Annotated in this window: 68 protein-coding genes (1 of these 68 cut by a window edge); 6 read left to right on the plus strand and 62 right to left on the minus strand. The window is 66.8% G+C overall.

Annotated elements, in window-relative coordinates:
* Positions 1-129 precede the first annotated feature (129 nt).
* The 35 genes from guaA to QLH51_RS12015 form a co-directional block, all read right to left on the minus strand.
* Entirely contained in the window at positions 130-1,686 is a 1,557-nt protein-coding gene (gene guaA, locus QLH51_RS11845; RefSeq protein ID WP_125659264.1) for a glutamine-hydrolyzing GMP synthase, read from the minus strand.
* Between the two features lie 55 nt (positions 1,687-1,741).
* The gene (locus QLH51_RS11850) at positions 1,742-3,829 is read right to left on the minus strand and encodes a prolyl oligopeptidase family serine peptidase (RefSeq protein WP_206429109.1); all 2,088 of its coding nucleotides are present in this window, start codon (positions 3,827-3,829) and stop codon (positions 1,742-1,744) included.
* Between the two features lie 199 nt (positions 3,830-4,028).
* Positions 4,029-4,451, minus strand: coding sequence for a 50S ribosomal protein L17 (gene rplQ, locus QLH51_RS11855; protein WP_125659270.1), 423 nt, complete (start codon positions 4,449-4,451; stop codon positions 4,029-4,031).
* Positions 4,452-4,724: 273 nt separating this feature from the next.
* Positions 4,725-5,789: a DNA-directed RNA polymerase subunit alpha gene (locus QLH51_RS11860; RefSeq protein ID WP_125659274.1), complete on the minus strand. Its 1,065-nt coding sequence runs from the start codon at positions 5,787-5,789 to the stop codon at positions 4,725-4,727.
* A gap of 93 nt (positions 5,790-5,882) precedes the next feature.
* A complete protein-coding gene (gene rpsK / locus QLH51_RS11865) occupies positions 5,883-6,272 on the minus strand; it encodes a 30S ribosomal protein S11 (protein WP_055756871.1) in 390 nt (129 codons plus the stop codon).
* A 111-nt stretch (positions 6,273-6,383) separates the two neighbouring features.
* Positions 6,384-6,752, minus strand: coding sequence for a 30S ribosomal protein S13 (rpsM, locus tag QLH51_RS11870; protein ID WP_125659277.1), 369 nt, complete (start codon positions 6,750-6,752; stop codon positions 6,384-6,386).
* 374 nt (positions 6,753-7,126) lie between these two features.
* Entirely contained in the window at positions 7,127-7,771 is a 645-nt protein-coding gene (locus QLH51_RS11875) for an adenylate kinase (protein WP_125659280.1), read from the minus strand.
* A 26-nt stretch (positions 7,772-7,797) separates the two neighbouring features.
* Positions 7,798-9,162 (minus strand): preprotein translocase subunit SecY, encoded by a 1,365-nt coding sequence (gene secY, locus QLH51_RS11880; protein ID WP_125659283.1) that lies wholly within the window; start codon positions 9,160-9,162, stop codon positions 7,798-7,800.
* 234 nt (positions 9,163-9,396) lie between these two features.
* Entirely contained in the window at positions 9,397-9,927 is a 531-nt protein-coding gene (rplO, locus tag QLH51_RS11885) for a 50S ribosomal protein L15 (protein ID WP_125659286.1), read from the minus strand.
* 98 nt (positions 9,928-10,025) lie between these two features.
* Positions 10,026-10,202 (minus strand): 50S ribosomal protein L30, encoded by a 177-nt coding sequence (gene rpmD / locus QLH51_RS11890; protein ID WP_055763335.1) that lies wholly within the window; start codon positions 10,200-10,202, stop codon positions 10,026-10,028.
* Positions 10,203-10,208: 6 nt separating this feature from the next.
* Positions 10,209-10,943 carry a 30S ribosomal protein S5 gene (gene rpsE, locus QLH51_RS11895; RefSeq protein WP_125659289.1) on the minus strand — a complete coding sequence of 245 codons (735 nt, stop codon included), beginning with the start codon at positions 10,941-10,943 and terminating at the stop codon, positions 10,209-10,211.
* Between the two features lie 3 nt (positions 10,944-10,946).
* Positions 10,947-11,303 carry a 50S ribosomal protein L18 gene (gene rplR / locus QLH51_RS11900; protein ID WP_125659292.1) on the minus strand — a complete coding sequence of 119 codons (357 nt, stop codon included), beginning with the start codon at positions 11,301-11,303 and terminating at the stop codon, positions 10,947-10,949.
* Positions 11,303-11,836 carry a 50S ribosomal protein L6 gene (rplF, locus tag QLH51_RS11905; RefSeq protein ID WP_055790375.1) on the minus strand — a complete coding sequence of 178 codons (534 nt, stop codon included), beginning with the start codon at positions 11,834-11,836 and terminating at the stop codon, positions 11,303-11,305. The genes rplR and rplF overlap by 1 nt, the downstream gene beginning before the upstream one ends.
* The gene (rpsH, locus tag QLH51_RS11910; protein ID WP_033921102.1) at positions 11,836-12,231 is read right to left on the minus strand and encodes a 30S ribosomal protein S8; all 396 of its coding nucleotides are present in this window, start codon (positions 12,229-12,231) and stop codon (positions 11,836-11,838) included. The genes rplF and rpsH overlap by 1 nt, the downstream gene beginning before the upstream one ends.
* Before the next feature lie 11 nt (positions 12,232-12,242).
* Entirely contained in the window at positions 12,243-12,548 is a 306-nt protein-coding gene (gene rpsN / locus QLH51_RS11915; RefSeq protein WP_055756896.1) for a 30S ribosomal protein S14, read from the minus strand.
* 60 nt (positions 12,549-12,608) lie between these two features.
* Positions 12,609-13,193, minus strand: coding sequence for a 50S ribosomal protein L5 (rplE, locus tag QLH51_RS11920; RefSeq protein ID WP_125659295.1), 585 nt, complete (start codon positions 13,191-13,193; stop codon positions 12,609-12,611).
* Positions 13,186-13,500 (minus strand): 50S ribosomal protein L24, encoded by a 315-nt coding sequence (gene rplX / locus QLH51_RS11925; RefSeq protein WP_125659297.1) that lies wholly within the window; start codon positions 13,498-13,500, stop codon positions 13,186-13,188. Before rplX ends, rplE begins: the two co-directional genes overlap by 8 nt.
* A complete protein-coding gene (gene rplN / locus QLH51_RS11930) occupies positions 13,500-13,868 on the minus strand; it encodes a 50S ribosomal protein L14 (protein ID WP_055790388.1) in 369 nt (122 codons plus the stop codon). The genes rplX and rplN overlap by 1 nt, the downstream gene beginning before the upstream one ends.
* A gap of 340 nt (positions 13,869-14,208) precedes the next feature.
* Positions 14,209-14,481, minus strand: a complete 273-nt coding sequence (gene rpsQ / locus QLH51_RS11935; protein WP_125659300.1) for a 30S ribosomal protein S17 — start codon at positions 14,479-14,481, stop codon at positions 14,209-14,211.
* 11 nt (positions 14,482-14,492) lie between these two features.
* Entirely contained in the window at positions 14,493-14,696 is a 204-nt protein-coding gene (gene rpmC, locus QLH51_RS11940; protein ID WP_125659303.1) for a 50S ribosomal protein L29, read from the minus strand.
* Positions 14,697-14,698: 2 nt separating this feature from the next.
* Positions 14,699-15,130 (minus strand): 50S ribosomal protein L16, encoded by a 432-nt coding sequence (rplP, locus tag QLH51_RS11945; protein ID WP_055790394.1) that lies wholly within the window; start codon positions 15,128-15,130, stop codon positions 14,699-14,701.
* 12 nt (positions 15,131-15,142) lie between these two features.
* Positions 15,143-15,853, minus strand: coding sequence for a 30S ribosomal protein S3 (rpsC, locus tag QLH51_RS11950; protein WP_125659306.1), 711 nt, complete (start codon positions 15,851-15,853; stop codon positions 15,143-15,145).
* Positions 15,853-16,230 (minus strand): 50S ribosomal protein L22, encoded by a 378-nt coding sequence (rplV, locus tag QLH51_RS11955; protein WP_055790398.1) that lies wholly within the window; start codon positions 16,228-16,230, stop codon positions 15,853-15,855. The genes rpsC and rplV overlap by 1 nt, the downstream gene beginning before the upstream one ends.
* Positions 16,230-16,508 carry a 30S ribosomal protein S19 gene (gene rpsS, locus QLH51_RS11960; protein ID WP_055763302.1) on the minus strand — a complete coding sequence of 93 codons (279 nt, stop codon included), beginning with the start codon at positions 16,506-16,508 and terminating at the stop codon, positions 16,230-16,232. Before rpsS ends, rplV begins: the two co-directional genes overlap by 1 nt.
* A 3-nt stretch (positions 16,509-16,511) precedes the next feature.
* Positions 16,512-17,363: a 50S ribosomal protein L2 gene (rplB, locus tag QLH51_RS11965; RefSeq protein ID WP_125659309.1), complete on the minus strand. Its 852-nt coding sequence runs from the start codon at positions 17,361-17,363 to the stop codon at positions 16,512-16,514.
* A 1-nt stretch (position 17,364) separates the two neighbouring features.
* The gene (locus tag QLH51_RS11970; RefSeq protein ID WP_055763296.1) at positions 17,365-17,682 is read right to left on the minus strand and encodes a 50S ribosomal protein L23; all 318 of its coding nucleotides are present in this window, start codon (positions 17,680-17,682) and stop codon (positions 17,365-17,367) included.
* The gene (gene rplD / locus QLH51_RS11975) at positions 17,675-18,301 is read right to left on the minus strand and encodes a 50S ribosomal protein L4 (protein ID WP_125659311.1); all 627 of its coding nucleotides are present in this window, start codon (positions 18,299-18,301) and stop codon (positions 17,675-17,677) included. The genes QLH51_RS11970 and rplD overlap by 8 nt, the downstream gene beginning before the upstream one ends.
* Positions 18,302-18,303: 2 nt before the next feature.
* Positions 18,304-19,029, minus strand: a complete 726-nt coding sequence (rplC, locus tag QLH51_RS11980) for a 50S ribosomal protein L3 (RefSeq protein ID WP_125659314.1) — start codon at positions 19,027-19,029, stop codon at positions 18,304-18,306.
* 322 nt (positions 19,030-19,351) lie between these two features.
* Positions 19,352-19,660: a 30S ribosomal protein S10 gene (gene rpsJ, locus QLH51_RS11985; protein ID WP_033921125.1), complete on the minus strand. Its 309-nt coding sequence runs from the start codon at positions 19,658-19,660 to the stop codon at positions 19,352-19,354.
* A gap of 152 nt (positions 19,661-19,812) precedes the next feature.
* Positions 19,813-21,006 (minus strand): elongation factor Tu, encoded by a 1,194-nt coding sequence (tuf, locus tag QLH51_RS11990; protein ID WP_055763289.1) that lies wholly within the window; start codon positions 21,004-21,006, stop codon positions 19,813-19,815.
* A 204-nt stretch (positions 21,007-21,210) separates the two neighbouring features.
* A complete protein-coding gene (gene fusA, locus QLH51_RS11995; protein ID WP_125659317.1) occupies positions 21,211-23,286 on the minus strand; it encodes an elongation factor G in 2,076 nt (691 codons plus the stop codon).
* A gap of 97 nt (positions 23,287-23,383) precedes the next feature.
* Positions 23,384-23,854, minus strand: coding sequence for a 30S ribosomal protein S7 (rpsG, locus tag QLH51_RS12000; protein WP_055763657.1), 471 nt, complete (start codon positions 23,852-23,854; stop codon positions 23,384-23,386).
* A 97-nt stretch (positions 23,855-23,951) separates the two neighbouring features.
* On the minus strand, positions 23,952-24,323 hold the full coding sequence (gene rpsL / locus QLH51_RS12005; protein ID WP_055757399.1) for a 30S ribosomal protein S12: 372 nt from the start codon (positions 24,321-24,323) through the stop codon (positions 23,952-23,954).
* Between the two features lie 288 nt (positions 24,324-24,611).
* Entirely contained in the window at positions 24,612-24,884 is a 273-nt protein-coding gene (locus tag QLH51_RS12010) for a hypothetical protein (RefSeq protein ID WP_125659320.1), read from the minus strand.
* A 59-nt stretch (positions 24,885-24,943) separates the two neighbouring features.
* On the minus strand, positions 24,944-25,375 hold the full coding sequence (locus QLH51_RS12015; protein WP_164516177.1) for an MAPEG family protein: 432 nt from the start codon (positions 25,373-25,375) through the stop codon (positions 24,944-24,946).
* Between the two features lie 85 nt (positions 25,376-25,460).
* Between QLH51_RS12015 and QLH51_RS12020 the strand changes: the two genes are divergently transcribed.
* Together QLH51_RS12020 and QLH51_RS12025 are read left to right on the plus strand one after the other, a co-directional pair.
* Entirely contained in the window at positions 25,461-25,916 is a 456-nt protein-coding gene (locus tag QLH51_RS12020; RefSeq protein WP_125659326.1) for a GFA family protein, read from the plus strand.
* 44 nt (positions 25,917-25,960) lie between these two features.
* The gene (locus QLH51_RS12025) at positions 25,961-26,608 is read left to right on the plus strand and encodes a peptidylprolyl isomerase (protein WP_125659329.1); all 648 of its coding nucleotides are present in this window, start codon (positions 25,961-25,963) and stop codon (positions 26,606-26,608) included.
* 573 nt (positions 26,609-27,181) lie between these two features.
* Here QLH51_RS12025 and QLH51_RS12030 read toward each other — a convergent pair.
* The 5 genes from QLH51_RS12030 to QLH51_RS12050 form a co-directional block, all read right to left on the minus strand.
* Positions 27,182-27,808, minus strand: coding sequence for a glutathione S-transferase family protein (locus QLH51_RS12030; RefSeq protein ID WP_125659331.1), 627 nt, complete (start codon positions 27,806-27,808; stop codon positions 27,182-27,184).
* Between the two features lie 46 nt (positions 27,809-27,854).
* Positions 27,855-28,724 (minus strand): dienelactone hydrolase family protein, encoded by an 870-nt coding sequence (locus QLH51_RS12035; RefSeq protein ID WP_125659334.1) that lies wholly within the window; start codon positions 28,722-28,724, stop codon positions 27,855-27,857.
* Between the two features lie 218 nt (positions 28,725-28,942).
* On the minus strand, positions 28,943-29,602 hold the full coding sequence (locus tag QLH51_RS12040; protein WP_283514551.1) for a DUF1013 domain-containing protein: 660 nt from the start codon (positions 29,600-29,602) through the stop codon (positions 28,943-28,945).
* 107 nt (positions 29,603-29,709) lie between these two features.
* A complete protein-coding gene (locus tag QLH51_RS12045; protein ID WP_125659339.1) occupies positions 29,710-29,976 on the minus strand; it encodes a hypothetical protein in 267 nt (88 codons plus the stop codon).
* Positions 29,977-30,053: 77 nt separating this feature from the next.
* On the minus strand, positions 30,054-31,034 hold the full coding sequence (locus QLH51_RS12050; protein WP_125659342.1) for an NAD(P)H-quinone oxidoreductase: 981 nt from the start codon (positions 31,032-31,034) through the stop codon (positions 30,054-30,056).
* A gap of 80 nt (positions 31,035-31,114) precedes the next feature.
* On the opposite strand from QLH51_RS12050, the gene QLH51_RS12055 reads away from it, so the two are divergent.
* Complete coding sequence (locus tag QLH51_RS12055; RefSeq protein ID WP_125659345.1) at positions 31,115-31,312, plus strand: DUF1192 domain-containing protein; 198 nt, start codon at positions 31,115-31,117, stop codon at positions 31,310-31,312.
* 110 nt (positions 31,313-31,422) lie between these two features.
* Positions 31,423-33,741, plus strand: coding sequence for an ATP-dependent Clp protease ATP-binding subunit ClpA (gene clpA, locus QLH51_RS12060; RefSeq protein WP_125659348.1), 2,319 nt, complete (start codon positions 31,423-31,425; stop codon positions 33,739-33,741).
* Between the two features lie 100 nt (positions 33,742-33,841).
* Here clpA and QLH51_RS12065 read toward each other — a convergent pair whose 3' ends face one another.
* The gene (locus tag QLH51_RS12065) at positions 33,842-35,188 is read right to left on the minus strand and encodes a S41 family peptidase (protein ID WP_125659351.1); all 1,347 of its coding nucleotides are present in this window, start codon (positions 35,186-35,188) and stop codon (positions 33,842-33,844) included.
* A gap of 113 nt (positions 35,189-35,301) precedes the next feature.
* Here QLH51_RS12065 and QLH51_RS12070 point away from each other — a divergent pair, with 113 nt between their 5' ends.
* The gene (locus QLH51_RS12070; protein ID WP_125659354.1) at positions 35,302-35,763 is read left to right on the plus strand and encodes an Lrp/AsnC family transcriptional regulator; all 462 of its coding nucleotides are present in this window, start codon (positions 35,302-35,304) and stop codon (positions 35,761-35,763) included.
* Between the two features lie 37 nt (positions 35,764-35,800).
* On the opposite strand, the gene pal is transcribed toward QLH51_RS12070, so the two are convergent.
* The 17 genes from pal to QLH51_RS12155 all read right to left on the minus strand — a co-directional run bounded on the left by pal (position 35,801) and on the right by QLH51_RS12155 (position 47,252).
* Positions 35,801-36,328: a peptidoglycan-associated lipoprotein Pal gene (gene pal, locus QLH51_RS12075; protein ID WP_125659357.1), complete on the minus strand. Its 528-nt coding sequence runs from the start codon at positions 36,326-36,328 to the stop codon at positions 35,801-35,803.
* 75 nt (positions 36,329-36,403) lie between these two features.
* A complete protein-coding gene (gene tolB / locus QLH51_RS12080) occupies positions 36,404-37,726 on the minus strand; it encodes a Tol-Pal system beta propeller repeat protein TolB (protein ID WP_125659360.1) in 1,323 nt (440 codons plus the stop codon).
* Between the two features lie 13 nt (positions 37,727-37,739).
* Positions 37,740-38,753 (minus strand): cell envelope biogenesis protein TolA, encoded by a 1,014-nt coding sequence (locus QLH51_RS12085; RefSeq protein ID WP_125659363.1) that lies wholly within the window; start codon positions 38,751-38,753, stop codon positions 37,740-37,742.
* 5 nt (positions 38,754-38,758) lie between these two features.
* A complete protein-coding gene (locus QLH51_RS12090; RefSeq protein ID WP_125659366.1) occupies positions 38,759-39,190 on the minus strand; it encodes an ExbD/TolR family protein in 432 nt (143 codons plus the stop codon).
* Between the two features lie 3 nt (positions 39,191-39,193).
* Positions 39,194-39,883 carry a protein TolQ gene (gene tolQ / locus QLH51_RS12095; protein ID WP_443018833.1) on the minus strand — a complete coding sequence of 230 codons (690 nt, stop codon included), beginning with the start codon at positions 39,881-39,883 and terminating at the stop codon, positions 39,194-39,196.
* Entirely contained in the window at positions 39,883-40,341 is a 459-nt protein-coding gene (locus tag QLH51_RS12100) for a YbgC/FadM family acyl-CoA thioesterase (protein ID WP_125659372.1), read from the minus strand. Before QLH51_RS12100 ends, tolQ begins: the two co-directional genes overlap by 1 nt.
* 58 nt (positions 40,342-40,399) lie before the next feature.
* On the minus strand, positions 40,400-40,852 hold the full coding sequence (locus tag QLH51_RS12105; RefSeq protein WP_283514549.1) for a hypothetical protein: 453 nt from the start codon (positions 40,850-40,852) through the stop codon (positions 40,400-40,402).
* A gap of 21 nt (positions 40,853-40,873) precedes the next feature.
* Positions 40,874-41,197, minus strand: coding sequence for a biopolymer transporter ExbD (locus QLH51_RS12110; RefSeq protein ID WP_125659378.1), 324 nt, complete (start codon positions 41,195-41,197; stop codon positions 40,874-40,876).
* Between the two features lie 11 nt (positions 41,198-41,208).
* Positions 41,209-42,228, minus strand: a complete 1,020-nt coding sequence (gene ruvB / locus QLH51_RS12115; protein WP_125659381.1) for a Holliday junction branch migration DNA helicase RuvB — start codon at positions 42,226-42,228, stop codon at positions 41,209-41,211.
* Positions 42,229-42,281: 53 nt separating this feature from the next.
* The gene (locus QLH51_RS12120; RefSeq protein WP_125659384.1) at positions 42,282-43,007 is read right to left on the minus strand and encodes a hypothetical protein; all 726 of its coding nucleotides are present in this window, start codon (positions 43,005-43,007) and stop codon (positions 42,282-42,284) included.
* The gene (locus QLH51_RS12125) at positions 43,004-43,783 is read right to left on the minus strand and encodes a peptidoglycan-binding protein (protein WP_125659387.1); all 780 of its coding nucleotides are present in this window, start codon (positions 43,781-43,783) and stop codon (positions 43,004-43,006) included. Before QLH51_RS12125 ends, QLH51_RS12120 begins: the two co-directional genes overlap by 4 nt.
* Before the next feature lie 94 nt (positions 43,784-43,877).
* Positions 43,878-44,477 carry a Holliday junction branch migration protein RuvA gene (gene ruvA / locus QLH51_RS12130; RefSeq protein WP_125659390.1) on the minus strand — a complete coding sequence of 200 codons (600 nt, stop codon included), beginning with the start codon at positions 44,475-44,477 and terminating at the stop codon, positions 43,878-43,880.
* Positions 44,478-44,595: 118 nt separating this feature from the next.
* Complete coding sequence (gene ruvC, locus QLH51_RS12135; protein WP_055819147.1) at positions 44,596-45,105, minus strand: crossover junction endodeoxyribonuclease RuvC; 510 nt, start codon at positions 45,103-45,105, stop codon at positions 44,596-44,598.
* 145 nt (positions 45,106-45,250) lie between these two features.
* On the minus strand, positions 45,251-45,994 hold the full coding sequence (locus QLH51_RS12140) for a YebC/PmpR family DNA-binding transcriptional regulator (protein WP_125659393.1): 744 nt from the start codon (positions 45,992-45,994) through the stop codon (positions 45,251-45,253).
* A 27-nt stretch (positions 45,995-46,021) separates the two neighbouring features.
* Positions 46,022-46,555, minus strand: a complete 534-nt coding sequence (locus QLH51_RS12145) for a DUF1003 domain-containing protein (protein ID WP_125659396.1) — start codon at positions 46,553-46,555, stop codon at positions 46,022-46,024.
* Positions 46,556-46,578: 23 nt separating this feature from the next.
* On the minus strand, positions 46,579-46,815 hold the full coding sequence (locus QLH51_RS12150; RefSeq protein ID WP_055997244.1) for a DUF2312 domain-containing protein: 237 nt from the start codon (positions 46,813-46,815) through the stop codon (positions 46,579-46,581).
* 71 nt (positions 46,816-46,886) lie between these two features.
* Positions 46,887-47,252, minus strand: a complete 366-nt coding sequence (locus QLH51_RS12155) for a DUF1244 domain-containing protein (RefSeq protein WP_125659399.1) — start codon at positions 47,250-47,252, stop codon at positions 46,887-46,889.
* A 72-nt stretch (positions 47,253-47,324) separates the two neighbouring features.
* Here QLH51_RS12155 and pyk point away from each other — a divergent pair, with 72 nt between their 5' ends.
* Complete coding sequence (gene pyk / locus QLH51_RS12160) at positions 47,325-48,791, plus strand: pyruvate kinase (protein ID WP_125659402.1); 1,467 nt, start codon at positions 47,325-47,327, stop codon at positions 48,789-48,791.
* A gap of 357 nt (positions 48,792-49,148) precedes the next feature.
* On the opposite strand, the gene QLH51_RS12165 is transcribed toward pyk, so the two are convergent.
* From QLH51_RS12165 to QLH51_RS12180, 4 genes are all read right to left on the minus strand, one after another.
* The gene (locus QLH51_RS12165; protein ID WP_125659405.1) at positions 49,149-49,949 is read right to left on the minus strand and encodes a transglutaminase family protein; all 801 of its coding nucleotides are present in this window, start codon (positions 49,947-49,949) and stop codon (positions 49,149-49,151) included.
* On the minus strand, positions 49,949-50,881 hold the full coding sequence (locus tag QLH51_RS12170; RefSeq protein WP_283514552.1) for an alpha-E domain-containing protein: 933 nt from the start codon (positions 50,879-50,881) through the stop codon (positions 49,949-49,951). Before QLH51_RS12170 ends, QLH51_RS12165 begins: the two co-directional genes overlap by 1 nt.
* A 7-nt stretch (positions 50,882-50,888) precedes the next feature.
* The gene (locus tag QLH51_RS12175; RefSeq protein WP_125659411.1) at positions 50,889-52,376 is read right to left on the minus strand and encodes a circularly permuted type 2 ATP-grasp protein; all 1,488 of its coding nucleotides are present in this window, start codon (positions 52,374-52,376) and stop codon (positions 50,889-50,891) included.
* Positions 52,377-52,455: 79 nt separating this feature from the next.
* On the minus strand, positions 52,456-53,548 hold the 3' portion of the coding sequence (locus tag QLH51_RS12180) for a protein-disulfide reductase DsbD domain-containing protein (protein ID WP_125659415.1). Its footprint extends 926 nt past the window's final position; only the last 1,093 of its 2,019 coding nucleotides appear in the window; its start codon lies beyond the right edge, outside the window — the gene reads right to left on this strand; its stop codon occupies positions 52,456-52,458.

Below are 53,548 nucleotides of genomic sequence, written 5' to 3' on the forward strand. Positions count from 1 at the left end.
GGGGCGGTCGTACGTCCACTCCAGCGCGGCTGGGGTCTCCCTGTGATAGCGCGGAACAGGAGCCGCCAGAGACCCCAGCCTGCGCTGGGGTGACGTTCAGGCTGGGGCGGGTCATTACGCGCTACCCGGTCATTCCCACTCGATCGTGCCCGGCGGCTTGCTGGTATAGTCGTAGGTGACGCGGTTGATGCCCTTCACCTCGTTGATGATCCGGGTCGCCACGCGCGGCAGGAAGTCGCCGGGGAACTGGAACGCCTGCGCGGTCATGCCGTCGGTCGAGGTCACCGCGCGCAACGCGAGGACGTTGTCGTAGGTGCGGCCGTCGCCCATCACGCCGACGCTGCGCACCGGCAGCAGCACTGCGAACGCCTGCCAGATCGTGTCGTACAGCCCGGCGTTGCGGATTTCCTCTAGATAGATCGCGTCGGCCTTGCGCAGGATGTCGCAGCGTTCGCGCGTCACCTCGCCGGGGATACGGATGGCGAGGCCGGGTCCGGGGAACGGGTGACGGCCGACGAAGACATCGGGCAAGCCCAGTTCGCGGCCCAGCGCGCGAACCTCGTCCTTGAACAGTTCGCGCAGCGGTTCGACCAGCGCCATGTTCATGCGTTCGGGCAGGCCGCCGACATTGTGGTGGCTCTTGATCGTGACGGACGGGCCGCCGGTGAAGCTGACGCTCTCGATCACGTCGGGATAGAGCGTGCCCTGCGCAAGGAACTGCGCGCCGCCGATCTTCTTCGCCTCCGCCTCGAACACGTCGATGAAGGTCTTGCCGATGAACTTGCGCTTGGCTTCCGGGTCGGTGACGCCCGCCAGGCCGTCCATGAACAGGTCCTGGGCGTCCACATGGACCAGTGGAATGTTGTAATGGCCGCGGAACAGGCTGACGACCTGTTCGGCCTCCCCTGCGCGCAGGATGCCGCCATCGACGAACACGCAGGTCAGCTGGTCGCCGATCGCCTCGTGGATCAGCAGCGCCGCGACCGACGAGTCGACGCCGCCCGACAGCCCGCAGATGACCTTGCCGTCGCCGACCTGCTCGCGGATCTCGGCGATCTTGGCGTCGCGGAACTCGGCCATGGTCCAGTCGCCCGCTAAACCGCAGACGTGGCGCGCGAAATTGGCGATCAGCTTCGCGCCGTCGGGGGTGTGGACGACCTCCGGATGGAATTGCGCGCCATAATAGCGACGGTCGTCGTCGGCGATGATCGCGAAGGGCGCACCGGGGCTGGTCGCGACCACGCGGAAACCGGGAGCGATCGCCGCGACCTTGTCGCCATGGCTCATCCACACCTGATGCCGTTCGCCGGTGGTCCAGAGTCCGTCGAACAACGCGCAGGACTCGCCGACCTCGACATAGGCTTCGCCGAACTCGCCCGAATGGCCCTTCTCGACCTTGCCGCCGAGCTGCTCGGTCATCACCTGCTGGCCGTAGCAGATGCCCAGCACCGGCACGCCCGCATCGAAGATCGTCTGCGGGGCGCGGGGCGAGCCTTCGTCGCAGACCGAGGCGGGACCGCCCGACAGGATCACGCCCTTCGGCGCCATGCGGGCAAATGCCGCCTCGGCCTTCTGGAAGGGGACGATTTCGGAATAGACACCGGCCTCGCGCACGCGGCGGGCGATCAGCTGGGTCACCTGGCTGCCAAAGTCGACGATCAGGATGGAATCGGGGGTCTCGTTCATGGCCACCCGATAGCAGAGCGCCGCGCGGGTGCCAGCCCCGCGCGGCGTCGTTTTGTCAGCCGATCGGCTTCACCGTCATGCCCGTCCATTTGGCGATGAACGCCCACAGGTCGGCGGTTTCCTCGATCACCTTGTCGGTCGGCTTGCCCGAGCCGTGGCCGGCGCGGGTTTCTATGCGGACGAGGTGGGGCTTCGGGCCGATGTCCTTCGACTGGAGCATCGCGGTGTATTTGAAGGTATGGCCCGGCACCACGCGGTCGTCGGTGTCGGCGGTGGTCGCGAGGATCGCCGGATAGGTCACGCCGCCCTTCACATTGTGGTACGGCGAATAGGTCAGCAGGTTGCGGAAATCGGCTTCCTTCGCCGGCACGCCGTAATCGTCGACCCAGTAGCGCCCGGCGGTGAAGCGGTCAAAGCGCAGCATGTCCATCACGCCCACCGCCGGCAGCGCGGCGGCGAACAGATCGGGGCGCTGGTTGACGACCGCGCCGACCAGCAGGCCGCCATTCGATCCGCCCTGGATCGCCAGCTGCCCCTTGCCGGTCACCCCCTGTGCGATCAGATCCTCGCCCGCGGCGATGAAGTCGTCGAAGACGTTCTGCTTGTTCAGCAGCTTGCCGCCGTCGTGCCATTCCTTGCCATATTCGCTGCCGCCGCGGATGTTCGCCACCGCCAGCACGCCGCCCTGTTCGAGCCACGCGATACGCCCCGGCGAGAAGCCCGGCAGGATCGGCACGTTGAACCCGCCATAGGCGTAGAGCAGCGTCGGCGCCGGTTTGGTCACGTCCTTGCGCTTGACGATGAACATCGGGACCTTCGTCCCGTCCTTCGACGTGTAGAAGCGCTGGCGCACGTCATACTGCGCCGGATCGAACGCGACCTTCGGCGTCGCCCATGGCGTCACCGCACGGGTCGCGACGTCGTAGCGATAGACGGTGGTCGGCGTCGCGAAGCTGGAGAAGGCGAAGAAACCCTCGTTGTTGTCCAGTTCGCCGCCGACCCCGCTGACCGTGCCGATGCCCGGCAGCGCGATCGTGCCGTCGGGCTTGCCGTCGAGGGTGAAGCGCTTCACCTCGGTCTTCGCGTCGACCAGATACGCCGCCATGATCCGCCCGCCTACCAGCGACGCGCCGTTCAGCACCGCCTTTTCCTGCGGCACCACTTCCTGCGGCACCGGGTTGGCGGCGGCCATGTCGAGCGTCACGACGCGCAGCCGCGGCGCACCCTGCGTCGTGGTCAGGAACAGCGTGCTGTCCTTCGAGCCCACCGTGTTCCAGTCGACATTGTCGGTGTTGACGATCATGCGGGGCTTGTCGTCCGGCTTTGTCAGGTCGAGGACCGCGATCTCCGTATGGTCGCCCGGACCGCTGGTCGAGATGATGAGCCAGCGGCCGTCGTCGGTGATGCCCGGATAGAAGGTGAAGCGCGGCTGGTCGGGCCGTTCGTAGATCAGCCGGTCGGCGGTCTGCGGCGTGCCCAGCTTGTGGAAATAGACCTTGGCGTTCAGATTCTGGCTCTGGAACTCCTGCCCCTTTTCCGGGGTCGGGAAGCGTGCGTAATAGAAGCCCGAACCGTCCTTCACCCACGACGCCGACAGGCCGTACTTGACCCAGTCGATCTGGTCGTCGAGCACCTTGCCGGTGTCGACGTCGAGCACGCGCAGCTTGCGCCAGTCGCTGCCGCCGTCCTGGATCGAATAGAGCAGCCGCTTGCCGTCCTTCGACGGCGACCATTCGGCGAGCGCGGTCGCGCCGTCCTTCGACCAGCCATTGGGATCGATCAGCACCCGGCCCGGCCCGTTCACGCTGTCGCGGACATAGAGCACCGACTGGTTCTGCAGCCCCGAATTGCGGCCGTAGAAATAGCGGCCGCCCTCCCGCTGCGGCACGCCGACGCGTTCATAGTCGAACAACCGGGTCAGGCGGTTCTTGAAGATATCGCGGCCGGGCAGCGTCGCCAGATAGGCGTCGGTCACCTTGTTCTCCGCCGCGACCCATGCCGCGACCTGCGGGTCGTTGCGGACGTCGTTCTCCAGCCAGCGATACGGATCGGCGACCTTCACGCCGAACTGTTCGTCGACCTGATCGACGGTGCGGGTCTGCGGATAGACGATGGTCTGGGCAAGGGCAGTCGTGCTGGTCATCAGGCACGCGATCGCGGCAAGGGCATGGCGGTACATCGTTGCTCCACGGGACAGGCCGGACGGTATCCGGCGTTACCGGCACGATACGCCAAGCGACGCACCACGCAAGCCCGTGGAGACAATGTTACGCGGACGAACGGAAAAGGGCGGCCGTACCGAAGTACGACCGCCCTTCCCTGTCACTCGAGCGAAACGCCGATCAGGCGGCTTCGTCGAAATCCTCGTCGGTCAGGACCGGACCCGAGTCCTGACCCTTGGCCGAGACGTCGCGGTCGACGAACTCGATGATCGCCATCGGCGAGGCGTCCGATGCACGGATGCCGGCCTTGATGATGCGGGTGTAGCCGCCGTTGCGGTCGGCATAACGCGACGCCAGCACGTCGAACAGCTTCACCAACTGGACATCGTCGAGCAGACGAGCGTGCGCGAGACGGCGGTTCGACAGGCCGCCTTTCTTCGCCAGCGTAATCAGCTTTTCGATGTACGGGCGCAGTTCCTTCGCCTTGGCGACGGTCGTGGTGATCTGCTCATGCTTGATGAGCGCGGCCGACATGTTGCGGAACAGGGCCAGACGATGGGCCGAGGTACGCTGCAGCTTACGGCCGCCGACGCGATGACGCATGGGAATTTCCTTCGTTCGTTAAGGGGCCGTGGAGGGTTCCCATCAAAGTAATACTTTGATGGGGCCCGTCGTCGGAATCCCCAGAGCTGGTGGCTGTCAGAGGCCGCCACCGGTTCGCCTGTTGGCGGCAAAGGTCACGAAAGTCACACTTGCCGCTAATCTGGAAACTGGCCCGACACGGGCGAAGCCCGTGTCGTCGGACGAGCTAAAAGCTCGCCGGCCGGGCTGTCGCCGCCTCCGGAATAGCTTGCGCTATCCCGGTGCGGCTCGGCCTCACCCCATAATCTCCTGTTCGAGCTTCTTCGCCATCTCTTCAATGTTCTCGGGCGGCCATCCGGGGATGTCCATGCCGAGGCGAAGGCCCATCGACGACAGCACTTCCTTGATTTCGTTCAGCGACTTGCGGCCGAAATTCGGGGTGCGCAGCATCTCGGCCTCGGTCTTCTGGACCAGATCGCCGATATAGATGATGTTGTCGTTCTTGAGGCAGTTGGCCGAGCGGACCGACAGTTCGAGCTCGTCGACCTTCTTGAGCAGGTAGCGGTTGATCTGCGCGGTATCGCCCTGCCCTTCGCTCTGCGGCGCTGCGACCTGCGTGCCGGTGGTGGCAGCGCGGGGCAGCGTCGAATCGTCGAAGTGGACGAACAGCGCCAGCTGGTCCTGCAGGATGCGACCGGCATAGGCCAGCGCGTCCTCCGGCGTGACGGTGCCGTCGGTCTCGATCGTCAGCGTCAGCTTGTCATAGTCGAGTTCCTGCCCGACGCGGGTGTTCTCGACCTTGTAGCTGACCTGGCGGACCGGCGAATACAGCGCGTCGACCGGGATCAGGCCGATCGGCGCATCGGCCGGACGGTTGCCGGCGGCAGGCACATAGCCCTTACCGACGTCCGCGGTCAGTTCCATGTTGAGCGTCGCACCATCGTCGAGATGGCACAGCACCAGTTCGGGGTTCATGACCTCGATATCGCCGGTGACGGCGATGTCTCCGGCCTTCACCTCGGCCGGGCCGGTGACGGACAGCTGCAGACGCTTCGGGCCTTCGCCCTGCATCCGGAGCGCGATCTGCTTCACGTTCAGCACCATGTCGGTCACGTCCTCGCGGACGCCGGCAAGGCTGGAAAATTCGTGAAGGACATTCTCGATCTTGATCGAGGTGACGGCGGCGCCCTGCAGCGACGAGAGCAGCACGCGACGCAGCGCGTTGCCGAGCGTCAGGCCGAAGCCCCGCTCCAGCGGTTCGGCGACGAAGGTCGAACGGCGCTTGGGATCGCCGCCCGGCTTCTTCTCGAGGCCGCTCGGCTTCTTGAGTTCCTGCCAGTTCTTAGCGTTGACGGACACGGGCTTCCCCTAGCTTGGCGGCGCGGAAAGGACGGGTCCGCGCCATGAAAGAACGGCCCCGCCGGACGAACCCGGCGGGGCGGCAGGCACAGATCAGACGCGACGACGCTTCGACGGGCGCACGCCGTTGTGCGGGATCGAGGTCACGTCGCGGATCGACGTAATCTGGAACCCGACCGCCTGCAACGCGCGCAATGCCGACTCACGACCCGAACCCGGGCCCTTCACTTCAACTTCGAGGGTGCGCACGCCGTGATCGGCAGCCTTGCGGCCGGCGTCCTCGGCAGCGACCTGCGCGGCATACGGGGTCGACTTGCGCGAGCCCTTGAAGCCCATGGCGCCGGCCGACGACCACGAAATCGCGTTGCCCTGGGCATCGGTGATCGTAATCATGGTGTTGTTGAAGCTGGCGTTCACATGGGCGACGCCGGCGGTGATGTTCTTGCGCTCGCGACGGCGAAGGCGCTGCGGTTCACGTGCCATTTGTGGAAATCCTGACCTGAGTATCGTGCGTGGTACGGAGATCGGGAGGCGGTCGGCCTCAACCCTGTCTCCGACGGAGAAGAAGTTAAAAACAGTCCCCCGGACTGTTTCTTACTTCTTCTTACCCGCGATCGGCTTCGCCTTGCCCTTGCGGGTGCGCGCATTGGTGTGCGTGCGCTGGCCGCGGACCGGCAGGCCCTTGCGGTGACGCAGGCCACGATAGCAGGCGAGGTCCATCAGGCGCTTGATGTTCATCGCGGTCTGGCGACGCAGGTCGCCTTCCACGGTGTGGCTCGCGTCGATCGCTTCGCGGATCTGCAGCACTTCTTGGTCGCTCAAGTCCTGCACCCGGCGTTCCGCCGCGATGCCGAGCTGGTCGGTCAACTGCCTGGCCTTTGCCGGGCCGATACCATGGATATACTGCAGCGCGATGATTACGCGCTTGTTGGTCGGGATATTAACACCCGCGATACGTGCCATGAACTAAATTCTCCCAGCTCCACGAAGCGCCGCATGGCAGCGGGCTTCATCTCGTAGCGTTGCGACCCGTCACGCGCGATCGCGGCGAACGCGCAAAAGCGCCGCCGTAACCGGTATGTCGGGGTGGATCGCTGATACGGACCGATTCCCGCAGTGTCAACCGGCAGACGGAACCAAAATCGGGATAGGGCGTGGGGCGTTAGCCGACATGCGGGGGCGATATGCGGGCCGCCATCATCCCGATACGTTGCCCCGGTGCAAGCTGGGCCCTTGCGTGCCGGGCACGCCGCGCCCCGACCGGGAGACCGCAGCCTGCGCCGGGGTGACGTTCATCGTGGGCAGGTGAAGGGCAGGCTAGTGCCCTTCCCGTCCCGTCACTTGTCGAGGATCGCCGCGATCTGTGCGGTCACGTCGTCCATGTCAGCCATGCCGTCGACGCGGTGGACCAGGCCGCGCGCTTCGTAGAGCGGCAGGATCGGCGCGGTCTTCGCGCGGTACTCGACCATCCGCGTGCGCACCGTATCCTCGTTGTCGTCGGGCCGCCGCTTGAACTCGGTCGCGCCGCACGCGTCGCAGACGCCCGCAACCTTCGGCTGCTTGAACGTGTCGTGATAGCCGGCACCACAATTGGCACAGGTGAAGCGGCCGACGATGCGCTCGACCAGCGCGTCCTCGTCGACGACCAGTTCGATCACCTGCGTCAGGGCGCGGCCACGATGCTCGAGCAGCAGATCCAGCGCGTCGGCCTGCGCCGCCGTGCGGGGGTAGCCGTCGAAGATCGCGCCGCGATCGCCCAGTTGGTCGAGCCGCTCGCCGATCAGCGCCGAGACGATCGCGTCCGACACCAGCTCGCCGGCATCCATCACCGCCCTGGCCTGCAACCCGACCGGGCTGCCGGCCTTCACCGCGGCGCGCAGCATGTCGCCCGTCGAGAGCTGCACCATGCCGCGCGCCGATTCGAGCCGCGCGGCCTGGGTCCCCTTGCCCGCGCCCGGCGGTCCGAGAAGGATGATGTCCATTGCTGCCCCCTTGATCCTGTTGCGCGTCAGCGCAGGCGTCCGCCCTTGAGCTTCGCCTTCTTGATGAGGTCGCCATACTGGTGCGCCAGCAGGTGCGACTGAATCTGCGTCACCGTGTCCATCGTGACGTTGACCACGATGAGCAGGCTGGTGCCGCCCAGATAGAAGGGAATCGACAGCGCCGAAACCAGATATTCGGGCAACAGGCAGATGATGACCAGATAGGCCGCGCCGATCACCGTGATCCGGGTCAGGACATAGTCGAAGTAATTCTCGGTATTCTTGCCCGGGCGGATGCCGGGAACGAACCCGCCATAGCGCTTCAGGTTGTCGGCGGTCTCTTCCGGGTTGAAGACGATCGCGGTGTAGAAGAACGAGAAAAACACGATCCCCGCGCCGTACAGCAGCATGTACAGCGGCTGGCCATGCGCCAGATACTGGTTGAGCGTGATGATGAAATCACCCCAGCGGCTTTCGCCCGCCGTCGCCTGTCCGGCGAACTGGGTGATCGTCACCGGCATCAGCAGCAGCGACGACGCGAAGATCGGCGGGATCACGCCTGCGGTATTGATCTTGAGCGGCAGGTGGCTGCGATCGGCCTGCACCCCGCGCGCCGTCTGGCGCTTGGGGTACTGGATCAGGATGCGGCGCTGCGCGCGCTCCATGAAGCAGATGAACAGGACGAGGCCGGCGACGGCGACGATGATGCCGATCAGCGTGATCGGGTTCATCGTGCCCGAACGGCTGCCCTCGAACAGCTGGAGCAGCGTCGTCGGCAGATGCGCGACGATGCCGGCCATGATGATGAGCGAGATGCCGTTGCCGATGCCGCGGCTGGTGATCTGTTCGCCCAGCCACATCAGGAACATCGTGCCGCCGATCAGCGAGACGACCGCGGCGACGCGGAACGTCATGCCCGGCTCGATCACCGCCTGCGCTCCGGCCGAGGCGCCGAACGCCTCCAGCCCGACGGCGATGGTATAGCCCTGGATCGCGGTCAGCAGCACCGTGCCGTAGCGGGTATACTGGTTCAGCTTCTTTCGGCCCGATTCGCCTTCCTTCTTGATGGCGGCGAGCTGCGGACTGAGCGAGGTCGCGAGCTGCACGACGATCGACGCGGTAATATAGGGCATGACGCCCAGCGCGACGACCGACATGCGCGTCAGCGCACCGCCTGAAAAGGTGTTGAAGAAGTCGAGAACGCCGCCCTGCGTCTGGTTGGCGAGCAGGCCGAGCTGCGTCGGGTCGATGCCCGGCAACGGCACATAGCTCAGCATGCGGAACACGATCAGTGCCCCGAGCGTAAACCACAGGCGCTTCTTGAGTTCGGTCGCCTGACCGAATTTCGACAGATTGAGATTGGTCGCGAGACCGTCGGCGGCCGATGCCATGGATTTGTCCCGAATGATGCTGGCGGGCCGCAAGCCCACCCCCCGGCGACCATATAGGGGTTGTAGCCGGGATGTCTAAGGGGGAGCGACACCTTGTCGCGCCACCCGTTCATGCCGAGTAGGGACTGAGCGAAGTCGAAGGCCCGTATCGAGGTACGCCACCATGGGCGATCCTTCGATACGCCGCTTCGACTTCGCTCAGCGGCTACTCAGGATGAACGGCAGTCCGCAGGCTTACGCGTGCGCAGCCTTCTTGGCGGCCAGCGTCTTGCCCTTCTTGGCGGCGGCCTTCTCGTGCGCAGGCACGACTTCGATGACCGAAACCGAACCGCCGGCCTTCTCGACCGCCTCGATCGCCGACTTCGACGCACCGGCAACGGTGAAGGTCAGCTTGGCGGTCAGTTCGCCCTTGCCGAGCAGACGGACGCCGTCCTTGCCGCCACGGGCCAGGTTCGCGGCCTTCAGCGCGGCGTGGTCGAGCGTGGCACCGGCCTCGATCTTGCCGGCGTCGATCGCCTTCTGGATCGCGCCGAGGTTCACTTCGGCATAGTCCTTGGCGAAGATGTTGTTGAAGCCGCGCTTCGGGATGCGCATGTGCAACGGCATCTGGCCGCCTTCGAAGCCGGCGATAGAGACGCCTTCGCGGCTCTTCTGGCCCTTCTGGCCGCGACCGGCGGTCTTGCCCTTGCCCGAGCCGATGCCGCGTCCGACGCGCATCTTGCTCTTGCGGGCGCCGTCGTTGTCGCGGATTTCGTTGAGTTTCATGTGTTGCACTCGCTTTCGCTATGTTCGCGCTGAAAAAATGAGGAAGGGGGCCGCTTAGCCCCCCTCCCCGCATTTGTCACCGGTAAAGGTGGAAGGCCTCAGCCTTCGACCGACACCATGTGCTGCACCTTGCGGATCATGCCACGCACCTCGGGGGTGTCGGCCAGTTCCACGGTCTTGTGCATCTTGTTGAGGCCGAGACCGATCAGCGTCGCGCGCTGGTCCTTGGTCCGGCGGATCGGCGACCCGGTCTGGGTGATCTTGACGGTTGCCATCGCTCGTTACTCCACGATCGCCGCGGCGTCAGCCTCGGCGGTCTGCGATCCGCCACGACCCAGCAGGTCGGCGATCTTCTTACCGCGACGCTGGGCCACCGCCTTCGGCGACGACTGGTCGTTCAGCGCCTCGAAGGTTGCGCGGATCATGTTGTACGGGTTCGACGTACCGACCGACTTGGTCACGACGTCGGCCACGCCCAGCGATTCGAAGATGGCGCGCATCGGGCCACCCGCGATGATGCCGGTACCGGCAGGCGCCGAACGCAGCGTCACGCGACCGGCACCGAAGTGACCGTTGCCGTCATGGTGCAGCGTGCGACCGTCCTTGAGCGGAACGCGGACCATCGCCTTCTTGGCAGCGGCGGTCGCCTTCGAAATGGCTTCCGGCACTTCGCGCGCCTTGCCATGGCCGAAGCCGACGCGACCCTTGCCGTCGCCCACGACGACGAGCGCGGCGAAACCGAAGCGCTTGCCGCCCTTCACCGTCTTCGACACGCGGTTGATGTGGACGAGCTTTTCGATCAGCTCCTCGCCGCCGTCGTCCTGACCGCCGCGACGGTCGTCGCGACGCCCGCCACGGTTGCCGTCACGACCACCGCGACCACCGCCGCCGCCGGGACCACCCGGACCGCCGCGACCGCGACCGCCACGGGCGCCACGCCCCTGCGGCTGCTCGCCACCCGGCGCTGCCGACACGTCGGCGGCGGGGGTTTCGGCCTGATTGTTTTCGTCAGCCATGTCTTAGAACTCCAATCCGGCTTCGCGGGCGGCCTCGGCCAGCGCCTTGACGCGGCCGTGGAACAGGAAGCCGCCACGGTCGAACACGACCTGCGTCACGCCGGCGGCCTTCGCCGCCTCCGCCACGCGGGTACCGACACCCTTGGCGGCATCGACGTTCGCGCCCGAGGTGCCGCGCACGTCCTTTTCCAGGGTCGATGCGGCAGCGACCGTACGGCCCGCTGCGTCGTCGATGACCTGGGCATAGATGTGCTTGCCCGAACGATGGATCGACAGCCGCGCACGGCCGCCCGAACGCGCCTTCAGCGCGGTGCGATTGCGCCGACGGCGCTTCTCGAAGAGGGAGAGACCCTTGGTCATTACTTCTTCTTCCCTTCCTTGCGGAAGATGAACTCGCCGTCGTACTTGATGCCCTTGCCCTTGTACGGCTCCGGCTTCCGCCAACGACGGATCTCGGCAGCGATCTGACCGACCTTCTGCTTGTCGATCCCGCTGATTTCGATCGTGGTCTGGTCCGGCGTCTTGATCTCGATGCCTTCCGGCACGTCGATGTTGACGTCGTGGCTGTAGCCGAGCTGCAGCTTCAGGTTCTTGCCCTGTGCCGCGGCGCGATAGCCGACGCCGGTGATCAGCAGCTTCTTGGTGAAGCCGGTGGTCACACCGGTGACCAGGTTCTGCACGAGCGTGCGCTGCATGCCCCAGAACGCGCGCGCGCGCTTGGTGTCGTTCGCCGGCTGCACCGAGATGGTGTCGCCTTCGACGGCATAGGCGATGTCGTCCGCCAGCGGCAGCGTCAGCGTGCCCTTGGGGCCTTTGACGCTCAGCTCGCGCCCTGCGATGTTGGCGGTCACGCCGGCCGGAACCGGGACTGCCTTCTTACCGATGCGGCTCATCAGAAGACCTCCGCGAGCACTTCGCCACCGACATTCTGTTCGCGCGCTTCGGCGTCGGACAGAACGCCACGCGGCGTCGAGACGATGGTGATGCCAAGGCCGTTGCGGACCTTCGGCAGTTCCTGCGAACCCGAATAGACGCGACGGCCGGGCTTCGAGACGCGCGCGACGTGCTTGATCGCCGGCTGGCCTTCGAAATACTTCAGCTCGATGCGGATACCGGCCGCGGGGCCCATCTGCTCTTCGCTGTAGCCACGGATATAGCCCTCGCGCTGCAACACGTCGAGGACACGGGCCCGCAACTTGCTGGCGGGCGTCAGGACGGAGTCCTTGCGCGCGCGCTGGCCGTTGCGGATGCGGGTGAGCATGTCACCCAGGGGATCGGTCAATGCCATTGCTGTGTTCCTTACCAGCTCGACTTCGTGACGCCGGGGATCAGGCCCTTGTTGGCCAGTTCACGCAGCATGACGCGGGCGAGACGGAACTTGCGATAATAGCCGCGGGGACGACCCGTCAGCTCGCAACGGTTGCGGATGCGGGTCGGATTCCCGTTGCGGGGAATCTCGGCCATCTTCAGCCGCGCGATCAGACGCTCGGTCTCGTCGAGCGACTGGTCGGCTGCGATCGCCTTCAGCTTCGCATATTTGGGCGCGAATTTCTTGACGAGCGCGCGCCGACGCTCGTTCTTGTTCACGGAACTCAGTTTCGCCATGGACTTAAGCTCTCTCTAGTAAAGCACAGGCCGCTCCCCGGCGAAGGGGAGCGGTTTTGGTTATGCCGCCTTCTTTTCCTCGGCGCCCTCTTCCTGCGGGAAGGGGAAACCGAAGAGACGCAGAAGCTCGCGAGCCTCTTCGTCGGTCTTGGCGGTGGTGGTCACGATCACATCCATGCCGCGCACCTTGTCGATGCGGTCATAGTTGATTTCGGGGAACACGATCTGTTCCTTGATGCCGCAGGCATAGTTGCCACGGCCGTCGAACGACTTCGGGTTCAGGCCACGAAAGTCGCGGACGCGGGGAAGCGCGATGGTGATGAAGCGGTCGAGGAATTCGTACATCCGCTCGCGGCGCAGCGTGACCTTGCAGCCGATCGCCATGCCTTCGCGCAACTTGAACTGCGCGATCGACTTCTTCGCCTTCGTGACGACAGGCTTCTGGCCGGCGATCAGTTCCATTTCGGAGCTGGCCTGCTCGACCTTCTTCTTGTCCTGCGTCGCCTCGCCCACGCCCATGTTCAGGACGATCTTGTCGAGACGCGGGATTTCCATCACGTTCTTGTAACCGAACTTCTCGGTCATCGCCTTCACGATGCGATCGTCATAGATCGCCTTCATGCGCGGCTTGTATGCGTCAGCCATTGATGACCTCCCCGCCCTTTACGGCAACCCGGACCTTCTTGCCGTCACGCTCTTCGAAGCGGACGCGCGTCGGCTTGCCGTCGACGACATGCGCGACCTTGCTGACGTGCATCGGCGCTTCCGAACGCACTAGGCCACCCTGCGGGTCGGCCTGGTTCGGCTTCTTGTGGCGCACGGCGATGTTCACGCCGGACACGACGACCTTGCCGTCCTTCGGCATCGACTGGGTGACCTGACCGGTCTTGCCCTTGTCCTTGCCGGACAGGACGATCACGGTGTCGCCCTTCTTGATCTTCGCAGCAGCCATTACAGCACCTCAGGGGCGAGCGAGATGATCTTCATGAAGCCCTTCGAGCGCAGCTCGCGGACCACCGGGCCAAAGATACGGGTCCCGATCGGCTCCTCGTTCTTGTTGACCAGCACCGCGGCGTTGCCGTCGAAACGGATCACCGAACCGTCGGTGCGACGGATGTCCTTGGCGGTGCGAACGATGACGGCACGGTGCACGTCACCCTTCTTCACGCGGCCGCGCGGAGCGGCTTCCTTGATGCTGACGACGATGACGTCGCCGACGCCCGCCACGCGGCGCTTGGACCCGCCAAGCACCTTGATGCACTGCACCCGCTTCGCGCCGCTGTTGTCAGCGACGTCGAGATTGGATTGCATCTGAATCATGGATGCGATTCCCTACCCTATGGGGCCGATTCCGACCGGACCCCGCCTGCTAAAAATGAACCCCCGGCTGCGGGCATACCGCGCCGGGGGGAGCGGCCCATTAACCGCCCCATGGCGAAAAGGCAAGCGCCCCTCCGCGAATGTTCGTACCCTCCGGGTCTGATCCCGGAATTGCGTTGGAGAGGGACAGTCGCGATCCCATCAACCGTATTCCGTCATTCCAGCGAAGGCTGGAATCCCGATCCACGCGAGCGCGCTCTCGTGGAAGGATGCCCCAGCCTGCGCCGGGGCGACGGTGTACGGCGAGACTGTACGCGACCGCCCCACCCCATGCGAAGGCTTACGCCTCGGCCGCGACCTCTGCCGGCGTCGCGTGGGTGTTGACCCGCTCGATCACCTTCCAGGTCTTCAGCTTCGAGATCGGCGCGGTCTCTTCGATGCGCACGGTCTCGCCTTCGCGATACTCGTTGCCCTCGTCATGGGCATGGTACTTCTTCGAACGGCGGATGATCTTGCCATAGAGCGGGTGCTTGACCTTCCGCTCCACGCTCACCACCACCGTCTTGTCGGTCTTGTCCGAGACGATCATCCCGGTCAGCACACGCTTCGGCATGTCTCTCGTCCTTACTTGTCGGACGAGCGCGAACGCTCGCCTTGCAGCGTCTTGATCCGCGCGATGTCGCGACGGACTTCCTTCACGCGGGTCGGCTTTTCCAGCTGGCTGGTCGCCGCCTGGAAGCGGAGGTTGAACGCCTCACGCTTCAGGCTGGTCAGCTCGTCGACCAGCTGGTCGTCGCTCTTGGCGCGAAGATCGGTTGCCTTCGTCATAATCAACCCTCCAGGTGCGAGGTGTCGCCCAGACGGGCAACGACCTTGACCGCGATCGGCAGCTTCATCGCGGCGCGCGAGAACGCTTCCGCGGCGAGCGGGCCGGGCACGCCGTCCAGTTCGAACAGGATACGACCCGGCTTGACGCGGGCGACCCAGAATTCGGGCGAACCCTTGCCCGAGCCCATGCGGACTTCGGCAGGCTTCGACGACACCGGCAGATCCGGGAAGATCCGGATCCAGAGGCGACCCTGGCGCTTGATGTGGCGCGTGATCGCGCGGCGGGCCGCTTCGATCTGGCGGGCGGTGATCCGCTCGGGCTCCATCGCCTTCAGGCCGTACGACCCGAAGTTCAGCGACGTACCGCCCTTGGCATCGCCATGGATGCGGCCCTTGAAGGCCTTGCGGAATTTGGTGCGCTTTGGTTGCAGCATCTCACATCATCCTTAGCGGCGGTGATCGTCGCGCGCGGGGCGCACGCCGGAGGTCTGAGCCTCCATCATCAGCCGGTCCTGCGCCATCGGGTCATGGCCGAGGATCTCACCCTTGAAGATCCAGACCTTGACGCCGCAGACGCCATACGCAGTGTGCGCCTGGGCCTCGGCATAGTCGAGGTTGGCACGCAGCGTGTGCAGCGGCACGCGACCTTCGCGATAGCCTTCCGAACGGGCGATTTCCGCACCGCCCAGACGACCGCCGCAAGCGACGCGGATGCCGTCGGCACCCAGACGCATCGCCGACTGCACCGCACGCTTCATGGCGCGGCGGAAGGCGATACGACGCTCGAGCTGGTCGGCAATGCCCTGCGCGACGAGCTTGGCATCGATTTCCGGCTTGCGGATCTCGACGATGTTCAGCGACACGTCGGACGAGGTCATCGAGCCGAGCTTGCGGCGAAGCTTCTCGATGTCGGTGCCCTTCTTGCCGATGATGACACCGGGGCGGGCCGCGAAGATCGAGATGCGGCACAGCTTGGCCGGACGCTCGATCACCACCTTGGAGATCGCGGCCTGCGGCAGCGTCTTCATGATGTACTGGCGGATCTTGAGATCCTCCAGCAGCAGACGGCCATAGTCGGCGCCTTCGGCATACCAACGGCTGTCCCAGGTGCGGTTGATCTGCAGACGCAGACCGATGGGATTGGATTTGTGACCCATTACGCTTCCTCCACCTCGGACACGACGATGCGCACGCGGCTGAACGGCTTCAGGATGCGCGTCGACTTGCCGCGACCGCGGGTCGCGAAACGCTTCATCGTGATCGACTTGCCGACCGAGGCTTCCTTGACGACGAGTGCGTCGACGTCGAGGTTGTGGTTGTTTTCCGCATTCGCGATCGCCGAGGCGAGGCACTTGCGGACATCGACCGCCATCGCCTTCTTCGAGAAGGCGAGGATGTTCATCGCTTCACCGGCCTTGCGGTTGCGGATCAGCGCGGCGACGAGGTTCAGCTTCTGGGCCGAGCCGCGAACCTGGGTCGCGACCGCCAGGGCCTCCTTGTCACCGACGCGGCGGGGTGCTGCCTGCTTGCTCATCAGCGCTTGCCCTTCTTGTCGGCGGCGTGGCCGGGGAAGAAGCGCGTCGGCGCGAACTCACCGAGCTTCATGCCCACCATGTCCTCGTTGACCGAAACCGGCACGAACTTGCGGCCATTGTAGACGTTGAACGTCAGGCCGACGAACTGCGGGAGAATCGTCGAGCGGCGCGACCAGGTCTTGATCGGGCCGGCACGGGTGCCGGCGTCCTGCGCCACTTCCGCCTTCTTCAGCAGATTGAGGTCCACGAACGGACCCTTCCATACGGAACGAGCCATCGCTTAGCCCTTCTTCTTCGCGTGACGGCTACGGATGATCATCTTGTCCGTCGCCTTGTTGTGCCGCGTGCGCGCGCCCTTGGTCGGCTTGCCCCACGGGGTGACCGGATGACGACCGCCCGAGGTCCGGCCTTCACCACCGCCATGCGGGTGGTCGACCGGGTTCTTGGCGACGCCGCGGGTCAGCGGGCGGATGCCCTTCCAGCGGTTGCGGCCGGCCTTGCCCAGATTCTGGTTCTGGTTGTCGGGGTTCGACACCGCACCGATCGTCGCCATGCAGGCGGCGTGGATGTAGCGCTGCTCGCCCGAGTTCAGGCGGACGATCACCATGCCCTTGTCGCGGCCGACGACCTGCACGTACGTGCCGGCCGAACGGGCGATCTGACCGCCCTTGCCCGGCTTCATCTCGATGTTGTGGACGATCGTGCCGACCGGCACCTGGCCCAGTTCCATCGCGTTGCCCGGCTTAACGTCGGTCTTCTTGCCCGCGATCACCTTGTCGCCGACGTTCAGACGCTGCGGCGCGATGATGTAGGCGACGCGGTCCTTGCCCGCTTCGTCCGCACCATAGTTCACGAGCGCGATGAAGGCGGTGCGGTTGGGATCATATTCGATCCGCTCCACGGTGCCCTCGACGTCCCACAACCGACGCTTGAAGTCGATGATGCGGTAGCGCTGCTTGTGACCGCCGGCGATGCCGCGCGAGGTCACATGGCCCTTGTTGTTGCGACCGCCGGTCTTGGTCTTGCCTTCGGTCAGCGACTTGACCGGACGGCCCTTGTACAGCGCCGAACGGTCGATCAGGACCAGGCCACGCTGCGACGGCGTGGTCGGGTTATATTGCTTGAGTGCCATGTTACTTGGCCCCCTCGGTAATGTCGATCGACTGGCCTTCGGCCAGCGTCACGATCGCCTTCTTGAAGTCCGAGCGAGTGTAGGGCGCGCCCTTCCACTTCTTGGTCTTGCCCTTGGTCACGATCGTGTTGACGCCGGTGACGGTGACGTTGAACAGCGCTTCGACCGCTGCCTTGATCTCCGGCTTCGACGCTTTGTTCGCGACCTTGAAAACGACCGCGTTGTGCTCGGAGAGCATCGTCGCCTTTTCGGTGATGTGCGGGCTCAGCACCACGTCATAGTGACGGATGTCGATCGCCGACTGCTGCTGCTTAGCCATTGAAGCGGGCCTCCAGCTTTTCGATCGCCGCGCGGGTCAGCACCAGCGTGTCGTGCTTCAGAATGTCGTAGACGTTGGCGCCACCGGCGGGCAGGACATTGACCTGGCGCAGGTTGCGGGCGGCCAATGCGAAGCTGTTCTCGACGGCGTCGCCATCGATCACCAGCGACTTCTTGCCGAAGCCCAGCTTGGCGAGGTTGCCGAGCAGCACCTGCGTCTTGCCGTTCTCGACGGTCAGACCGTCGAGGATGACCAGCGAACCCGCCTTGGCATGGCTCGACAGCGCCATCTTCAGGCCCAGCGCGCGAACCTTCTTGTTCAGGCCGGGATTGAAGTCGCGGACGCGGGCGCCGTGCGCCTTGCCGCCGCCGATGAACACCGGTGCGCGGCGATCGCCGTGACGGGCGACGCCGCCGCCCTTCTGGCGACCCAGCTTCTTGCCGGTGCGGGCGACGTCGGCACGCTCGCGGGTGCCGCGCGCGGTGGCGCGACGCTTCTCGAGCTGCCAGGTCACGACCCGGTGCAGGATGTCCGCACGCGGATCGAGGCCGAACACCTCGTCGTTCAGCTCGATGTCACCGCTCTCGACGGCATCGAGGGTCTGTACCTTGACCTTCATGATCAGCCCTCCTGGCCGTCGGTCGCTGCCGGTGCGGCCGCGTCGTTGCTGTTGGCGCTCTTCAGGCCAGCGGGGTACGGCGCGTCGGCATGGCGCGCGACCTTCACCGCGTCCTTGACCGTCAGCCAGCTGCCCTTGTGACCGGGAACCGAACCCTTGATGAAGATCAGCCCGCGCTCGACGTCGGTCGACACGACCTGCAGGTTCTGCTGCGTGCGGTTACGGTCGCCCATGTGGCCGGCCATCTTCTTGTTCTTGAAGACCTTGCCCGGATCCTGACGCTGACCGGTCGAACCGTGCGAACGGTGCGACACCGACACGCCGTGCGTCGCGCGCAGACCGCCGAAGTTCCACCGCTTCATGGCGCCCGCAAAGCCCTTGCCCTGCGTACGGCCCGACACGTCGACCAGCTGACCGGCGACATAGTGGTCGGCCGAGATGGTCGCACCGACATCGAGCAGCGCATCGTCATCGACGCGGAACTCGACCACGCGCGCCTTCGGGGCGACTTCGGCCTTGCCGAAGTGGCCGCGCTGCGGCTTGGCGACGTTCTTCGCCTTGGCGACGCCGGCGCCGAGCTGCACCGCGACGTAACCGTCACGATCCTTCTCACGACGGGCGACGACCTGCACGTCTTCCAGTTGCAGGACGGTGACGGGCACGTGGCGCCCATCGTCCTGGAACAACCGGGTCATTCCCATTTTCTTCGCGATCACGCCAGTGCGCATGACCCACTCCTCCAACAGAGGCTCGTCTTGACGACGAGCTTGCCTAACGAAAAAGGCCCCGGTGCGCGGTCGCCCGCCTCCGAAGCCCCAGCCCTTGCGATCTGCACGCCCCCGCCAGGGCCAGACATCGCGGACATTCCCCAATCGGGTAGCGTTCGCGATAGCGGGGACGCGGACAACGGCATCTTGCCCGGAAGCATCGTGCCGTTCGGTATCCCTTTGGGTGCTTTCCCGGCCTCTACCGCCGCTGGTTCAGAACGAACCGGCGGGAAGCGAAAGCGCGACACAGGGCGGATCACCCTGCGTCGCGGCAAGCGGGCTATTACGCCAGCTTGATCTCTACGTCCACCCCTGCCGCGAGGTCGAGCTTCATCAGCGCGTCGACCGTCTGCGGAGTCGGCTGCACGATGTCGAGCAGACGCTTGTAGGTGCGGGTCTCGAACTGCTCGCGCGACTTCTTGTCGATGTGCGGGCCGCGGTTGACCGTGAACTTGTCGATGTGCGTGGGCAGCGGAATGGGTCCACGGATCAGCGCGCCGGTGCGGCGCGCGGTGTCGGCGATATCGCCGGCAGCCTGATCGAGCACGCGATGGTCGAACGCCTTCAGGCGAATACGGATATTGTTGTCCATGGTCCTACCGATGCGAAAGAGCGGGCCGTTGGGACGGCTCTTGATTACTGCCAAGGTCGAAGCGGGCGGCTCAGCGCGAAGCGAACAGCCCTCACTAAATAGCAAACGGCGGCCCCCGTCGCCGGGGGCCGCCGCCTGTTCGAGTCGCTATATTACTTGTCGATGCCGCTGACAACCCCTGCGCCGACGGTACGACCGCCTTCACGGATGGTGAAACGCTGGCCGACGTCCATGGCGATCGGTGCGATCAGCTTCACGCCCAGCGCGACTTCGTCGCCCGGCATGACCATCTCGGTGCCTTCCGGCAGTTCGATGGTGCCGGTCACGTCGGTCGTGCGGAAGTAGAACTGCGGACGATAGTTGGCGAAGAACGGCGTGTGACGGCCACCCTCGTCCTTCGACAGCACGTACACCGACGACTGGAAGTCGGTGTGCGGGGTGATCGAACCCGGCTTCGCCAGAACCTGACCACGCTCCACTTCGTCACGGGCGACGCCGCGGATCAGCGCGCCGATGTTGTCGCCGGCCTGGCCCTGGTCGAGCAGCTTGCGGAACATTTCGACGCCGGTCACGACGGTCTTGCGGACCGATTCGTGGATGCCGACGATCTCGACTTCCTCGCCGACCTTGACGATGCCGGTCTCGACGCGGCCGGTGACCACGGTGCCGCGACCCGAGATAGAGAACACGTCCTCGATCGGCATCATGAACGGCTTGTCCAGCGGACGCTCCGGCTGCGGGATCGACTCGTCGACCGCCTTCATCAGTTCCAGGATCGCTTCCTGGCCCAGCTTCTGGTCCGAACCCGACAGGGCGCAGGTGGCCGAGCCGCGGATGATCGGAATGTTGTCGCCGTCGAATTCACGCTTCGACAGTTCTTCGCGGATTTCCATCTCGACGAGCTCGAGGATTTCCTCGTCGTCGACCAGATCGACCTTGTTCAGGAAGACGACCATGGTGGGAACGCCGACCTGCTTGGCGAGCAGGATGTGCTCCTTGGTCTGCGGCATCGGGCCGTCGGTGGCCGACACGACCAGGATCGCGCCGTCCATCTGCGCCGCGCCGGTGATCATGTTCTTAACATAGTCGGCGTGGCCGGGGCAGTCGACGTGCGCATAGTGGCGGGCGGCGGTCTCGTACTCGACGTGCGCGGTCGAGATGGTGATGCCGCGCTCACGCTCTTCCGGGGCCTTGTCGATGTTGGCGAAATCGACGGCGACGCCGCCCATCGTGTCCGCCAGCACCTTCGTGATCGCGGCGGTCAGCGAGGTCTTGCCGTGGTCGACGTGACCGATGGTGCCGATGTTGAGGTGCGGCTTGTTCCGCTCGAATTTTGCCTTAGCCATTTTCCTACCTTCTGATTCGAATTCGGTGCCGCCGGGGCCACGCGAACGCGGCCCTTTAGCGGGTGTTTGGGGGGATTGCCAGCCCCCGGTGCGGGGGAGCCGACAAGGGAGTAGATCCCTTGTCGTCGGTCGGGACGGTCTTGCGACCGCCCCGCCGGCCGGCCTTCAGTGTCTCGCAGCCAAGTTGCCTTGGCTGCGTGCACTTCAGGCCATCTTCGCCTTCACTTCATCCGCCACGTTCTGCGGCACTTCGTCGTAGTGCGAGAACTGCATCGAGTATTGCGCGCGACCCTGGGTGAACGAGCGGAGCTGGTTCACATAGCCGAACATGTTGGCCAGCGGGACCATCGCGTCGACGGTCTGCGCGTTGCCGCGGCTGTCGGTGCCCTGGATCTGGCCGCGACGGCTGTTCATGTCGCCGATGACATCGCCCAGATAGTCTTCCGGGGTCACGACCTCGACCTTCATGATCGGCTCGAGCAGCTTGATGCCGGCCTTCTGCGCCGCTTCGCGCATTGCACCGCGCGCGCAGATTTCGAACGCCAGCGCCGACGAGTCGACATCATGGTACTTGCCGTCGATCAGGTGGACTTCGAAATCGATGATCGGGAAGCCGATCAGCGAACCGGTCGTCGCCGTCTCGCGCATGCCCTTTTCCACCGACGGGATATATTCGCGCGGGATGTTGCCGCCCTTGATCTCGTCGAAGAACTGGAAGCCCGAGCCACGCTCGCCCGGCACGACCTTCACCTTCACTTCGCCGAACTGGCCCGAGCCGCCCGACTGCTTCTTGTGGGTGTAGGTCAGCTCGACCGGCTTGGCGAGATATTCGCGATACGCCACCTGCGGCGCACCGACGTTCGCGTCCACCTTGAACTCGCGCTTCATGCGATCGACCATGATCTCGAGGTGAAGCTCGCCCATCCCCTTCAGGATGGTCTGGCCCGACTCGTGATCGGTCGACACGCGGAACGACGGATCCTCGCGCGCGAGGCGGTTGAGCGCCACGCCCATCTTTTCCTGGTCGGCCTTGGTCCGCGGCTCCACCGACACTTCGATGACGGGGTCCGGGAACTCCATCCGCTCGAGGATGATCGGGGCGTTCTGCGCGCACAGCGTGTCGCCGGTGGTGGTGTCCTTCAGACCCGCCAGCGCCACGATGTCGCCGGCATAGGCGACCTGGATGTCTTCACGGTCATTCGCGTGCATCAACAGCATGCGGCCGACCTTTTCCTTCTTGTCCTTCACCGAGTTCAGGACCGAGGAAGCGGTTTCGAGCTTGCCCGAATAGATGCGGGCGAAGGTCAGCGTACCCACGAACGGATCGTTCATGATCTTGAACGCCAGCGCGCTGAACGGCGCGTCGTCGGCGGCGGCGCGCGAATCTTCGGTCTCGCCGTCGAGCTTCAGGCCGTTGATCGCCGGAACGTCCAGCGGCGACGGCAGATAGTCGATCACCGCGTCGAGCAGGGGCTGCACGCCCTTGTTCTTGAACGCCGAACCGCACAGCACCGGCACGAACGACGAGCTGAGCGTACCCTTGCGGATCAGCTTCTTCAGGGTCGCGACGTCGGGCTCGTTACCCTCCAGATACGCTTCCATGACGTCGTCGTCCTGCTCGACCGCCATTTCGATCAGCTCGCTGCGGGCAGCGGCTGCGGCGTCGGCGAGGTCGGCCGGAATGTCCTGATATTCGAACTTCGCGCCCAGCGACTCCTCGAGCCAGATGATCGCGCGGTTCTCGACGAGGTCGACGAGGCCCTTGAAGCCGCCTTCGATACCGATCGGGAGATACAGCACCGCCGGACGCGCACCGAGGCGGTCCTTGATCATTTCGACGCAGCGTTCGAAATTGGCACCGGTGCGGTCCAGCTTGTTGACGAAGCACATGCGCGGGACATTGTACTTGTCGGCCTGACGCCACACGGTCTCCGACTGCGGCTCCACGCCGGCGACGCCGTCGAAGCAGGTGATCGCGCCGTCGAGCACGCGCAGCGAACGCTCGACCTCGATCGTGAAGTCGACGTGGCCCGGCGTGTCGATGATGTTGATGCGGTGGTCGTTCCAGAAACAGGTCGTCGCGGCCGACGTGATGGTGATGCCGCGCTCCTGCTCCTGCTCCATCCAGTCCATCGTGGCGGTGCCTTCGTGCACTTCGCCGATCTTGTAGGACTTGCCGGTATAGTAAAGAATACGCTCGGTCGTGGTCGTCTTGCCGGCATCGATGTGGGCCATGATGCCGATGTTACGATACTTTTCGAGCGGATGGCTGCGGGCCATGATCGTGCTTCCTTGGCAATGTGGGGAGCGAGGCATGTCGCCCGCTCCCCACGATATAGGCGGTTGCGTCAGCGGTGAAAAGCCACCGCTTCGGCGCTTACCAGCGGTAGTGCGAGAAGGCGCGGTTCGCTTCCGCCATGCGGTGCGTGTCTTCGCGCTTCTTCACTGCGTTGCCGCGGTTGTTGGCGGCATCCATCAGCTCGCCCGACAGGCGCGCCGACATGGTGTTCTCGCTGCGGTTGCGGGCCGAGGCGATCAGCCAGCGGATGGCGAGCGCCTGGGCGCGTTCGAAGCGGACTTCGACCGGCACCTGGTAGGTTGCACCACCGACGCGGCGCGAACGCACTTCGATGTTCGGCTTCACGTTGTTCAGCGCATCGTGGAACACGCCCAGCGGATCGCGCTTCGCGCGGCTCTCGACGGTTTCGAATGCCGAATAGACGATGCCTTCGGCGACGGACTTCTTGCCGTCCAGCATCACCGAATTCATGAACTTGGTCAGGACCTCATCCCCGTATACGGGATCAGGCAGGATTTCCCGCTTTTCGGGACGACGACGACGAGCCATCAGATATTCCTTCAATCTTCAGCCGGTTCCGGAACCCGTCCGGGGCTTACTGGGGGTAGGTGGATCTCAGGCCGCGCAGGTCATGCGCGGCGCGGGATCACTTCGGACGCTTGGCGCCGTACTTCGAACGCGACTGGCGGCGATCCTTGACGCCCTGCGTATCGAGCACGCCGCGCAGGACGTGGTAGCGAACGCCGGGAAGATCGCGCACACGACCGCCGCGGATGAGCACGACCGAGTGCTCCTGCAGGTTGTGGCCTTCACCCGGAATGTAGCTGATGACTTCGCGCTGGTTGGTCAGGCGGACCTTGGCCACCTTGCGCAGTGCCGAGTTCGGCTTCTTCGGGGTCGTCGTGTAGACGCGGGTGCAGACACCGCGCTTCTGCGGGTTCTGGTCCATCGCAGGGACCTTCGACTTGGCCTTCTGCGGTTCGCGGCCCTTGCGGACCAGCTGGTTGATCGTCGGCATGAAGCCCTTCACCTTATCTTGCGGTTACTTTGCCGGAGCCGTTCCTGTCAGAAATGCGCAAAGGCCACGTGTGCGAATCGCCACGAGGCCGATGTCTCCAGCAATGTTCAGCTCTTTGCACCCACATGCAGGCCGAAGACGGCTAGGACGCCGACCCAGTGGGACGCGCGGCCTATACCGGCGGCATGCCATCCGGTCAATGGTGCGCGCCGGACGCTGCCCCCCACGCGAAACGGGCGACGGAGCCCTGCCCCGCCGCCCGTCATGACGCGTCAGGTCGCGACCGCGTCAGTTCGCGGTGTTGCCCATCGTGGCGTTCATCCCGTCGGGTGTGTTGCCCATCATCGCATCGCCCGCCGTCGTCACCGAATTGGCTTCGGTCTCCATCGGGTTGATCGGGATCATCTCGTTGCCGACCTCGCCATCGTTGCGGAAGGCGGCGTTGGCATAGACGTCGTTCGACACGACGTTCGCGTCGTTGGTCGTCGTGATCTCCTGCCCCCCGCATGCGCCGAGCAGGGCGAGGAGCGGCAGAGCGGCGGCGGCGGCGAAACGGGTCATGGCAATGTCTCCAGCAACTTGGCCGGTCAACGTCGCAACCCCGCGCCCGTTCCGGTCCGTCAGCGCGCCGAGAAACCGATATCCATCGCAAAGCCGACCCACATCGCCGCCAGCACCGCATGGGAGGCGAGGAACAGCGCGAAGCGTGGCCGCACCCGCCCGGCGACATGGGCGATGCTGTGCGCCGCGCGCAGCGCGACATAGGCCCAGGCGAGCGTCACCTGCGACAGCGTCGCAAGGCCGGTGGAGAGCAGCAGCGGCACCAGCGCGAAGTACAGCACCGGCATCTCGAACAGATTGGCGAGGTTCGCCGCCGGCCGCTCGACCGGACGGAAACAGGCGCGCATCGCATCGCCGTCGACCAAGTCGTCGATGCGCGGGCGCTGACGCCGGATATGCCCGATCCGCGCCTGCATCAGCGTCAGGCTGACGAGGAATATCAGCGCGACCATCGCGAAGGTCGGCCACAGGATCGCCCGCGTCATCATCATCGCCCGCCCCCTTCGTCGTGCCCGCTGTCCGCCGGCCGGCGGCCAGCCTATACCGTAGCCGTCCATCCGCCAACGGAGCGAAGCGATGTCCCCTGCCCTGCCGATCGAAGGTGGCTGCCGCTGCGGTCGCGTCCGCTTGCGTATCGATGCCGCGCCGATGTTCACCATGGCGTGCCATTGCCGCGGGTGCCGGCAAATGACCGGCAGCGCCTTTTCCGCGAACCTCGCCGTGCCGAGCGGGGCGTTGACGGTCACCGGCGAGACGGCGATCGGCGGACTGCACAGCCAACAGATCCGCCATCACCATTGCGACCATTGCAAGAGCTGGCTGTTCACCCGCATCGAACCCGATCCGGGGTTCGTGAATGTCCGGCTGGGCGCGCTCGACACGCCGGACGCGTTTCCGCCGTTCATCGACACGTGGGTGGATGAGGCGCTGCCCTGGGCGACGACGCCGGCGCGGTATCGCTATGCCGGATTTCCGCCGGGCGAGGCGTTCGGCCCGCTGCTGGCGGAATATGCCGCGTTGCATACCGGCTGACGCGGCGCTTCCGCCCGGCGGCCTGGGTCGATAGGAAGCCGCCCATGCGTATCGTGTTCGCCCTGTTGCTGCTCGCCTTCTCCGCGCCGGCCTTCGCCCAGTCCGCCACCCGCCCGACGCCCGGCTATGTCCGCGTGCGGTTCGACACCTCCGTCGGGCCGGTCATCGTCGCGCTGAACATGAAGCGCGCGCCGGCGACGTCGAGGAACTTCCTCGCCTATGTCGACGACGGCAGGTTCGACGGCACCGACTTCTACCGGTCGGCACGCCGCAAGGCCGACCCCAGGCTGGGATTCGTGCAGGGCGGCATCCGTACCGATGCCCGCCGCATCCTGCCCCCCTTCCCGCACGAGCGCACCGACAGGACCGGGGTCAAGCATGTCGACGGCGCGATCTCGATGGCGCGGCGACCGGAGCCCAATTCGGCGGGCGGCAACTTCGTGCTGCTGGTCGGCGCGATGCCGAGCATGGACGCCAAGGGCGACTTCGCCGGCTATGCCGCGTTCGGACGGATCGTCGGCGGCATGGACACGGTCAAGCGCATCCTCGCCAAGGCGACCGGCGGCGGGTCGGACGCGATGAAGGGACAGATGATCCTCGATCCGGTGCGCATCCTTCGCGCCCGGCGGCTCGATGGGAAGCCGCAGCCGACCGGGAGGCCGAAGGTGTGGCTGATCGGCGTGCGGCGGTAGGGGCCGGCTACCGCCTTCGGATCGAGCGCCGCCGAGGCAAACCACCGCCATGTCGGCTGCACGGCTGCCAAGGTCGTCCGTTCCAGCGTCGCCCCGGCGAAGGCAGTAGCCGCCCGAGGCCCGGGTTCAATCCATCCACGTCCTCCCGGCGAAGGCTGGGATCTCCCGATGGCAGCACGCAGCAGGAGTCGACAGAGACCCCAGCCTTCGCTGGGATGACGTTCCCCTTCAGACGAACCGAACTCCACGCGCGCCCTTCCTGCCGGGATATCCCGGCCCGCACCGGGACGACGTTCGGTGCGACGGCGGGCGTTTCGCCGGGGTCGAGATTTTTTCCGCCGCCGACAAGAAACGTCACGCCGGATCACGTCGAGACCTCTGCGAAAGCCCTCGATCCGTACCCCGGCGAAGGCCGGGCCCAGTTGGGGGCATTGGCAAGATACGGGAAAGCCTTTCCAACTGGACCCCGGCCTTCGCCGGGGTACGGCGAGGCGTTGGCTCTGTTCGGGACTTTCGCAGAGGTCTCGATCAAGTACGGGGTGACGATCGAACGGGTCGATCGGTCGCGCCACCTCACCCCGCCGCCTGCATCTCCGCCATCGCCGCGTCGTCCAGCGCACTGGCCCGCACATGCGCCGGCCGATCCGCCAGCCGCGCGATATAGGCCATGAACGCATCCTGCTTCGGCAGCGTACCGAACTGCGTGCCCCACATCAGGTGCGATCCGACATAGACGTCGGCGGCGGTGAAGCGGTCGCCGGCGATATAGGGATGCGCCGATACCGCCGCTTCGAGGGTGGAGACGACCCGGTCGTAATCGCCATAGCCGACCATCCGCTGCTGGTCGTCGCTCGGGTTCACGCCCAGCGACCGGTTGGTGATCGCATGTTCCAGCGGCCCGGCGGCAAAGAACATCCAGCGATGATAATCGGCGCGCTCGCTGTCGGTCGGGGCAAGGCCGGCGTCCGGAAACGCCTCCGCCAGATAGGCGCAGACGGCGGCGCATTCGGTGACGACCCGGCCGTCATGGACGATCGCCGGCACCTTGCCCATCGGGTTGATCGCCAGATACGCGTCGTCCTTCATCGTCCCGCCATAGCCAAGCATCTCGACGTCGTACGGGACGCCGACCTCCTCCAGCATCCAGCGGGCGATCCGCCCCCGCGACATCGGGTTGGTATAAAGCGTCAGGCCGGTCATCTCGCATCTCCCCTTCGATTCGTTGGAACGAAGGTGGAACATCTACCTATTTCGCGTCAAGTTCGTGACGCAGAAGCGCGATGGTCCGATCCCACGACAGCTTCGCCGCCGCGGCATCGTAGCGCATGGCCGAGGTGTCGTTGTTGAACGCATGGTCGACGCCCGGATAGACATGGGTGATCGCGGTCTTGCCCGCCTTGCGCAGCGCATCACCCCAAGGCAGCGCGGTCGCGTTCACCCGCGCGTCCTTTTCCGCCAGTTGCAGCATCAGCGCGGCACGGACCTTGACCGCTTCCGCTGGATCGGGGGCCGGGCCGTAATAGCTGACCCCGGCAGTCAACAGCGGATCGGCCACCGCCAGCCGGTTGACGAACGCCCCGCCCCAGCAAAAGCCGACGATGCCGGTGCGCAACCCCTTGCGCTCGCCCCGCGCCCTGGCGAGGAACGCCTTGGCCTGCGCCAGCGCCACGTCGTAATCGATCGTGCCGATCATCGCGCGCGCCTTGTCCTCGTCCGCCGGCGTGCCGCCCTGCGGCGCCAGCAGGTCGGGCGCGATGGCGCGGAAGCCGGCCAGCGCGACGCGGCGGGCGATATCCTCGATATGGCGGGTCAGCCCGCGATTCTCGTGAATCACCAGTACCAGCGGCAGCGCGCGGCCACCCTTGGGCGCGGCGAAATAGGCGGTGGCCGGTCGGCCCGCCTCGGTCCCGCTGGTCTTTGCCGTGTCGAGCCGGGAGTCGTCGGGCGCGACCTGCTGCGCGGCGGCGGGCGAGGCGGCGATGCCAGCAATCAGAGCCTCGGCGGCCGCGGCCGATCCAGCGAGCGCGACCATTTCGGCCATGAACGCGCGCCGGTCGCGATGTTCGTGGGTGAAGGCATCGTAGAGCGCGATCGCGCGGGCACGAAGGTCGGACATGGCTGGGCACTCCCGTGAAGCGAACCCAGCCTAAGCCTTTACGTCCAATACGCAAACAGCCCGGATTTTCTCAAGGCCAGTTCATCCGTCGAACCGAACGTCATCCCGGCGAAGGCCGCGATCTCCCGGTGGCAGCACGGGGCAGGAACCGCTTGGACGCCCCGGCCTTCGCCGGGGCGACGTTTCACGATCGATGGATCAACCCTGGGTAGAACCGATCAGCGCTTGAACGGGTCGAAGAACGCCGAGGGCTCGGCCGTTTCGCCGCGTTCGGCCAGTTCGGCGTCGCGCGCCGCCTGGGTCCGTTCGTTGCGCAGTTGTTCGATCAGCGCCTCGCGGTCGCCCTCCAGCCGGGTATCGGTCGGCGCCTCGATGCCGGCCGCCTTCGCCGCCTTGCCGACCAGCGCGTCCAGCTCGCGCTGCGAGCACAGGCCCAGCGTCACCGGGTCCTTCGGCGTGATGTTGCCGATGTTCCAATGGGTGCGGTCGCGGATCGCGGCGATGGTGGTGCGGGTGGTGCCGATCAGCTTGCCGATCGCGCCGTCCGAGATTTCCGGGTGGTTGCGGATGATCCACGCGATGCCGTCGGGCTTGTCCTGCCGCTTGCTGACCGGGGTGTAGCGCGGACCCTTGGTCCGGCGGACCTGTTCGGGCCCCTTCATCATCACCAGGCGATAGTCGGGGTTCTTCTGCCCCTTCTCGATCTCGTCCATCGTCAGTTCGTGCGCGCGCACCGGATCGCGACCGGTCAGCTTGGTCGCGGCGGTATCGTCGGCGATCGCCTGCACTTCGAGGACGTGCAGGCCGCAGAAGTCGGCGATCTGCGGAAAGGACAAGGCGGTGTTGTCGACCAGCCAGGAAGCGGTCGCGTGCGGCATCAGCGGCTGGGCCACGACGGGTCTCCGAAATAGAAAGGGCCGCCCAAACCGGGCGGCCACGTTGCCCCCGATGTAGTCCGGGCGGCCGAACTAGGCAAGACCGCCGTTCAGCGCGGGCAAAGGTCGTACAGCCGCACCCGCTCGCTGCGCGTCATCCCCTCGCGCAGCTTCCACAATCGCGCGCAGTCGGCCTCGTGCCTGCGCTGTGCGGTGGTCCGCGGCGGATCGCCGCGCCGGAGCCGCGCCGCGTCGCGCTCGGCATAGCCGCGGGCGGTGGCCGACAAGATCTGCCCCTGTGCGGTCGCTACCGGGTCGGTCTGCGCATGCGCCGGGACCGCGACTGCCAATGCCAGCGTGAAAAGGGTCGTTCGCATGGATCGCCTCCTTTGCAGGTCGACGGCCGGTCTATCGTCCGCCGACCCCGGATGCAGCCCGGCGGCGATGAAACGCCCTATGCCAGCGTCAGCACGATCTTGCCGACATGGTCGCCCGCTTCCATCCGGCGATGCGCGTCGGCGGCCTGTTCCAGTGGAAAGGTGCGGTCGATGACCGGACGCAACCGTCCGCCCGCGACATGCGGCCAGACGGTGCGCGACAGTTCGTCGGCGACCATTTCCTTGAACGCCGCATCGCGCGGGCGCAGCGTCGATCCGGTCAGCGTCAGGCGGCGGCGCATGATATCCCAGAGCGGCACGGTGGCGCTCGCCCCGCCCTGCACCGCGATCGATACGTGACGGCCATCCTCGGCAAGGCATTTGATGTTGCGCGCCACATAGTCGCCGCCGACCATGTCGAGCACGACGCTGACCCCCTTGCCGCCGGTGATTTCGCGCACGCGATCGACGAAATCCTCGGTACGGTAGTTGATCGCGTGGGCGGCGCCCAGTTCCAGCGCCGCGCGAGCCTTCGCATCGCTGCCGACGGTGACGATCACTTCCAGCGCGAACAGCTTGCCCAGCAGGATCGCCATCGTACCGATGCCGCTGGTGCCGCCATGGACCAGCACGCTGTCGCCCTCGGCCGCATAGCCGCGTTCGAACAGGTTGGTCCACACGGTGAACAGCGTTTCGGGCAGCGCCGCCGCCTCGACCATCGACAGCCCGTCGGGAACCGGCAGGCACTGGCCGGCCGAAACGACCGCATAGTCGGCATAGCCGCCCCCGGAGAGCAGCGCGCAGACCGACTGGCCGATCAGATGCGCGTCGGCATCGTCGCCGACCGCGACGACCTGTCCCGCGACCTCGAGGCCGGGGATCGACGGCGCGCCTGGCGGCGGCGGATAGCCCCCGGTGCGTTGCAGCACGTCGGGCCGGTTGACGCCGGCGGCGGCGACGCGGATCAGCACCTCGCCCGCGCGTGGCCGCGGCGTCGGCCGTTCGACGACCGTCAACACTTCCGGACCGCCCGCTTCGGCCGGATCGATTGCACGCATTGCCGCTGGTACGTCCATGTGGCCTTTCCCCCTGCGGCGGCGTTATTGACATCGCCGGCGGCAGGGTCAACGCTACATCCATGGAACCCGACGAAAATGTTAACCATGTTCGTGGCAACCTGCTCGCCATGGTGCTTGCCGAGGATCTGGACCCGCTGTCGGTCGACGAACTGACGAAGCGTATCGCCGCGCTGGAGGGCGAGATCGCCCGGTGCCGCGCGCGAATCGACCATGCGCACAGCCACCGGGCCAGCGCCGACGCGCTGTTCCGGTCATGAGATGTTCCGCCCCGCTTGATGCCGGGCGGCCGCATACCGACATTGGTGGAGACCCGGGATACCGGGACGCAGGGCCGGCGCGTTCTCGCCGGCCGACCGGAGTGAACTGAATGCCATCCTTCGCATCCGCACTGGAATCCACGCTGCACAAGGCGCTCGAGGCCGCATCCTCGCGCCGGCACGAATATGCGACCCTCGAACATCTCCTGTTCGCGCTGACCGACGACGCCGACGCGGCCAAGGTGATGACCGGCTGCGGCGTCGACCTCGACGAGCTGCGCGCGACCGTCGCCCATTATCTCGACACCGAACTCGACACGTTCAAGCTGGACGCCGCGACCGATCCGTCGCCGACCAGCAGCTTCCAGCGGGTCGTGCAGCGCGCGATCCTGCACGTGCAGTCGTCGGGCCGCGACGAGGTGACCGGCGCCAACGTGCTGGTCGCGATGTTCAGCGAGCGCGAGACCTATGCCGTTTATTTCCTGCAGCAGCAGGACATGAGCCGCCTCGACGCGGTCAGCTTCATCAGCCACGGCGTCGGCAAGGGCGGATCGACCGCTACCGAAACCCCCGCGCCCAAGGGTGCCGAGGAAAAGGAAGCGCCCAAGTCGTCCGACAAGGGCAAGGGCGAAAGCGCGCTCAAGCAGTTCTGCGTCGATCTGAACGAGAAGGCGAAGGTCGGCAAGGTCGACCCGCTGATAGGGCGTTCGGCCGAGGTCGACCGCACGGTGCAGATCCTGTGCCGCCGCTCGAAGAACAACCCGCTCTATGTGGGTGACCCCGGCGTCGGCAAGACCGCGATCGCCGAGGGCCTCGCGCGCAAGATCGTCGAGGGCGATGTGCCCGAAGTGCTGCTGCCCGCGGTCATCTATTCGCTCGACATGGGCGCGTTGCTGGCCGGCACCCGCTATCGCGGCGATTTCGAGGAGCGGCTCAAGCAGGTCGTGACCGAACTGGAGAAGCTGCCGCACGCGGTCCTCTTCATCGATGAGATCCACACGGTGATCGGCGCTGGTGCCACCAGCGGCGGGGCGATGGATGCGTCGAACCTGCTCAAGCCCGCGCTGTCGGGCGGACAGATCCGTTGCATCGGATCGACGACCTACAAGGAGTTCCGCAACCACTTCGAGAAGGATCGCGCGCTGCTGCGCCGGTTCCAGAAGATCGACGTGAACGAACCCTCGGTCGAGGATACGATCAAGATCCTGACCGGGCTGCGCAGCGCGTTCGAGGAGCATCACAAGGTCAAATACACCCCCGATTCGATCAAGTCGGCGGTGGAATTGTCGGCGCGCTACATCAACGACCGCAAGCTGCCCGACAAGGCGATCGACGTGATCGACGAGGTCGGTGCGATGCAGATGCTGGTGCCCGCGCCCAAGCGGAAGAAGACGATCACCGCCAAGGAGATCGAACAGGTCATCGCGACGATGGCGCGCATCCCGCCCAAGACGGTGTCGACCGACGATACGCGCGTCCTCGCCAATCTCGAACTCGACCTCAAGCGGGTGGTGTTCGGGCAGGACGACGCGATCAAGGCGCTGTCCTCGGCGATCAAGCTGTCGCGCGCCGGCCTGCGCGATCCCGACAAGCCGATCGGCAACTATCTGTTCACCGGCCCGACCGGCGTCGGCAAGACCGAGGTCGCGCGCCAGCTGTCGGAGATCATGGGCATTCCGCTCCAGCGGTTCGACATGTCCGAATATATGGAGCGCCATTCGGTCAGCCGGCTGATCGGTGCGCCCCCGGGCTATGTCGGGTACGACCAGGGCGGGTTGCTGACCGATGCGATCGACCAGCAGCCGCATTGCGTCCTGCTGCTTGACGAAATCGAGAAGGCGCATCCCGACCTGTTCAACATCCTGTTGCAGGTGATGGACAACGGCAAGCTGACCGATCACCACGGCAAGACCGTCGATTTCCGCAACGTCATCCTCATCATGACGACCAATGCGGGCGCGTCGGACATGGCCAAGGAATCGATCGGCTTCGGCCAGATCGACCGCGAGGACGTGCAGGAGGAAGCGGTGAAGAAGCTCTTCACCCCCGAATTCCGCAACCGCCTCGATGCGATCGTGCCGTTCGGCTATCTGCCGCCGGAAGTCGTGGCGCGGGTGGTGGACAAGTTCATCCTCCAGCTCGAACTGCAGCTGGCCGATCGCGGCGTCCATATCCGCCTGAACGAGGAAGCGAAGACGTGGCTGACCGAAAAGGGCTATGACAAGCTCTACGGCGCGCGTCCGATGGGCCGCCTGATCCAGGACAAGATCAAGCAGCAGCTGGCCGAGGAACTGCTGTTCGGCAAGCTGGTCCATGGCGGCGAGGTAAACGTCACGCTCAAGGACAATGCGCTGGCGTTCGAGATGACGCCCGCAGCGCCCAAGAAGCCGCGCAAGGGCGGCAAGGCGAAGGCACCGGCGGAAGCCTGAACGCGACACCGCCCCGCAGAGCGATCTACGGGGCGGTGTTCGTTTCCGGAACGTCGCCCCGGCGAAGGCCGGGGCCGCACGCGGCTCCTGCGGCGTGCTGTTACCGGGAGCTCCCGGCCTTCGCCGGGATGACGTCAGGTGAGGACGGAAAAGCCGGCGCCTGGAGCCCCGCGCTGCGTTCCGCCCGCTCGACCGATCCGTCGATCCGCTCGACCTCCAGCGCGACGATGCGACCGCCCTGTTCCACGAAGCGGAAGCGGGACAGCGGATCGTCCTCGGGCGCCATGACGTTCGCCTCGACCGGAACGAGCACCGACGCCGGCCGCCATCCGCGGCTGGTCGTCAGGCGATCGCCGCGCACCACCAGTTTCCGATCGCCATAGACGCCGGCATAGTCGGCGACCGGATGCGCCGGCCTTACGCCCTTCGCAGCCGCGCCGTAGAAGGCGGCGATACGTTCGTCCTCGGCACGTTCTGCGGCCGGAGCCTTTGCCGCAATCGCGGTCATCGCCGCCGCCCTGGCCGCGACCAGCGCCTGATCGGCCGGGACGGCGATGGCGGGCGTGACGCCGACCGCTTCCCAATCCTTGCCGGTCTTGAGGCTGATCGCCCGCCCGCTGGACACGCTCAGCACATAGCTCTTGCCCACCGGCAGCAGATCGTTGCGGAAACCGGCGCCCGCGGTACGCTCCCCCACCAGCGTCCCGAAGCCCAGCGCCGACACGTGCGTCGCGAACTCCTCCGCCGCCGACGCCGTGCCGCCGCTGGTCAGGACATAGAGCGGCTTGCCGGCAAGGCTGAACGGCGCCTTGGGTGCGGCAGTCGCCTCGCCCGGCTTGCCGCGCATCTCGAACCGCATCAGCGGCGTGCCGGCGGGTACGAAATAGCTCGCGAGCGCCGCGACCGCTTCCGGCGAACCGCCGCCATTGCGACGGAGGTCGATGATACAGGCATCCCCTCCGCGCAGAAACTGCATCGCGCCGGCGATCGCCGCCTCCGCTTCGGGCGTGCCCCACGCAAAGCCTTCATAGGCGATCATGCGGATATTTCCCGGTAGCAACTCCATGCTGCGCACGCCGCCATTATGGCGTGCGATCATCCGCGCCATGCCCGGCGGCATCTTCGCATCGTCGTCGGGAAGCGGCCGGTCGCCCAGCATCGCGGCCAGTTTCGGATCATATTTCAGCCCCAGATGCTTGTCCGCGGTCACCTTCGCCATGTCGGCATTGACCCGGTCGGCGAGCGCCTGCCCGGCCAGGCCGCGATAGCGATCGGACGAAGCCAGCGCCGTGCCCAGCTTCGCCGCGACATCGGGCAGGACATAGCGTTCGGCGATCGCCCGCCGGGTCGCCGCCACGACGGCGGCCGGATCGTCGCTGACCGTCTGCGCGGCCGCGCCCCCGGCCATGGCGATCGGCAACAAGATGGCGATGATCGAACGACGCATATTCCCTCCCGAAATCGAACCGCCTTATCGCTTGGCGACCCCGCCCGATTTCGGCAAAGTTGGTGGGGGCGGTGCCGAAAACCGGCAGCGCACAGGGGAGAAACGGGGACGGAATGCGCGCGCTGGACCGGCATGATCGCGAACTGCTGTACTGGCTGCAACGCGACGCGCTGCGCACCGCCGACGATCTGGCGCGCGACGTCGCGCTGTCGCCATCGGCGATCACCCGCCGCGTGCGCCGGATGCGCGAGGACGGGACGATCGTCGCCGACGTATCGATCGTGTCCGATGCCATCGGGCCGTTCCTGTCGGCGCTGGTCGACATCCAGCTCGATCGCCACGCGCTGCCGCATATCGACGCGTTGCTACGCCGGCTGCATGCGGACCCGCAGGTGCAGGCGATCTTCGAGATTACCGGGGTGTTCGACCTGACCCTGATGGTCGTGGTCGCCGACATGACGGCCTATAACCGCTTCGCCGACGCGATGCTGGCGAACGACCCGGTGGTCCGCCGCTATGAAACCCGCTTCGTCAAGAAGCGGCGCAAATGGTCGGCGGCCCGGCCGCTCGACTGAACGGCGGCGATGCACCGGGCACCGCCGCCGATACCGATTACTGCAACACCACCGTCACCGCGCGACGGTTCTGCGCCCAGGCGGCTTCGTCCGATCCCAGCGCCAGCGGGCGTTCCTTGCCATAGCTGATCGTCGTGATCCGCGACGGCGAAATGCCACGCGTCGCAAGGTAGCTGCTCGCGGCATTGGCGCGACGGTCGCCCAGCGCGAGGTTGTATTCGCGGGTGCCGCGTTCGTCGGCATGCCCCTCGATCGTAACGCGGACATTGGGATAGCGCGTCAGCCACTGCGCCTGGCTGTCGAGTATCTGCCGCGCGGTCGCGTCGATATCATACTGGTCGAGGCCGAAGTTGATCGTATCGCTGGCGACCGACTGCTGGAAATCGGCGCGCGATCCCGGCACCACGCCGTTCGTGCCGGTCCCCGTGCCCGTGCCGCCGGTCCCGGCATTGGGATCGACCGTCTGGCCCGGTGCCGGCGGCAGGACCGCCGGGCGCTTCTTGGCACAGCCGGCAGTCGCCAGCAGGCCGACGGCGACGAACAGCGTCGCGGAAATCTTGGTCATCATAAACCTCCCTTGGTCGTTGCGCCTCCCGCTACAATGCCCCTGTAGCGGAAATGGCCCCCGTTGGCGAAAGCGTCAGGGGCGCAGCGGCCCCCAGCTCGGGTCCGACCCGTCGAGCGCGGTCGGGATGCGGCGGATGTTCGAGCCCGTCAGGTCGACCGACCAGATCTGTGCGCGGCCCGACCCCTGCGCGCTGCGGAAGAAGGTGAGCACGCGGCCGTTGGGCGACCAGCTCGGCCCTTCGTCACCCCAGGCGTCGGACAGCAGCTTCTCACCGCCGCCGCTGGGCGACATGATGCCGATACGGAACGTGCCGCCGCCCTGCCGGGTAAAGGCGATCAGGTCGCCGCGCGGGCTCCACACCGGCGTCGCATAGCGCCCGCCGCCGAAACTGATCCGCTGCTGGTTCGATCCGTCGGCGTTCATGACGTAGAGCTGCTGCGATCCCGAACGGTCGCTTTCGAACACGATCTTCGATCCGTCGGGCGAATAGCTGCCGCCGGTGTCGATGCCCGGCGCGTTGGTCAGCCGCTGCGGACTGCCGCCGCCGGCGGGCACGCGGTAGATGTCGGTATTGCCGGCCTGCGCCATCGAGAACAGCACATAGCGGCCATCGGGCGAGAAGCGCGGCGCGAAGGTCAGCGACGCATTCTGCACCAGCAGCCGCGACCGCCCGCTGCCTTCGTCGAGGACATAGATCGCCGGGCGCTCGTTCGCGTACGACATGTAGACGATCGACTGCTGGTTCGGTGCGAAGCGCGGGGTCAGCACGATCGACTGGCCGTTGGTCAGGAACCGGTGGTTGGCCCCGTCCTGGTCCATGATCGCCAGCCGCTTGGTCCGGTTGCCCTTTGGCCCCGTCTCGCTGACATAGACGATGCGGCTGTCGAAATAGGCCCCCTCGCCCGACAGGCGGGTATAGACCGCATCGGCGCATTTATGCGCGGCGCGGCGCCATTCGGACGGTGCGACGTTGAACCCCTGCCGCGTCAGTTCGGTGCGCCCGAAGGTGTCGTACAGATAGCAGCCGATGGTCAGCGTGCCGTTCGCCTCGGCGCGGACATAGCCCTGCACCAGCGCCTGCGCGCCGCTCCACGCGGCATAATCGGGCGCCTGCACCTGCGCCATCGCGACGGCGGGCAGGCCGGCGGGACCGGCGGGCTTGAACAGCCCCGAATTGCGCAGGTCGGTCGCGACGATCTCCGCCAGCTGCCGCCCCAGCGCATCGGTCGCCCCGGCGGGGGTCGACGCGACCTGCGGCGTCGGCATCACCGGTACCGCGATCGGCAGCGGTTCGGAAATCCCGCCCTCGATATCCACCTCGACCTGCGCGAACGCGGCGGGCGCGGCGAGCAGGCTGGCGAGCACCGCCCCCAATGCCATCGTGACTTTACGCATACATCCCCTCCGGTCAGCCGGGCAGCTTGTAGTTGATGATGATGTCCTTCCAGCCGCCTTCGTACAGGTCGGCGGGCAGTTCGTAGGGCGCGCACTGGATCAGCGCGGCGATCGCCAGTTCGGAAACGCGCTGCGCATAGCGGCGGTTCTCGTCGTCGATCCCGGTCTGGCCGCGCAGTTCGGGTTTGGCGGCGAAGGTGCCGTCAGCGCGCATCTGCAACCGGACCTTCGAGCGGATCTGGTTCGCGCCGGGCCCCGGATTGGGAATCTTGTTGGCGCAGGGCTGTACCTGCCGCTGGATCGCGCTGGCGAGACCAGCGACCGACTGGGTGCTGACCGCCGTGCCGCGCGGCGCGGTTGCCTTGCCCGGTGCGGGAGTATCGGCGATCCCCTTCAGGAAGTCGTTGCCGAGCCGCCCGCCGCGCGGACGCTGCGTCGTCGCCTGCGCATTGCCGCCCTCGCCGCGGGTCGCGGCGGGCTTCGTTGCCGGCCGGGCGGGCGCGGCGGCGGGTCTGGCAGGCGCGGCCCTGGGCGGTGCCTTGGCGACCGCCGTCGGGCGGGCCGGTGCCAGGCGCGCCTGTTGCCGCGCCGGAGCGGGCTTCGGTTCGGGTTTGGGCGCAGGCGCCGGCCGGGGCGCGGGTCTGACGACCGGTCTCGGCACGGGTTTGGGCGCGGGAGCCGGCCTGGGCGCAGGCTTGGGTTCGGGCCGGGGCGCCGGTTGCGGACGCGGCGCAGGGGCGGGCGGCGCGGGTTCGGGTTCCGGCGCGGGTTCGGGCTCGCTGACCGGTTCGCTCGGCGCGGCATCCTCCGGCGCGCCGGTTTCGGGCGCCTGGCTGATCGCGGGCGCGTCGGTCTGCTGCGGCGCGCTCTGTTCGGCGGCGACGTCCTCGGCAAAGCTGACGTCCATCGGCTTCGACTCGAGCTTCAACGGGTTCGGCGTCGCGAGAAACCCGACCGACAACAGCCCGAACAGGACGGCATGTCCTGCCAGCGCCACGCCCAGCCCGATCTTCTCCGCCTTCTGCATGGGGCTTACTGCGCCACGCTGATGAGCGACACGCGGTTCAGCCCGGCGCGGTTCAGTTCGCCCAGCACGGCATTGACCCGGCCATAGTCGAGGCTGCGGTCGGCGCGCAGCATCACCTGCCGCGGTTCGGTCGCGCCGGCACCCGCCGCCGCGATCTTTTCCAGTTCGCCCGGCAGGTTGTCGGCCGACACCTCGACGTCGTCGAGATAGGTCCGCCCGTCGGCATCCATCGACAGCGTCACCGGCTGCTGCGCCTGCTCGACCGCCTTGGCCCGGCTGTCGGGCAGGTTGACCGGCACGCCCGCGGTCATCAGCGGCGCGGTGACCATGAAGATGATGAGCAGCACCAGCATCACGTCGACCAGCGGCGTGACGTTGATCTCCGCCATCGGCGCCCGACGCCCTTTTCCCTTTGCCGACGGCAGGTTGATGCCCATTGCTCAGACGCCTTCGAGCTGGCGCGAGAGCGTCGCATGGAACGCGTCGGCAAAACGGTTCAGCCGCGCCTCGATCCGGTTCACGCCGTGGCTGAAGCGGTTATAGGCGATGACCGCCGGGATCGCCGCGAACAGCCCGATGGCGGTGGCGAACAGCGCCTCGGCGATGCCCGGCGCGACGACGGCCAGCGACGTGTTCTGTTCCGATGCGATCGCGGTGAACGAGCGCATGATGCCCCATACCGTCCCGAACAGCCCGACGAACGGCGCGACCGATCCGACCGTGGCCAGCACGTTCAGCCGGTCGGCCAGCGTCTCGCTCTCGTCCGCCACGCTCGACGCCATCGCGGTGGCAAGGCGTTCGCGGGTGCCGTCGCGGTCGATCTGCTTCGACGCGGTCGAACGACGCCATTCGCGCACCCCCGACGAGAATACGCGGGCGATGGCAGTGTCGCGCGATCCCTGCAACCGGTGGAACGCGTCGATATCCTCGGCCTGTTCGAACTCGACCTCGAACCGGTCGATGTCGCGGCGCACCTTGCGCGCGCGTACCAGGAAGCCGACGATGATCGCCCAGGTCCAGACGCTGGCGGCGAGCAGCCCCAGCATCACCGCCTTCACCACCCAGTCCGCTGCCAGGAAGAGCGCGACCGGCGACATCGTCGCGGCGTCGGTGTTCACGAAAACGTCCATCATGCCCCTTTATCGGTTGCGACCAGCGCGGTGAACGTCTGGGTCCACACCGCCGGCTGGCGACGCGGCCGCCCGGACGGAGCCACGAAAGCGACCTCCACCCGTGCCGACGCCAATAGAAGATCGTCGCGGATGACTCTCTGCTGAATATCGACCGCCGCGGCACGGACCCGCTCGACGGTGCTGACCACGACCAGTGCGTCGTTCAGCCTGGCCGGCGCCCGCCAGTCGAGCTGCATCGAGCGCACGGCATAGGCTCCCTCGCCCGCTTCGTGCGCCGCACGCTGGTCGATCCCGGCCAGCATCAGCATGTCGCTGCGCGCGCGTTCGAAATAACGAAGATAGTTCGCGTGATAGACGACGCCCGACAGGTCGGTGTCCTCGAAATAGATCCGGACGGGAAAGCGATGCGTACCGCCGACGAAGCGGCCGCCGGCCGGCTGGTCGGGGTCGGTCATGCGTCCGCTTTAACCATCGCGGGCAGCGGGGGAAAGGGGTGGTGGCATCCGCGGCCGATCACAGCTCATGCCAGAAGAGGAACAGCCGGACCCGGCCGGCACCGGCAGGAGCCACCCCGACATTGACCACCTCTCCGCCGTCGTTCCAGCGGCGCTGGATCGTGCGCAGCCCCGGTGCCCGGCGCGGTGCCCAGCCGGCGGCATCGGGACCGAGCATCGCATTGGCCTCCGCCGAGAAGGGCGGCGCGGCGGGATCGCGTGCCGCCAGCCGCGTCGCGATCGGGCGCCACGCCGCCTCGGGCAACACCGCGACGATCCGGGCATTGTCGTCCAGCCCACGCTCCATCGTGGCATGTTCGATGACCGCGCTGTCGGGCAAGGGGAGCCCGATCCGCCCGAGGATCGTCCTGCCGCGCGCCGCCGTTTCCTGCTCGCCTTCGAACACGACCGTCGGCGGCTTGCATCCTGCAACCGCCGCCAGCATCAGCGTCGCTGCAACAGCGCCGACCATATGAGGGAACGGGGCCATCGTTCAGCCCGCCGGTGGTTCGGCGACGAAGCTGACCCTCTGGAAACCGGCCGATTGCGCCAGATACAGGATGCCACCGAAAACGCGGTACGGCGTCTCCGTCCTGCCCGTGACATCGACGACGACCGGGCGATCCTTGTCCGGCATCGCGTTCAGCGCGGCGGCGAACCGCTCCTGTTCGTCGGGTAGCACGAACGACTGCGAACCGATCGTCACGCGCGCCGTCGCATCCGCTGCCATCGCAACCTCGATCCGCAGCGGCGTTTCGGCCGAAACCGGGGCAGCCATCAGGCCCGGTGCCGCCGACGACAGCAATCCGCGTTTCATTCCCGTCTCCCTCAATCGAACAGCGAATCCTGCGACCCCGCCGGCGGCTCGAACCCCAGATGCTTCCACCCGCCCGCATTCAGGCAGCGCCCCCGCGCGGTGCGGGCGATCATGCCGATCTGGATCAGGTACGGCTCGATCACTTCCTCGATCGTATCGCGCGGTTCGCTGAGGCCCGCCGCCAGCGTCTCCACCCCCACCGGGCCGCCACGATAGACGTCGGCGATCATCATCAGGTAGCGGCGATCCATCGCGTCGAGGCCCTTGGCATCGACCTCCAGCCGGTTGAGCGCGGCATCGGCGGTGCGGGCATCGACGATGTCGACGCCGGCGACATTGGCGAAGTCGCGCACCCGCCGCAGCAGCCGCCCGGCGATGCGCGGCGTGCCCCGCGCGCGCCGGGCCACTTCGGTCGCGCCGTCGGTCGCGATGCCGAGGCCGAGCAGGCCAGCGGCGCGGGTGACGACGCGGGTCAGTTCGTCGACGGTGTAGAATTGCAGCCGGACCGGAATGCCGAACCGGTCGCGCAAGGGCGTGGTCAGCAACCCCTGCCGCGTCGTCGCGCCGACCAGCGTGAAGCGCGGCAGGTCGATGCGGACGCTGCGCGCCGACGGCCCCTCGCCGATCATCAGGTCGAGCGCACGGTCCTCCATCGCCGGGTACAGCACTTCCTCGACCGCAGGATTCAGGCGATGGATCTCGTCGATGAACAGGACGTCGCCGTCCTCCAGATTGGTCAGCAGCGCAGCGAGGTCGCCCGACTTGGCGATGACCGGGCCGGACGTGGCGCGGAACCCCACGCCCATCTCGCGCGCGACGATCTGCGCCAGCGTGGTCTTGCCGAGGCCGGGGGGTCCGAAGAACAGCACATGGTCGAGCACGTCGCCGCGCCCGCGCGCGGCATCGATGAACACGCGCAGATTCTCGCGCGCCGCCTGCTGCCCGACGAATTCGTCGAGCGCCTTGGGCCGCAGCGCGGCGTCGACATCGTCGGGTCGGCGGATCGGGGTGGTGATACGGTCGTCGGTCACGCCCGTTCCCTAGCTCTTCGCGCGGGAGCGGTCGAGACGCTTTGCTGTCGCCGCTAAAGCCGCAGGTCGCGCGGGCGGAGCGAGACGTTGCCGTCCGCGTCGATCAACTGCGCATCGCACCGCAGCTTGCGACCCGAAACGAAGCGCGGGTTGCGACAGCGCGGCACCGACTGCACCCGCTTGAGGTCGCCCGCGCGGTAGACGGTGGTGCGATAGACATATCGATCGGCGACCTGCTCGATCGCGCAGGCGATCGCGATCAGGTCGCCCTCTCGAGCGACCTCGGGGTCGGTGCAGTCGCGCTCGATCGGGCGGCGACGGCCCGCCACATCGTCCACGGCCATACGCAACCCCTCGCGCGGATCGTTCGGGGTGGGCAGGTAATATGGACGCAGCAACAGTCCGGCGCGCACCTTGCTGACGATATCGCCGCCGTCGAAATTGACTGGTTCACTGCGCATCGCGGCAAAGCTCGGATCGACGGCGGGCAGCCCCAGCGCGGCGACGCTGCGCGGCTTGGCGGCGCAGCGCTTGATATAGGCACCGGGAGCGCGCGCACCGCTTCCCGGCCGCGCGGCAAGGACGTACATGCCAGGCTTCATGCCGACGCAATCGTCGGTCGCGATCACGCGGGCACCGGGCGCGCGCTTCGCCGATGCCGCGCCGACCAGCGCGATCGGATCGGCGGCGGTCTGGAGGATCAGCCAGTCGCCGCCGATATCCTGCGCGCCCGCCGCCCCTGCGCAGACCAGTAACGATGCCGCCAGAAGCCTCTTCATAGACCGCTTTCCCGTTTCACCGCTGCTAGTTCCGAGTTCTGCCGACCCTGAAGATGCGCCCAGTCGCGGAACGACGCCCAGTCGCCGCCCCACACCAGACCCTGCCCCTTGCCAATCCGGCCGAGCGCCTTGAAGAACTTGTGGCAATCCGGCTCGTTCCATGCCCAGCGCTCGTCTACCAGATCGACGGCCCATGCATTGGGCACGCCTTGCGGCGTCTGTGCATTGTGGAAGCTGAACCTGACCTTGGTGACACCACGCCGGAAAAGTTCCTGCTGCTTGGCGACCGATCGCCACCCGAACACGATCCTGGGGCGGAACCCTTCGGCCTTGAGCAGGCGGATCACCTCGACGATCTTTCGGCGGAACCCGGATTCGAGGCTGGTGAGCTTCTTTTCCTGCGACCATTGCTCGCTGTCCCCGATCCAGTCGCCGCCAACCGTCTGTGCGGGGGGCGGGGATGCCACCGGGCGACGCGGTGCGGGCGACACCGGGCGTGGCGCGGGCCTCGCCCCGGCGGGCGGAGCGGCGGGAGCAGCGCGCGCGGCGGGACCGTTCAACCGGCCGAGCGTCCGCCCGCCCGGATCGACCCGCCCGTCGGGCCGGGTAAGGAAGCGCTGCTGAAAGCCGAAGATCGCCCGGATGGTCAGCGGACCGGCGATACCGTCGATGGGGCCGGGCGCGCCCCCTGCCTGTCGCAGAAGAAGCTGCACCTTGCGGACGTCGTCGGATCGATTGATCCCCTGTCGTCCCATGCTCGCCGAAATAGCGGTCATCGCCACCTCCATCTCAGATCGTTGCGACGACAACATAAATCGGTACAGGCCACCGGGGCAAGCCGATCCGCCGCGTCCACCGCACGGCCCGCCTTCAGCGCGACGCCTTGCGCAGCGCCAGCCGGACCAGCGCGTCGAGGCTCGTCCCCGGCCCCAGTTCCTCCGCCGCCTTGCCGACCGCGGTCGCCGCTTCGGCGGGGCGGAAGCCGAGGTTGAGCAGCGCCGATACCGCGTCGCCCTCCACCCCGTCGCCGCCGGCCGCCGGCGCGACCGCGCCGGGGCCGATGGCGATGCCGCCGACCTTGTCCTTCAATTCCATCGCGATGCGTTGCGCCAGTTTCGGGCCGACGCCGTTGGCACGCGCGATGCTGGCCTTGTCGCCGCGCGCGATCGCGGTGCGGACCTCGTCGGGCGACAACGTCGAGAGAATGCCGAGCGCCACCCGTGCGCCGACGCCCTGCACCCCGGTCAGCAGGCGGAACCAGTCGCGCTCGTCCGCACTGGCGAAACCGACCAGCCGGATGAAGTCCTCGGCGACCAGCATCTCGGTGTGGATCGTGACGCTGCCACCGACCGGCCCCAGTGCCTGCAACGTCCGCGACGACGCGCCGACCAGATAGCCGACCCCGTTCACGTCGATGACGGCGTGATCGATGCCGGAAACGGACAGCGTGCCTTTGAGGTGGGCGATCATGCGCGATTTCTCTCGATAAGCCGAATCCCCGCGCAGGCGGGGATCCAGGGCGACAATCCACGCCGGTTCTGTTTGGCTCTGGATTCCCGCCTGCGCGGGGATAGGAACGCCGCCGCGATCACGCCCCGATCCCTGTCGACCGCCTCGCCCGCGCATGGGCGCTGGCGAGGTGATGGGCATGGGTGATCGCCACCGCCAGCGCGTCCGCCGCATCCGGGCCGGACAGCTTCACGCCGGGCAGCAGATGGCCGACCATCGCCTGGATCTGTTTCTTGTCCGCGCCGCCGGTGCCGACCACCGCCTTCTTGACGATGCTCGGATGATATTCGCCGATCGCAAGGCCGGCGGTCGAGGCGGAGAGCAGGACGACGCCGCGCGCCTGCCCCAGCTTCAGCGTCGATTGCGCGTTGCTGTTGCCCAGCACCTCCTCGACCGCCGCGCCATCGGGGCGTTCGGTGCGGATTACTTCGCCCAGCGCGCCGAACAGCAGCGCGAGGCGGCGGGGGAGCTGCATCGACGGGTCAGTACGGATCTGGCCGTTGGCGATGTGCGACAGGCGGTTGCCATCGGCGCGGATCATGCCCCAGCCGGTGGTGCCGAGGCCCGGATCGAGGCCAAGGATCAGCACGTTCGGTATCCTCCCCGGAACGGGGAGGGGGACCGCCGCGAAGCGGTGGTGGAGGGGGAGCCCCACACAACGCAGCGCTCGCGGCAGCCCCCCCCCACCAGCTTCGCTGGTCCCCCTCCCCGCGAAGCGGGGAGGATCGAAAAGGTCAACCCAGCTTCTCCATCACCTCGTCGGACACCTCGTAATTGCCCCATACCGTCTGGACGTCGTCGTCGTCGTCCAGCGCGTCGAGCAGCTTGAACAGCGTCGCGGCATCGTCTTCGCCAACCGAGACCATCGTCTGCGGCCGCCATGCCAGCTTGGCGCCCTCGGCCTCGCCCAGCACCGGCTCCAGCGCCTTGGCGACTTCGTGCAGGTCGCCCTGCGCGGTCCAGATCTCATGGCCGTCCTCGCTCGACGTCACGTCCTCGGCACCGGCTTCCAGCGCCGCCTCGAACACCTTTTCCGCGTCCCCGGCCTTGGCGGGATAGTTGATGAGGCCGACCCGGTCGAACCCGTGGCTGACCGACCCGGCGGTGCCGAGATTGCCGCCGTTCTTCGACACCGCGGTGCGGACATTGGTCGCGGTGCGGTTGCGGTTGTCGGACAGCGCCTCGATGATGAGCGAAACCCCGGCCGGGCCGAAGCCCTCGTAGCGGATTTCCTCGTAATTCTCGAGGTCGCCCTTCGACGCCTTGTCGATCGCGCGCTGGATATTGTCCTTCGGCATCGACTGCGCCTTGGCGGCGTTGACCGCCGCGCGCAGGCGCGGGTTCATGTCGGGATCGGGCAGACCCATCTTCGCCGCGACGGTGATTTCGCGGCTGAGCTTGCTGAACATGCCCGACCGTTTCTTGTCCTGCGCACCCTTGCGGTGCATGATGTTCTTGAATTTGCTATGGCCTGCCATCGGTGCCTCTTTAGGTTATCGCCCGCTCTACGCCCGAGCAGAGCTTTGCGCCAGCGCGTCGATCTTCGCCTCCAGCGCCGCCAGCCGGTCGATCACGTCGGTGTCGAGCTTGGCGTGCAGCGCGAGGATGTCGATCTCGGCCCGCAAATTGGTTTCATAGTCCAGCCGGGCCGCCAGCCGGTCCTTTTCGGACTGCCGGTTCTGGCTCATCATGATGACTGGCGCCTGCACCGCCGCCAGCGTCGACAGCATCAGGTTCAGGAAGATGTAGGGGTATGGATCGAACGCCAGCCCGAAATGCGACAGCACGTCGGAATTGAGCAGCATCCACCCGAGCAGCACCGCCGTAAAGGCGATGATGAACCCCCACGATCCGCCGACCGCAGCGACGCGGTCGGCCAGCCGGTCGCCGAAGGTCGAACGCGCGTCCGATTCGTCGGCGGCGTCGCGGCTGACCGGCGTACCGCGTTCGATCGCGGACAGGACATGGGCCTCTTCCTCGCCATGCGGATCGCCATGCCCCTTCAGCAGGCGGGTGGCGAAGTGGAAGACGCTGGCCATGTCGCTGCCCCCTGAATGCGGTGTTAGATACCGAGCGCCTGCTTGTATGTTTCGAGCAGCATGTCCGCTTCGTCGCGATGATGCTTTTCCATGCGGCGCAGGCTGATGATCTTGCGCATCGTCTTCACGTCGAATCCGGTCGACTTGGCTTCGCCATAGACATCCTTGATGTCGTCGCTGATGCCCTTCTTCTCTTCTTCGAGGCGCTCGATGCGCTCGATCAGGAGGCGGAGCTGTTCCGCCGAGACGTTGTCGGTCATGGGTTCCCTTACGATGGTCAAGAATTCGTGAACGGGCGCGCCTAGCCGATCCGGGCGCGCGCCTCAACCGATCAGCGGGGTTCGGTCATCGCCGGCGGGTCGCTCGCCGGGAAACTGTCGTCGAGGGCTTCGTCCAGCGCGGCGTCGGTGCGGTTCTTCGCCACGCTTTCGTCCATCCGCGCGATCTGTTCGGGGGTGGCGGGCAGCTGGTGCGTCGCCTTCCACTGTGCATAGGGCATGCCGTACACCGCCTCGCGCCCCTGCTCCCTCGACAGGCCCGCCGCCTCGCCCAGCCAGTCGCCCAGGCAGTTGCGGCAGAAGCCCGCCAGCCCCATCAGGTCGACATTCTGCGCGTCGGTGCGGTGTTGCAGGTGGCGGACGAGCCGGCGAAAGGCGGCGGCCTGCGCCGCGTCGCTGATCGAGTCGATTGGGGTCATGCAACTGGTCCTACAAGGTTGATCGTTTTAGAATAAGCCTTAGAGGCAGGCGCGCAACGCCCGGAGACTTTCATGACCAAGGCCATCAGCCCCCGTTCGCGCAAGGTTCGCGTCCTCGCCACTCTCGGCCCCGCCAGCAACACGCCCGAAATGATCGCGAAGCTGTTCGAAGCGGGCGCCGATGCGTTCCGCGTCAATATGAGCCATGGCGACCAGCAATCCAAGGTCGCGGTCATCGAGGCGATTCGCGGGCTGGAAAGGCAATATGATCGTCCGACGACGATCCTCGCCGATCTGCAGGGACCGAAGCTGCGCGTCGGCCGCTTCGCCGAAGGGCGCGTGATGCTCGAAGCCGGACAGCGCTTCACGCTCGACCGCTCGAACGAGCCGGGCGATGCGACGCGCGTTGAACTACCGCATCCCGAAATCTTCGCCGCGATCGCCCGCGATGCCCGCCTGCTGCTCGACGACGGCAAGCTGGTGCTGCGAGTGCTCGACCATGACGACGACAAGATCGTGACCGAGGTCGTGGTCGGTGGCGCACTGTCGAACTCGAAGGGGCTGAACGTCCCCGACGTGGTGCTGCCGATGGCCGCGCTGACGCCAAAGGATATCTCCGACCTGCACTTCGCGGTCGAACAGGGCGTCGACTGGATCGCGCTGTCGTTCGTGCAGCGGCCCGAGGATCTGGCCGAGGCGCGCAAGCTGATCGGCGGCCGCGCGGCGCTGCTCGCCAAGATCGAGAAGCCCTCCGCCGTCGCCCGGCTGGAGGAGATCGTCGAGCAGTGCGATGGCGTGATGGTCGCGCGCGGCGATCTGGGTGTCGAACTGCCGCCGCAATCGGTGCCGCCGCTCCAGAAGCGCATCGTCGAAACTGCCCGCCGCCTCGGCCGTCCGGTCGTCGTCGCGACGCAGATGCTCGAATCGATGATTACCTCGCCCTCGCCGACCCGTGCCGAGGTGTCGGACGTCGCGACCGCGGTCTATGACGGTGCCGACGCCATCATGCTGTCGGCGGAAAGCGCCGCGGGCAGCTGGCCGGTCGAATCGGTGGCGATGATGAACGACATCTCGCACGCCGTCGAACGCGATCCCGCACACGGCGACCGCGTCCATTTCACGGTGCTGCGCCCCGACCCCACCACCGCCGACGCGTTGGCCGAAGCCGCCAAGAACATCGCCGCCACGGTCGATGCGAAGGCGATCCTGTGCTTCACCAAGTCGGGCTCGACTGCGCGCCGCATCGCGCGCGAACGCCCCGCGGTGCCGATCATGGTGTTGACGCCGCAGCTCGACACCGCGCGCCGGCTGGGGCTGCTGTGGGGCGTCCACGCCGTCCACACCCGCGACGTCGGTTCATTCGAGGAAATGGTGGCGAAGGCGAAGCGCATGCTGCTGCGTCACAACATCGCGGCGGCGGGCGACCGCGTGGTGGTGTGTGCCGGCGTGCCGTTCGGGACGCCGGGGTCGACCAACGTGCTGCACGTCGTGCAGGTCGTCGGCGACGAACTAAAGAACTATCGCGGGCACGAAGCGTAATCAGAGGCGGGGTTTTCTAAAGTCTGATCCACCCTGTTTCAGCCGGGCGTCATACCGGCGAAGGCTGGGATCTCCCGGTGGCAGCGCGCAGCAGGAGCCGACGGAGACCCCAGCCTTCGCTGGGGTGACGTTTCCAGTCGGATGGATCAAACTCTAACGCTGGCTTACCTCATACAGAACCGTGCGTGCTGGGTAGGGACTGCGCTTGGCGAAGGCCCGTATCGAAGCATATCGCCACGGGCGGTCCTTCGATACGCCGCTTCGACAAGTTCAGCGGCTACTCGGGAAGAACGGTTCGGCCTGATGTCATCACGCTCCGGTTGGAGAAGGGGACCGTTTGCGCGGAACGGGGAGGGTTCAGGCCTGCACGTTATCCTCGACCCGCACATCGACGTCCACATCAATCGCCTCGTCCCCCGCGCCCATCCGCACGCCCGCGATCGGCGCTGCACCGGCGGCATCCAGCGCCACCGCGACCCGCACATGGTCCAGTTGCGATCTCCCGCCGATCGCCGGATCAAACGCATACCACCCGCCCGCAACATGGGCCTCCACCCACGCATGCGGCGCAGCGGTGCGGCGTTCGTCGTCGCCCGAGAGACTGTAGCCCGATGTGTAGCGTGCTGGTATCCCGCGCGCCCGCGCCGCCGCGATGAATATCTGCGCCATGTCGCGCGGGCTCAGCCGGTCGTCCCTCACCGCATCGACCGCAGCACGGATCGCCGGGGCCGGACGCCGGTCGAGCGGCCAGCGCGCGTGGATCGCCGCCGCCAGCGCCGTCATCGCCGCCCGGTCGTCGCCCTGCCCCAGTCCTTCGATCACCGCATCGGCGCGCGTCAACGCCGTCACCCGGCGGAACAGTTCGGGCGGGAACGGTTCGTCCGTCCCCTCGATCGGGCCGTCGCCCTCGGTCAGCAGCGCTTCGCCCGACACGGTGAGCAGCAGCGTTTCGACCGGCCCCTCGGCATACAGCATCCGCGTGATGTTGCCGTAACCGTCGATGCTGTCGCGCAACCGCGCGTCGCAATCGACGTCGATCCGCCAGTTGACGACCGTCTGGTGACTGGTGTCGGCGGGGAAAAGGCGCAGCAGCTGGACGATGCGCGCCTGCGGTTCGGTGAAGCGATACCGCGTTTCGTGGTGGACCGACAGCCGCATCAGATGAAGCGGAACTGGCGGGCGATCGCGGCGTCGAGCATCGCATTCTCCCGGATGAAGGCAGCCAGATATTCGTGCAGCCCGCTGACGATGACCTCATGCGCCCGCGTCTTCTGCATCCGCGCGAGCCGTGCGCGGGCCATGCGGTCGGCCTCGCCCTGGAAACCCGTGCGCTTGCCCATCATGTTGAGCATCTCGACGGTTTCGTCGACGCACGCGGCAAGGCTGCGCGGCACTTCGCCGCGCGACAGCAGCAGTTCGATGACGTTCGCCGGCTTCAACCCCTCGCTATACAGCCAGCGATAGGCGGTTACGGCCGACACGGTCTGCAGGATCGTCGTCCACTGATCGCGGTCGATCGCACCGCCGATCCGCTCGCCCTCGGGCAGCAGCAGGTGATATTTGACGTCGATCAGTCGCGCGGTGTTGTCCGCCCGCTCGATCGCCGCGCCGAGTTGGACGAACCACGTCGCCTCGTTCTTCATCATCCGCTGGACCGCGCCTTCGAACCCGCGCGCCTCGGCCTTGATCGCCTCGACGAGGTTGAGGATGTCCTCCCCCTCTTCACCCCGCGGCGCGTTGAAGACGATCCATGCGCGGTTGATCGCGGTCCATGCGTCGCGGGTCAGCGCGGTCCGCACAGCCTTGGCATTGTTGCGCGCCGCATCGAGGCACCACAGGATCGATCCGGCATGGCTGCGGTCACAGGTCAGGAACCGGGCCACCGATGCCTGCCCGACCGCCTGCTCCGTCGCGGCGAAGCTGTCCTCGGTATAGCTGACCGCCAGCGCGCTGGCCCATGCCGCATCCCCCGCCGGACGCGACGACAGCGCATCGAGCCGCACCGTCGCCTCGACCAGACGGGCGAGGAAATCGGCGCGTTCGACATAGCGGCCCAGCCAATAGAGCGAGGCGGCGGTGCGTGACAGCATCGCCATGTCAGCGGGCTCCCTGCGACTGGGTCATGCCGCCCAGCGACTGCGACTGCAACTGGACCGGACCATCGTCCATCAGCACGAAACTGTCCTTGGTCCCGCCGCCCTGGCTGGAATTGACGACCAGCGACCCTTCCCTCAACGCGACGCGGGTCAGCCCGCCGGGCACCACCTGCACCGTCTCCGCCCCGGTCAGCACGAACGGGCGGAAGTCGACATGGCGCGGCGCCAGCCCCGCCTCCGTCAGCGTCGGCACGGTGGAGAGCGCGAGCGTCGGCTGCGCGATGTAGCGCTGCGGCTCGGCGATCAGCGCGCGGCGGAAATCCTCGATCTCCGCCCTCGACGCGGTCGGGCCGACCAGCATGCCATAGCCGCCCGACCCGTCGACCAGCTTCACCACCACTTCGTCGAGATGGTCGAGGACGTATTTCAGCGCCTGTGGTTCGCGACAGCGCCACGTCTCGACATTGGGCAGCAGCGGCTCGGCCTCGGCATAGAAACGGACGATTTCCGGCATGTAGCTGTAGATCGCCTTGTCGTCGGCGATGCCGTTGCCCGGTGCGTTGACCAGCGCGACGTTGCCCGCGCGATACGCCGCGATCAGCCCCGGCACGCCCAGCAGCGATTCGGGGCGGAACACCACCGGATCGATGAAGTCGTCGTCGATCCGGCGATAGATGACGTCGACCCGCACCCGCCCGGCGATGGTCTGCATCCACACCACATCGTCGTCGACCAGCAGGTCGGCGGGCTCGACCAGTTCGACCCCCATCGAATCGGCGAGGAAGCTGTGTTCGTAATAGGCCGAATTGAAGTGGCCGGGCGTCAGCACGACACAGGTCGGATGTGCGCCCGCACCCGGCGGGGCAACCGACCGCATCGTCTCCAGCAGCCTGTCGGGATAGCTGTCGACCGCCGCCACGCGGAAATTGCGGAACAGTTCGGGGCACAGCCGGATCATCGCCTCGCGATTCTCCAGCATGTACGACACGCCCGACGGCGTGCGGGCATTGTCCTCCAGCACGAAGAATTCGTCCGGCCCGGTACGGACCAGGTCGATGCCGCAGATATGCGCCCACACGCCGTGCGGCGGGCGGATGCCGGCGATCTCCGGGCGGAACTGCGCGTTGCCGAAGATCAGGTCGGGCGGCAGTACCCCGGCCTTCAGGATGCGGCGTTCGCCATAGATGTCGTCGAGGAACGCGTTGATCGCCTGCGTCCGCTGGATCAGCCCCTGCGACAGCCGCGCCCATTCGTCCGCCATGAACACGCGCGGTACGATGTCGAACGGGATGATCCGTTCCGCCGCCTCGCTGTCGCCATAGACCGCGAAGGTGATGCCCAGCTGGCGAAAGGTCGCTTCGGCGGATTGCAGACGGCGTTTCAGCTCATGGGGCGGCACCCCGCGCATCCACCGCGCCAGTGCCGCAAGGTCGGGGCGCGGATGATCCGGCCCGCCATGTCCCCAGATTTCGTCGAACGCCTGCCCCATCCGTCCTCCAACGCAACCTGCCGGTAATCGCTCCCTATGCTGCGCTGCGAAATAACGGGTGGCAAGCGGCTTTATACGATCACGATACCAGATCGGTCAGCGTCGCCGGGGTCAGTACCTGCGGCAGCACCTGCGCCTCGCCCTTGCCCGGCGCATAATAGAGGTAGAGCGGCACGCCGGCGCGGTTATGCCCCTCGATGAAGCGGCCCAGCACCGGATCGCCATCGGTCCAGTCGCCGACCAGCACCTTGACCCCGCCCCTGCCGAACGCATCGGCCACCGCCCGCGTCTCGATCGCGGCGCGTTCGTTGACCTTGCAGGTCAGGCACCAGTCGGCGGTGAAATAGGCGAATACCGGCTTCCCCTCGGCACGCAGCGTCGCCAGCCGGGTTTCGCTGAACGGTTCGGCTCCGGCGATACCCGTAGCCGCCGCCCCCGCCGGCGGCGCGCGCTGGACCAGCGCCGTCGTGGCGATGGCGAGCGTCAGCGCGGCGATGCCCGGCCACCACGCCCGGTCGCGCCCGCGCAACTGCCGCCGTCCGGTCCACCACAGCCCCAGCCCGGCGAGCAGCAACGCCCCCAGACCCAGCGCCATGCCGTCGACCCCGGCCTGCCGCCCCAATATCCATGCCAGCGCCAGCGCGGTCAGGAACATCGGCACCGACAGCCCCTTGCGGAACGCATCCATCCACGCGCCGGGCCTTGGCAGCCGTCGCCGCAACGCCGGCACGAAGCCAAGCAGCAGGAACGGCAATGCCAGCCCCAATCCCAGCCCGGCGAACACCGCCATCGCGGCGACCGGCGGCAGGACCAGCGCCGATCCCAGCGCCGCGCCCATGAACGGCCCGGTGCACGGCGTCGCGACGAACGCCGCCAGCGCGCCGGTGGCGAACGCACCGCTGCGCCCGCTGCGCGTACCGACCTGCGGCGTCGGCAGTTCGAACAGCCCGGCAAGGTTGAGCGCGATCCCCCCGGTCAGCACCAGCAGCACCAGCACGACGCGCGGATCGGTCAGCTGGAACGCCCATCCCGCGGCGACCCCCGCCGCACGGATCGCCAGCAGGATGCCGCCCAGCGCCATGCAGGTGACGACCGCCCCGGCGGTATAGGCAACGCCCTCCGCCCGCGCATGGGCGGCCGACTCGCCCGAGCGGGCAAGGCTGAGCGCCTTC

Source organism: Sphingomonas sp. 2R-10 (assembly GCF_030062225.1).
Taxonomy (GTDB): Bacteria; Pseudomonadota; Alphaproteobacteria; order Sphingomonadales; family Sphingomonadaceae; genus Sphingomonas.

Coding starts and splice junctions, on each gene's coding strand:
- guaA (WP_125659264.1), bottom strand. CDS start 1,686: ATGAACGAGACCCCCGATTCCATCCTGATCGTCGACTTTGGCAGCCAG.
- QLH51_RS11850 (WP_206429109.1), bottom strand. CDS start 3,829: ATGACCAGCACGACTGCCCTTGCCCAGACCATCGTCTATCCGCAGACC.
- rplQ (WP_125659270.1), bottom strand. CDS start 4,451: ATGCGTCATCGCGTCGGCGGCCGTAAGCTGCAGCGTACCTCGGCCCAT.
- rpsK (WP_055756871.1), bottom strand. CDS start 6,272: ATGGCACGTGAACCGCAGCGCCTTCGCCGTCGCGAGCGCAAGAACATC.
- rpsM (WP_125659277.1), bottom strand. CDS start 6,752: ATGGCACGTATCGCGGGTGTTAATATCCCGACCAACAAGCGCGTAATC.
- QLH51_RS11875 (WP_125659280.1), bottom strand. CDS start 7,771: ATGGACATCATCCTTCTCGGACCGCCGGGCGCGGGCAAGGGGACCCAG.
- secY (WP_125659283.1), bottom strand. CDS start 9,162: ATGGCATCGGCCGCCGACGGTCTCGCGACCAATCTCAATCTGTCGAAA.
- rplO (WP_125659286.1), bottom strand. CDS start 9,927: ATGAAACTCAACGAAATCCGCGACAACGACGGCGCCCGCAAGAGCAAG.
- rpmD (WP_055763335.1), bottom strand. CDS start 10,202: ATGGCAACCGTCAAGATCACCCAGACCGGGTCGCCGATCCGCCGGACC.
- rpsE (WP_125659289.1), bottom strand. CDS start 10,943: ATGGCTGACGAAAACAATCAGGCCGAAACCCCCGCCGCCGACGTGTCG.
- rplR (WP_125659292.1), bottom strand. CDS start 11,303: ATGACCAAGGGTCTCTCCCTCTTCGAGAAGCGCCGTCGGCGCAATCGC.
- rplF (WP_055790375.1), bottom strand. CDS start 11,836: ATGAGCCGCATCGGTAAGAAGGCAGTCCCGGTTCCGGCCGGCGTGACC.
- rpsH (WP_033921102.1), bottom strand. CDS start 12,231: ATGGCATTGACCGATCCCCTGGGTGACATGCTCACCCGCATCCGCAAC.
- rpsN (WP_055756896.1), bottom strand. CDS start 12,548: ATGGCGAAACTGAGTTCCGTGAACAAGAACGAGCGTCGGCGCGCGCTC.
- rplE (WP_125659295.1), bottom strand. CDS start 13,193: ATGGCTGACGCATACAAGCCGCGCATGAAGGCGATCTATGACGATCGC.
- rplX (WP_125659297.1), bottom strand. CDS start 13,500: ATGGCTGCTGCGAAGATCAAGAAGGGCGACACCGTGATCGTCCTGTCC.
- rplN (WP_055790388.1), bottom strand. CDS start 13,868: ATGATTCAGATGCAATCCAATCTCGACGTCGCTGACAACAGCGGCGCG.
- rpsQ (WP_125659300.1), bottom strand. CDS start 14,481: ATGCCGAAGCGTGTGCTGACCGGGATGATCGTCTCGGACAAGACCGAC.
- rpmC (WP_125659303.1), bottom strand. CDS start 14,696: ATGACGAAGGCAACCGATCTTCGCGCCAAGAGCGACGACCAGCTGGTC.
- rplP (WP_055790394.1), bottom strand. CDS start 15,130: ATGCTGCAACCAAAGCGCACCAAATTCCGCAAGGCCTTCAAGGGCCGC.
- rpsC (WP_125659306.1), bottom strand. CDS start 15,853: ATGGGTCACAAATCCAATCCCATCGGTCTGCGTCTGCAGATCAACCGC.
- rplV (WP_055790398.1), bottom strand. CDS start 16,230: ATGAGCAAGCAGGCAGCACCCCGCCGCGTCGGTGACAAGGAGGCCCTG.
- rpsS (WP_055763302.1), bottom strand. CDS start 16,508: ATGGCTCGTTCCGTATGGAAGGGTCCGTTCGTGGACCTCAATCTGCTG.
- rplB (WP_125659309.1), bottom strand. CDS start 17,363: ATGGCACTCAAGCAATATAACCCGACCACGCCGTCGCAGCGTGGCCTG.
- QLH51_RS11970 (WP_055763296.1), bottom strand. CDS start 17,682: ATGGCTAAGCAGCAGCAGTCGGCGATCGACATCCGTCACTATGACGTG.
- rplD (WP_125659311.1), bottom strand. CDS start 18,301: ATGAAGGTCAAGGTACAGACCCTCGATGCCGTCGAGAGCGGTGACATC.
- rplC (WP_125659314.1), bottom strand. CDS start 19,029: ATGCGCACTGGCGTGATCGCGAAGAAAATGGGAATGACCCGGTTGTTC.
- rpsJ (WP_033921125.1), bottom strand. CDS start 19,660: ATGGACAACAATATCCGTATTCGCCTGAAGGCGTTCGACCATCGCGTG.
- tuf (WP_055763289.1), bottom strand. CDS start 21,006: ATGGCTAAGGCAAAATTCGAGCGGAACAAGCCGCACCTCAACATCGGC.
- fusA (WP_125659317.1), bottom strand. CDS start 23,286: ATGGCCCGCAGCCATCCGCTCGAAAAGTATCGTAACATCGGCATCATG.
- rpsG (WP_055763657.1), bottom strand. CDS start 23,854: ATGGCTCGTCGTCGTCGTCCCGAAAAGCGGGAAATCCTGCCTGATCCC.
- rpsL (WP_055757399.1), bottom strand. CDS start 24,323: ATGCCGACGATCAACCAGCTGGTCCGCAAGGGCCGCGAACCGCAGAAG.
- QLH51_RS12010 (WP_125659320.1), bottom strand. CDS start 24,884: ATGACCCGTTTCGCCGCCGCCGCCGCTCTGCCGCTCCTCGCCCTGCTC.
- QLH51_RS12015 (WP_164516177.1), bottom strand. CDS start 25,375: ATGATGATGACGCGGGCGATCCTGTGGCCGACCTTCGCGATGGTCGCG.
- QLH51_RS12020 (WP_125659326.1), top strand. CDS start 25,461: ATGTCCCCTGCCCTGCCGATCGAAGGTGGCTGCCGCTGCGGTCGCGTC.
- QLH51_RS12025 (WP_125659329.1), top strand. CDS start 25,961: ATGCGTATCGTGTTCGCCCTGTTGCTGCTCGCCTTCTCCGCGCCGGCC.
- QLH51_RS12030 (WP_125659331.1), bottom strand. CDS start 27,808: ATGACCGGCCTGACGCTTTATACCAACCCGATGTCGCGGGGGCGGATC.
- QLH51_RS12035 (WP_125659334.1), bottom strand. CDS start 28,724: ATGTCCGACCTTCGTGCCCGCGCGATCGCGCTCTACGATGCCTTCACC.
- QLH51_RS12040 (WP_283514551.1), bottom strand. CDS start 29,602: ATGCCGCACGCGACCGCTTCCTGGCTGGTCGACAACACCGCCTTGTCC.
- QLH51_RS12045 (WP_125659339.1), bottom strand. CDS start 29,976: ATGCGAACGACCCTTTTCACGCTGGCATTGGCAGTCGCGGTCCCGGCG.
- QLH51_RS12050 (WP_125659342.1), bottom strand. CDS start 31,034: ATGCGTGCAATCGATCCGGCCGAAGCGGGCGGTCCGGAAGTGTTGACG.
- QLH51_RS12055 (WP_125659345.1), top strand. CDS start 31,115: ATGGAACCCGACGAAAATGTTAACCATGTTCGTGGCAACCTGCTCGCC.
- clpA (WP_125659348.1), top strand. CDS start 31,423: ATGCCATCCTTCGCATCCGCACTGGAATCCACGCTGCACAAGGCGCTC.
- QLH51_RS12065 (WP_125659351.1), bottom strand. CDS start 35,188: ATGCGTCGTTCGATCATCGCCATCTTGTTGCCGATCGCCATGGCCGGG.
- QLH51_RS12070 (WP_125659354.1), top strand. CDS start 35,302: ATGCGCGCGCTGGACCGGCATGATCGCGAACTGCTGTACTGGCTGCAA.
- pal (WP_125659357.1), bottom strand. CDS start 36,328: ATGACCAAGATTTCCGCGACGCTGTTCGTCGCCGTCGGCCTGCTGGCG.
- tolB (WP_125659360.1), bottom strand. CDS start 37,726: ATGCGTAAAGTCACGATGGCATTGGGGGCGGTGCTCGCCAGCCTGCTC.
- QLH51_RS12085 (WP_125659363.1), bottom strand. CDS start 38,753: ATGCAGAAGGCGGAGAAGATCGGGCTGGGCGTGGCGCTGGCAGGACAT.
- QLH51_RS12090 (WP_125659366.1), bottom strand. CDS start 39,190: ATGGGCATCAACCTGCCGTCGGCAAAGGGAAAAGGGCGTCGGGCGCCG.
- tolQ (WP_443018833.1), bottom strand. CDS start 39,883: ATGGACGTTTTCGTGAACACCGACGCCGCGACGATGTCGCCGGTCGCG.
- QLH51_RS12100 (WP_125659372.1), bottom strand. CDS start 40,341: ATGACCGACCCCGACCAGCCGGCCGGCGGCCGCTTCGTCGGCGGTACG.
- QLH51_RS12105 (WP_283514549.1), bottom strand. CDS start 40,852: ATGGTCGGCGCTGTTGCAGCGACGCTGATGCTGGCGGCGGTTGCAGGA.
- QLH51_RS12110 (WP_125659378.1), bottom strand. CDS start 41,197: ATGAAACGCGGATTGCTGTCGTCGGCGGCACCGGGCCTGATGGCTGCC.
- QLH51_RS12120 (WP_125659384.1), bottom strand. CDS start 43,007: ATGAAGAGGCTTCTGGCGGCATCGTTACTGGTCTGCGCAGGGGCGGCG.
- QLH51_RS12125 (WP_125659387.1), bottom strand. CDS start 43,783: ATGACCGCTATTTCGGCGAGCATGGGACGACAGGGGATCAATCGATCC.
- ruvA (WP_125659390.1), bottom strand. CDS start 44,477: ATGATCGCCCACCTCAAAGGCACGCTGTCCGTTTCCGGCATCGATCAC.
- QLH51_RS12140 (WP_125659393.1), bottom strand. CDS start 45,994: ATGGCAGGCCATAGCAAATTCAAGAACATCATGCACCGCAAGGGTGCG.
- QLH51_RS12145 (WP_125659396.1), bottom strand. CDS start 46,555: ATGGCCAGCGTCTTCCACTTCGCCACCCGCCTGCTGAAGGGGCATGGC.
- QLH51_RS12150 (WP_055997244.1), bottom strand. CDS start 46,815: ATGACCGACAACGTCTCGGCGGAACAGCTCCGCCTCCTGATCGAGCGC.
- QLH51_RS12155 (WP_125659399.1), bottom strand. CDS start 47,252: ATGACCCCAATCGACTCGATCAGCGACGCGGCGCAGGCCGCCGCCTTT.
- pyk (WP_125659402.1), top strand. CDS start 47,325: ATGACCAAGGCCATCAGCCCCCGTTCGCGCAAGGTTCGCGTCCTCGCC.
- QLH51_RS12165 (WP_125659405.1), bottom strand. CDS start 49,949: ATGCGGCTGTCGGTCCACCACGAAACGCGGTATCGCTTCACCGAACCG.
- QLH51_RS12170 (WP_283514552.1), bottom strand. CDS start 50,881: ATGCTGTCACGCACCGCCGCCTCGCTCTATTGGCTGGGCCGCTATGTC.
- QLH51_RS12175 (WP_125659411.1), bottom strand. CDS start 52,376: ATGGGGCAGGCGTTCGACGAAATCTGGGGACATGGCGGGCCGGATCAT.